Origin of the sequence: Arthrobacter sp. zg.Y820 (genome assembly GCF_030125555.1) — a bacterium.
Classification (GTDB): Bacteria; Actinomycetota; Actinomycetes; order Actinomycetales; family Micrococcaceae; genus Arthrobacter_B.
This window is the reverse complement of record NZ_JASKLX010000005.1, coordinates 1-57,671: the sequence shown is the minus strand read 5'-3', so window position 1 is coordinate 57,671 and position 57,671 is coordinate 1. Positions and strand designations below refer to the sequence as shown.

The 57,671-nt window shown below is 64.3% G+C and carries 47 protein-coding genes, 2 tRNA genes and 1 rRNA gene (1 of these 50 running past the window's edge); 13 read left to right on the top strand and 37 right to left on the bottom strand.

Going from position 1 to position 57,671, the window contains the following annotated elements; all coding sequences use genetic code 11:
* Positions 1 to 140: the final stretch of a serine hydrolase domain-containing protein gene (locus tag QNN99_RS05040; protein WP_229965335.1), read on the top strand. It extends 679 nt beyond the left edge of the window; 140 of the gene's 819 nt are visible here — the last part of the coding sequence; its start codon lies off the left edge, out of view; its stop codon occupies positions 138 to 140.
* A 281-nt stretch (positions 141 to 421) separates the two neighbouring features.
* Here QNN99_RS05040 and mutM read toward each other — a convergent pair whose 3' ends face one another.
* The 4 genes from mutM to QNN99_RS05020 form a co-directional block, all read right to left on the bottom strand.
* Positions 422 to 1,444, bottom strand: coding sequence for a bifunctional DNA-formamidopyrimidine glycosylase/DNA-(apurinic or apyrimidinic site) lyase (mutM, locus tag QNN99_RS05035; RefSeq protein ID WP_229965334.1), 1,023 nt, complete (start codon positions 1,442 to 1,444; stop codon positions 422 to 424).
* 4 nt (positions 1,445 to 1,448) lie between these two features.
* Positions 1,449 to 2,153 carry a ribonuclease III gene (gene rnc / locus QNN99_RS05030; protein ID WP_229965333.1) on the bottom strand — a complete coding sequence of 235 codons (705 nt, stop codon included), beginning with the start codon at positions 2,151 to 2,153 and terminating at the stop codon, positions 1,449 to 1,451.
* Between the two features lie 71 nt (positions 2,154 to 2,224).
* Complete coding sequence (gene rpmF / locus QNN99_RS05025; protein ID WP_055240805.1) at positions 2,225 to 2,428, bottom strand: 50S ribosomal protein L32; 204 nt, start codon at positions 2,426 to 2,428, stop codon at positions 2,225 to 2,227.
* Between the two features lie 2 nt (positions 2,429 to 2,430).
* The gene (locus QNN99_RS05020) at positions 2,431 to 2,997 is read right to left on the bottom strand and encodes a YceD family protein (RefSeq protein ID WP_229965332.1); all 567 of its coding nucleotides are present in this window, start codon (positions 2,995 to 2,997) and stop codon (positions 2,431 to 2,433) included.
* A gap of 216 nt (positions 2,998 to 3,213) precedes the next feature.
* Here QNN99_RS05020 and QNN99_RS05015 point away from each other — a divergent pair, with 216 nt between their 5' ends.
* Positions 3,214 to 3,849 carry a YdcF family protein gene (locus tag QNN99_RS05015; RefSeq protein ID WP_229965331.1) on the top strand — a complete coding sequence of 212 codons (636 nt, stop codon included), beginning with the start codon at positions 3,214 to 3,216 and terminating at the stop codon, positions 3,847 to 3,849.
* An 18-nt stretch (positions 3,850 to 3,867) separates the two neighbouring features.
* On the opposite strand, the gene QNN99_RS05010 is transcribed toward QNN99_RS05015, so the two are convergent.
* Together QNN99_RS05010 and coaD are read right to left on the bottom strand one after the other, a co-directional pair.
* The gene (locus QNN99_RS05010) at positions 3,868 to 5,088 is read right to left on the bottom strand and encodes a polysaccharide pyruvyl transferase family protein (RefSeq protein WP_229965330.1); all 1,221 of its coding nucleotides are present in this window, start codon (positions 5,086 to 5,088) and stop codon (positions 3,868 to 3,870) included.
* Between the two features lie 3 nt (positions 5,089 to 5,091).
* Positions 5,092 to 5,571 carry a pantetheine-phosphate adenylyltransferase gene (gene coaD / locus QNN99_RS05005; RefSeq protein WP_229965329.1) on the bottom strand — a complete coding sequence of 160 codons (480 nt, stop codon included), beginning with the start codon at positions 5,569 to 5,571 and terminating at the stop codon, positions 5,092 to 5,094.
* A 41-nt stretch (positions 5,572 to 5,612) separates the two neighbouring features.
* On the opposite strand from coaD, the gene QNN99_RS05000 reads away from it, so the two are divergent.
* Complete coding sequence (locus tag QNN99_RS05000) at positions 5,613 to 6,857, top strand: aminotransferase class I/II-fold pyridoxal phosphate-dependent enzyme (protein ID WP_229965328.1); 1,245 nt, start codon at positions 5,613 to 5,615, stop codon at positions 6,855 to 6,857.
* Complete coding sequence (locus tag QNN99_RS04995; protein WP_229965327.1) at positions 6,857 to 7,687, top strand: spermidine synthase; 831 nt, start codon at positions 6,857 to 6,859, stop codon at positions 7,685 to 7,687. The genes QNN99_RS05000 and QNN99_RS04995 overlap by 1 nt, the downstream gene beginning before the upstream one ends.
* Before the next feature lie 36 nt (positions 7,688 to 7,723).
* Here the strand turns inward: QNN99_RS04995 and rsmD are convergent, their stop codons facing one another.
* Positions 7,724 to 8,323 carry a 16S rRNA (guanine(966)-N(2))-methyltransferase RsmD gene (gene rsmD, locus QNN99_RS04990; RefSeq protein ID WP_229965326.1) on the bottom strand — a complete coding sequence of 200 codons (600 nt, stop codon included), beginning with the start codon at positions 8,321 to 8,323 and terminating at the stop codon, positions 7,724 to 7,726.
* A gap of 276 nt (positions 8,324 to 8,599) precedes the next feature.
* On the opposite strand from rsmD, the gene QNN99_RS04985 reads away from it, so the two are divergent.
* Positions 8,600 to 9,373, top strand: a complete 774-nt coding sequence (locus QNN99_RS04985) for a CatB-related O-acetyltransferase (protein ID WP_269439151.1) — start codon at positions 8,600 to 8,602, stop codon at positions 9,371 to 9,373.
* A 76-nt stretch (positions 9,374 to 9,449) separates the two neighbouring features.
* Here QNN99_RS04985 and recG read toward each other — a convergent pair whose 3' ends face one another.
* Positions 9,450 to 11,663, bottom strand: coding sequence for an ATP-dependent DNA helicase RecG (recG, locus tag QNN99_RS04980; protein ID WP_229965325.1), 2,214 nt, complete (start codon positions 11,661 to 11,663; stop codon positions 9,450 to 9,452).
* Positions 11,653 to 12,630, bottom strand: coding sequence for a DAK2 domain-containing protein (locus tag QNN99_RS04975; protein WP_229965365.1), 978 nt, complete (start codon positions 12,628 to 12,630; stop codon positions 11,653 to 11,655). Before QNN99_RS04975 ends, recG begins: the two co-directional genes overlap by 11 nt.
* A 605-nt stretch (positions 12,631 to 13,235) precedes the next feature.
* Here QNN99_RS04975 and wecB point away from each other — a divergent pair.
* Positions 13,236 to 14,348, top strand: coding sequence for a non-hydrolyzing UDP-N-acetylglucosamine 2-epimerase (gene wecB, locus QNN99_RS04970; RefSeq protein WP_269439150.1), 1,113 nt, complete (start codon positions 13,236 to 13,238; stop codon positions 14,346 to 14,348).
* Positions 14,349 to 14,402: 54 nt separating this feature from the next.
* On the opposite strand, the gene QNN99_RS04965 is transcribed toward wecB, so the two are convergent.
* Together QNN99_RS04965 and QNN99_RS04960 are read right to left on the bottom strand one after the other, a co-directional pair.
* The gene (locus QNN99_RS04965) at positions 14,403 to 15,917 is read right to left on the bottom strand and encodes a glycosyltransferase (RefSeq protein WP_229965323.1); all 1,515 of its coding nucleotides are present in this window, start codon (positions 15,915 to 15,917) and stop codon (positions 14,403 to 14,405) included.
* 171 nt (positions 15,918 to 16,088) lie between these two features.
* Positions 16,089 to 16,886 (bottom strand): acyltransferase, encoded by a 798-nt coding sequence (locus QNN99_RS04960; protein ID WP_229965322.1) that lies wholly within the window; start codon positions 16,884 to 16,886, stop codon positions 16,089 to 16,091.
* 76 nt (positions 16,887 to 16,962) lie between these two features.
* On the opposite strand from QNN99_RS04960, the gene QNN99_RS04955 reads away from it, so the two are divergent.
* Positions 16,963 to 18,489 carry a glycosyltransferase gene (locus QNN99_RS04955; protein ID WP_229965321.1) on the top strand — a complete coding sequence of 509 codons (1,527 nt, stop codon included), beginning with the start codon at positions 16,963 to 16,965 and terminating at the stop codon, positions 18,487 to 18,489.
* Between the two features lie 370 nt (positions 18,490 to 18,859).
* On the opposite strand, the gene QNN99_RS04950 is transcribed toward QNN99_RS04955, so the two are convergent.
* The 11 genes from QNN99_RS04950 to QNN99_RS04900 form a co-directional block, all read right to left on the bottom strand.
* Positions 18,860 to 22,606 (bottom strand): CDP-glycerol glycerophosphotransferase family protein, encoded by a 3,747-nt coding sequence (locus QNN99_RS04950; RefSeq protein WP_229965320.1) that lies wholly within the window; start codon positions 22,604 to 22,606, stop codon positions 18,860 to 18,862.
* 63 nt (positions 22,607 to 22,669) lie between these two features.
* Complete coding sequence (locus tag QNN99_RS04945) at positions 22,670 to 23,386, bottom strand: phosphocholine cytidylyltransferase family protein (protein ID WP_229965319.1); 717 nt, start codon at positions 23,384 to 23,386, stop codon at positions 22,670 to 22,672.
* A gap of 255 nt (positions 23,387 to 23,641) precedes the next feature.
* Positions 23,642 to 26,629 (bottom strand): CDP-glycerol glycerophosphotransferase family protein, encoded by a 2,988-nt coding sequence (locus tag QNN99_RS04940; protein ID WP_229965318.1) that lies wholly within the window; start codon positions 26,627 to 26,629, stop codon positions 23,642 to 23,644.
* Positions 26,626 to 29,379, bottom strand: coding sequence for a bifunctional glycosyltransferase/CDP-glycerol:glycerophosphate glycerophosphotransferase (locus QNN99_RS04935; RefSeq protein WP_229965317.1), 2,754 nt, complete (start codon positions 29,377 to 29,379; stop codon positions 26,626 to 26,628). The genes QNN99_RS04940 and QNN99_RS04935 overlap by 4 nt, the downstream gene beginning before the upstream one ends.
* Entirely contained in the window at positions 29,372 to 32,497 is a 3,126-nt protein-coding gene (locus QNN99_RS04930; protein ID WP_229965316.1) for a bifunctional glycosyltransferase/CDP-glycerol:glycerophosphate glycerophosphotransferase, read from the bottom strand. Before QNN99_RS04930 ends, QNN99_RS04935 begins: the two co-directional genes overlap by 8 nt.
* A complete protein-coding gene (gene wecC / locus QNN99_RS04925; RefSeq protein WP_229965315.1) occupies positions 32,494 to 33,786 on the bottom strand; it encodes a UDP-N-acetyl-D-mannosamine dehydrogenase in 1,293 nt (430 codons plus the stop codon). Before wecC ends, QNN99_RS04930 begins: the two co-directional genes overlap by 4 nt.
* Positions 33,767 to 35,674, bottom strand: a complete 1,908-nt coding sequence (locus QNN99_RS04920; protein WP_229965314.1) for a glycosyltransferase family protein — start codon at positions 35,672 to 35,674, stop codon at positions 33,767 to 33,769. Before QNN99_RS04920 ends, wecC begins: the two co-directional genes overlap by 20 nt.
* Complete coding sequence (locus tag QNN99_RS04915; RefSeq protein WP_229965313.1) at positions 35,675 to 36,574, bottom strand: ABC transporter ATP-binding protein; 900 nt, start codon at positions 36,572 to 36,574, stop codon at positions 35,675 to 35,677.
* Positions 36,561 to 37,448 carry an ABC transporter permease gene (locus QNN99_RS04910; protein ID WP_229965312.1) on the bottom strand — a complete coding sequence of 296 codons (888 nt, stop codon included), beginning with the start codon at positions 37,446 to 37,448 and terminating at the stop codon, positions 36,561 to 36,563. Before QNN99_RS04910 ends, QNN99_RS04915 begins: the two co-directional genes overlap by 14 nt.
* Entirely contained in the window at positions 37,448 to 39,217 is a 1,770-nt protein-coding gene (locus QNN99_RS04905; protein ID WP_229965311.1) for a glycosyltransferase family 4 protein, read from the bottom strand. Before QNN99_RS04905 ends, QNN99_RS04910 begins: the two co-directional genes overlap by 1 nt.
* Positions 39,214 to 40,416, bottom strand: coding sequence for a glycosyltransferase family 4 protein (locus QNN99_RS04900; RefSeq protein ID WP_229965310.1), 1,203 nt, complete (start codon positions 40,414 to 40,416; stop codon positions 39,214 to 39,216). Before QNN99_RS04900 ends, QNN99_RS04905 begins: the two co-directional genes overlap by 4 nt.
* Positions 40,417 to 40,671: 255 nt before the next feature.
* Between QNN99_RS04900 and QNN99_RS04895 the strand changes: the two genes are divergently transcribed.
* Entirely contained in the window at positions 40,672 to 40,818 is a 147-nt protein-coding gene (locus tag QNN99_RS04895; RefSeq protein ID WP_229965309.1) for a hypothetical protein, read from the top strand.
* A gap of 420 nt (positions 40,819 to 41,238) precedes the next feature.
* Here QNN99_RS04895 and QNN99_RS04890 read toward each other — a convergent pair whose 3' ends face one another.
* Positions 41,239 to 42,243, bottom strand: a complete 1,005-nt coding sequence (locus QNN99_RS04890; RefSeq protein ID WP_229965308.1) for an LCP family protein — start codon at positions 42,241 to 42,243, stop codon at positions 41,239 to 41,241.
* Between the two features lie 96 nt (positions 42,244 to 42,339).
* Between QNN99_RS04890 and QNN99_RS04885 the strand changes: the two genes are divergently transcribed.
* A complete protein-coding gene (locus tag QNN99_RS04885; protein WP_229965307.1) occupies positions 42,340 to 42,816 on the top strand; it encodes a DUF3515 domain-containing protein in 477 nt (158 codons plus the stop codon).
* A 33-nt stretch (positions 42,817 to 42,849) separates the two neighbouring features.
* Here the strand turns inward: QNN99_RS04885 and QNN99_RS04880 are convergent, their stop codons facing one another.
* The 6 genes from QNN99_RS04880 to leuC all read right to left on the bottom strand — a co-directional run bounded on the left by QNN99_RS04880 (position 42,850) and on the right by leuC (position 49,669).
* Positions 42,850 to 44,049: a D-alanine--D-alanine ligase family protein gene (locus QNN99_RS04880; protein WP_284015718.1), complete on the bottom strand. Its 1,200-nt coding sequence runs from the start codon at positions 44,047 to 44,049 to the stop codon at positions 42,850 to 42,852.
* Positions 44,046 to 45,089, bottom strand: a complete 1,044-nt coding sequence (locus QNN99_RS04875; protein WP_229965306.1) for an NAD(P)H-dependent glycerol-3-phosphate dehydrogenase — start codon at positions 45,087 to 45,089, stop codon at positions 44,046 to 44,048. The genes QNN99_RS04880 and QNN99_RS04875 overlap by 4 nt, the downstream gene beginning before the upstream one ends.
* Positions 45,076 to 45,930, bottom strand: coding sequence for a lysophospholipid acyltransferase family protein (locus tag QNN99_RS04870; protein WP_229965305.1), 855 nt, complete (start codon positions 45,928 to 45,930; stop codon positions 45,076 to 45,078). Before QNN99_RS04870 ends, QNN99_RS04875 begins: the two co-directional genes overlap by 14 nt.
* Positions 45,931 to 45,938: 8 nt before the next feature.
* Positions 45,939 to 47,276: a UDP-N-acetylglucosamine 1-carboxyvinyltransferase gene (gene murA, locus QNN99_RS04865; RefSeq protein WP_229965304.1), complete on the bottom strand. Its 1,338-nt coding sequence runs from the start codon at positions 47,274 to 47,276 to the stop codon at positions 45,939 to 45,941.
* A gap of 290 nt (positions 47,277 to 47,566) precedes the next feature.
* Positions 47,567 to 48,166 (bottom strand): 3-isopropylmalate dehydratase small subunit, encoded by a 600-nt coding sequence (gene leuD / locus QNN99_RS04860; RefSeq protein ID WP_229965303.1) that lies wholly within the window; start codon positions 48,164 to 48,166, stop codon positions 47,567 to 47,569.
* A gap of 9 nt (positions 48,167 to 48,175) precedes the next feature.
* Positions 48,176 to 49,669: a 3-isopropylmalate dehydratase large subunit gene (gene leuC, locus QNN99_RS04855; RefSeq protein WP_229965302.1), complete on the bottom strand. Its 1,494-nt coding sequence runs from the start codon at positions 49,667 to 49,669 to the stop codon at positions 48,176 to 48,178.
* A 142-nt stretch (positions 49,670 to 49,811) separates the two neighbouring features.
* Between leuC and QNN99_RS04850 the strand changes: the two genes are divergently transcribed.
* Together QNN99_RS04850 and QNN99_RS04845 are read left to right on the top strand one after the other, a co-directional pair.
* Positions 49,812 to 50,543 (top strand): IclR family transcriptional regulator, encoded by a 732-nt coding sequence (locus QNN99_RS04850; protein ID WP_229965301.1) that lies wholly within the window; start codon positions 49,812 to 49,814, stop codon positions 50,541 to 50,543.
* A 35-nt stretch (positions 50,544 to 50,578) separates the two neighbouring features.
* The gene (locus QNN99_RS04845; protein ID WP_229965300.1) at positions 50,579 to 51,001 is read left to right on the top strand and encodes a potassium channel family protein; all 423 of its coding nucleotides are present in this window, start codon (positions 50,579 to 50,581) and stop codon (positions 50,999 to 51,001) included.
* 3 nt (positions 51,002 to 51,004) lie between these two features.
* Here QNN99_RS04845 and QNN99_RS04840 read toward each other — a convergent pair whose 3' ends face one another.
* Complete coding sequence (locus QNN99_RS04840) at positions 51,005 to 52,021, bottom strand: thiamine-phosphate kinase (protein WP_229965299.1); 1,017 nt, start codon at positions 52,019 to 52,021, stop codon at positions 51,005 to 51,007.
* 94 nt (positions 52,022 to 52,115) lie between these two features.
* Between QNN99_RS04840 and QNN99_RS04835 the strand changes: the two genes are divergently transcribed.
* A complete protein-coding gene (locus tag QNN99_RS04835) occupies positions 52,116 to 52,637 on the top strand; it encodes a DUF1697 domain-containing protein (protein ID WP_229965298.1) in 522 nt (173 codons plus the stop codon).
* Positions 52,638 to 52,681: 44 nt separating this feature from the next.
* Here QNN99_RS04835 and QNN99_RS04830 read toward each other — a convergent pair.
* From QNN99_RS04830 to QNN99_RS04805, 6 genes are all read right to left on the bottom strand, one after another.
* Positions 52,682 to 52,757 (bottom strand) — tRNA-Glu (locus QNN99_RS04830).
* Between the two features lie 123 nt (positions 52,758 to 52,880).
* Positions 52,881 to 52,952, bottom strand: a tRNA-Gln gene (locus QNN99_RS04825).
* Positions 52,953 to 53,072: 120 nt separating this feature from the next.
* Entirely contained in the window at positions 53,073 to 53,813 is a 741-nt protein-coding gene (locus tag QNN99_RS04820; RefSeq protein WP_229965297.1) for an HAD family hydrolase, read from the bottom strand.
* A gap of 4 nt (positions 53,814 to 53,817) precedes the next feature.
* The gene (gene gltX, locus QNN99_RS04815; protein ID WP_229965296.1) at positions 53,818 to 55,332 is read right to left on the bottom strand and encodes a glutamate--tRNA ligase; all 1,515 of its coding nucleotides are present in this window, start codon (positions 55,330 to 55,332) and stop codon (positions 53,818 to 53,820) included.
* 42 nt (positions 55,333 to 55,374) lie between these two features.
* Positions 55,375 to 55,989, bottom strand: coding sequence for a hypothetical protein (locus tag QNN99_RS04810; RefSeq protein WP_229965295.1), 615 nt, complete (start codon positions 55,987 to 55,989; stop codon positions 55,375 to 55,377).
* 2 nt (positions 55,990 to 55,991) lie between these two features.
* Positions 55,992 to 56,765 carry a fumarylacetoacetate hydrolase family protein gene (locus QNN99_RS04805; RefSeq protein ID WP_229965294.1) on the bottom strand — a complete coding sequence of 258 codons (774 nt, stop codon included), beginning with the start codon at positions 56,763 to 56,765 and terminating at the stop codon, positions 55,992 to 55,994.
* A 188-nt stretch (positions 56,766 to 56,953) separates the two neighbouring features.
* On the opposite strand from QNN99_RS04805, the gene QNN99_RS04800 reads away from it, so the two are divergent.
* Complete coding sequence (locus QNN99_RS04800; protein WP_229965293.1) at positions 56,954 to 57,367, top strand: hypothetical protein; 414 nt, start codon at positions 56,954 to 56,956, stop codon at positions 57,365 to 57,367.
* Between the two features lie 225 nt (positions 57,368 to 57,592).
* On the opposite strand, the gene rrf is transcribed toward QNN99_RS04800, so the two are convergent.
* A 5S ribosomal RNA gene (rrf, locus tag QNN99_RS04795) occupies positions 57,593 to 57,671 on the bottom strand; the annotation flags it as partial.

Sequence of the window (57,671 nt, the reverse complement as noted above, 5' to 3'; positions counted from 1 at the left end):
AGTCCGGAACGTTCCTGTGGGTCGATCCCGACGCCGGCGCTGCGGCAGTGGCCCTGACCGACCGCGACTTTGGGCCCTGGGCTGCCGAGGTCTGGCCGCCGTTCACCGACGGCGTGCTCGCGGAGCTCCGCGGCGCGTAACCTATGCCGCCGGAGCTGCACACTCGGTCCCGCCACAACGCCGATAGCGCACGTATGGCGGGTTCCAGGGCGACACCCCGGCCGAAAGTGCACATATGGCGGGATCCAGCCGGAAATAGCCGCCAAAGCTGCACTCTCGGTGCAGCCCATGCCCACCTAAGCCACCGGAGCTGCACACTCGGGCAACCAGCGGCCAGCCGGCGAAGCGCACAGCAACCCCGCGCACCAAACCCCGCACGCCAACACGCACTCGGCGCAAGCAAGAGACCGAGACGAATCCCCTACCAGCGGCCGTTGCGCGGCCGCGGCTGGCACACCGGACAGCTGTACGAGGAGCGGTTCATGAAGGAATCGCGCCGGATCAGGGTGGAGAGCCCGACGGCGGCGCAGCGCGGACACGGTTCGCCCTCCCGGCCGTAGGCATTCAGTGACCGGGAGAAGTATCCCGAGGCGCCGTTGACGTTGACGTACAGGGAGTCGAAGCTGGTGCCGCCGGCGGCCAGGGCGCGGGTCATGACGTCGCGGGCGGACTCAACCAGGCGCAGGGCGTCGGACCGGCGCATGGTTTCTGCCGGGCGGGCGAAATGCAGCTTGGCAGCCCAGAGCGCCTCGTCGGCGTAAATGTTCCCGACGCCGGAGATCAGCCCCTGGTCCAGCAGAGCACGCTTGATGCCGGTGCGGCGTTTGCGCAGCCGGACATAAAACTCGTCGAAGGAGAACGCCGGGTCCAGCGGATCGCGGGCAATGTGCGCGGCTTCCTCCGGGACCAGCGGCAGCCCGGTTTCCGAGAGTCCGCCGGGGGCGCCGTCGGGCGTCGGGCGCAGATCGGTGAGGAAAACGCCGCCGAAAATGCGCTGGTCCACAAACCGCAGCTCCGCGGGCATCGGCGTTCCGTCTGCGGAAACGGCAGGGCTGAGCGTGAGGCGGACCTTGAGGTGTTTCTCGTCGGGCAGGTGCGGATCTTCCATCAGCAGCTGCCCGCTCATGCCCAGGTGGGCCATCAGCGCGAGCCGGGGAACGACGTCGTCGGCTGAGGAGATGGAGCGCGCACCGGCCGCCGGCGAAGCGGAGGAGGAAGCGGACGGAACGGAGGAAGACTCCACCAGCGGCAGCCAGAGGAACTTGCCGCGGCGCGCCACGTCGGTGACCACGGCGCCTTCGAGGTTGCCGCGCAGGTCCTCGGGTCCGGCAGCGTGGCGCCGCACGGAGCGGGGATCGAGGATTTCGACGCCGGTGATGGTCCGGCCGCGGACCCATAAGGCCAGTCCGCGGCGGACCACTTCCACTTCGGGCAGTTCGGGCACGGAGCTAGGCTCCGGCGGCCGCGGAGCTGCCGGTGGGGCGCACCATCTTCCAGGTCGCGGCGGCAGCTTCCTGCTCCGCTTCCTTCTTGGAGTGTCCGGTGCCGGTGCCGTAGGGCTTGTCGCCGATGTGAAGCACGGCAACGAAGCTGCGGGAATGATCGGGGCCGGAGCCGGTGACCTTGTATTCTATGTCGCCGAGCTTTCGGCTGGCCGCGATCTCCTGGATGCTGGTTTTCCAGTCGGTGCCGGCGCCCAGGGCGTCGGCGTTGCGCAGCAGCGGCCCGATCAGTCGCATCACCATGGCCCGGGCGGTTTCAATCCCGTGGCAGAGGTAGACGGCGCCGATCAGGGCTTCGGTGGTGTCCGCGAGGATCGAGGACTTGTCCCGGCCCTTGGTGAGTTTCTCACCCTGGCCGAGCAGAATGTACTGGCCCAGTTCCAGTTCGCGGGCCACGCCGGCCAACGCGCGGGTGCTGACGACGGCGGACCGGCGCTTGGCCAGTTCGCCCTCGGACAGTTCCGGGTTGTCCCGGTACAGCGCATCCGTGACGGAAAAGCCCAGGATGGAGTCACCCAGGAACTCAAGGCGTTCGTTCGTGGGGATGCCGCCCTGCTCGTAAGCGTAGGAGCGGTGCGTTAGGGCAAGACGAAGCGTCCCGGCGTCGATATCGACACCGAGACGCTTCAGAAGCTCTTCAGTATTCTTCACTTTTTGGTTTTGACCCGAAAAGCAGCATTCATTTTCCTGTCCGGCACGCCGTGCAGGAAAGGAACACTGATTTAGACGTCCGCTACCTTGCGGCCCTTGTATTCAAGGAACAGCGCGGTACCAGCTGAGTCGGTCACGACCTTGGCCTGGTGAGGCAGGCTGTAGGTAACGCGGCCGTTTTCAACGGTTTTCACCAGGTTGGGGGCAGTTGCCTTCCACTGGGACCGGCGTGCACGCGTATTCGAGCGGGACATTTTCCGCTTGGGAACAGCCACGACTAACTCTCTTCTCTCTCGTCTGACTCTGTACTTGTTGCCGCAGAATTGTCTGCGACGCTGCCAGCCAGCCCGGAGAGGGCTGCCCAGCGAGGATCCACTGTTTGGTGGTGGTGACCCGGATCCTCCTCAAGGCGCGCTCCGCATTCGGAGCAAAGGCCTTCGCAGTCCTCCCGGCACACCGGCTGGAACGGCAGGGTGGTGACCACTGCGTCCCGCAAAACCGGCTCAAGATCGATGACATCTCGCTCGATCCGGTGTTGCTCTTCTTCCTCTTCTGTTCCGAAAGACTCAGCGTCCTCGTAGTAGAAGAGTTCCTGCACATCGACTTCTTCGTCGTACGCGATGGGCTTCAGGCACCGTCCGCATTCTCCCTGAACAGGAGCGATGACGGTTCCGGATACCAAAATCCCCTCGTGCACGGCTTCGAACCTCAGGTCCAGATCGAGATCTGTTCCTTCCGGCACGCCGATAAGCGCAACACCGAAGTCCTTCGGTGCCGGAACATGTTCCTGCATTGTCCGCATAACACCCGGGCTGCGCCCGAGATCCTTGACGCTGATGGCCAAGGGCGACGAACCCGGATAAATCCGCGACTGAACGCTAATGAGAACTCCTGTAGAACATAGACCGACATATCATCTTAGCCTGATACGGCCGATTCTCTCAAACTGCGCCGCACCTTCCCTCAGATCGAGGCAGGGCACGGGCTGCTCATTCCAGTTTACAGGCCGCAGCGCCGGAGGTTTACCGAACGGCCCCTTCAGCGCGCATAAACTGTCAGGATGCTTCCCTCTCTCCGCGCCCTGCCGCACCGCCTGGTGGTCCGGCTCCAGCGCGGAGTGCCGCGCCGCGTGGACGTGGCCGTCACCGTCTTTTTCTCCGCGCTGCTGATCTGGCTCTTCGCTGCGGTCAACCTCTTTTATTACCCGCAGGTGCACGAGCCGGCGCAGGCCGACGCCGTAGTGGTGCTCGCCGGGGCCGCTGCGGAGCGCCTGCCGGTGGGCCGGGAGCTGGCGGCCGAGGGGTACGCCCCCGAGCTGGTGCTTTCCAGCACCGATACCCGCGGCAACCTGATCACCGATCTGTACTGCGACTACACCGCCGGCGACACCGTCAGCGAGGATCCCGCCAGTGCGGCGGTGACCTGCTTCTTTCCGGAACCGATGACCACCCGCGGCGAGGCGCGCACCATTGCGCGGCTGGCCGCCGACAACGGCTGGGACAACCTGATTGTGGTCACCTCCCGCTATCACCTGCTGCGCTCGGAAACCAACATCAGCCAGTGCACGACGGCGAACCTCACCATGGTGCCCTCCGATCCCGAACTTTCCCCCGGGCAGTGGCTGGGCAGGTTTGCCGAGGAGACCGGCGGGCTCGCCGCCGCGGTGCTGCGGCCCACCTGCGCGAGCAGGATTTAGCGCCGGCTCAGCGGCGACTCAGCGCTGAAGCACCGGCAGCGGAAACGCCTCCAGCAACGCGTCCAGCGCGATCTGCAGCCGCGGAAGCGTTGCGGTGCGGGCCAGCTGCACCGGGTCCAGCGTGCGCGCCTGTGCCGCGGTGATGCTGACGGCCGACACCGCCGCTGCCTCCAGGGTGGTGAAGAAGTCCCGGAACTTGAACGTGTCCCCGGCAATCACGGCATCCTCGATCCGCACCCAGACCCACGGCACCCCGTAGGCCTGGGCCACGATGATTCCGTGCAGCGAGCTGGAAATGCAGGCCCGGGCGCCGGCCACTTCCCGCACCACCTGTTCCAGACCCTGGCGGGCATCCACGACGTGGACCCGGTCCTCCCCCGGCCCGCCGCGGTTGTCGGAATCCCCGAGGAGCCCGCGGTGATCGAGGTGCGGCAGCACCGCCACCTTGCCCTGGGACGGCTGGCCGTCCGGGACCGGCAGGAAGCGCGGCAGCAGCAGAGCAGGGTCGCCGTAGATTTCCGGCACGCTCCAGCCCAGCTGCGAGCGCAGCTCTGCGCCGGTAAGCTCTCCGCGCACCGCGTGGATCCGGATACCGCGCAGTCCCGCCAGGCGCTCCGCAGCGGCCGGGGCCAGCGGCGCCATCAGGCCCGCGCCCCACACCCGGGTGCCGTCCTGCTCCAGCCAGCCGGCGGTCGAGCCGACGGCCACCAGCGGAGGGTCGGCAAGGTTTCGCCTCCAGCCGTTGACCGGGGTCCTCCCGGTCAGCCTGCGCACCAGCCAGGGCCCGACGGCGTCGCCGAAGTTGGCGCGTTCATCCCACCAGAGCAGGTTCACGCAGTTCTCCGGAACCTCCCTGCCGCCGGCGGCGACCGCCGCAGCCGGCGCCAGCAGCCCGGGCAGCCGTCGTCGCACATCCTCGACCGCAGCCCGTTGCTGCTCCGCCGGCGCGCCGGGTGGCAGGCGGTGCAGCAGGTGCCGTTCGGTGCCCGGTCCGGGAGTTGTCTCCCCAGGTGCGCCCGTCGTCGTGTCCAGGCGAATCAGGTCCGCGTGCCCGATCAGGGCGCTGCGCAGCAGGACCGCTTCCGGCGCCGACTCCGGGTCGCATCCGTCCGCGGCATTAGCGGCATCAGCGGCCCGCACCGACACCGCACTTCCGGAGCCGCTGCCGTCCCGCACCAGTTCAACGGCAAAGCGGTAACCGCCCGTCTCGACGATTTCCCCGGATAGGTCCCTCGGCACGGGTTAGGCCCCTTGGGCCTGCTGCAGCCGCCGGTAAGCGGCGCGGGGCACCAGTTCGTTGACGTCGCCGCCGAGCGCCGAAACTTCCTTGATCAGGGTGGAGGACAGGTGCGTGTAGCGGCTTTCGGCCGGCAGGAACACGGTTTCGACGCCGGTGAGGTGACGGTTCATGACGGCCATCGGCAGTTCGTACTGGTAGTCCTGAACCGAGCGCAGGCCCTTCACGATGGCGTCCACGCCGTGCTCGCGGCAGAAATCGGCCAAGAGTCCGTCGCCCATCGGCAGCACTGAGACTCCGCGCAGGGCACCCAGGGTTTCCCGGGCCATGGCCAGGCGTTCCGGGCCGGAAAACTGGTACTTCTTGGCGTAGTTGGTGGACACCGCCACGATCACTTCATCAAAGAGACTGGCCGCACGCGCGATCACCTCTACGTGTCCGTTGTGGATGGGGTCATAGGATCCGGGGCATACAGCGCGTCGCATAGGTCGAATCTACCCGGTCAAAGCGGGTAATACTGGAAGACATGAGCTCTCCCTCCCCCACACCGCTGTTACGTTCCGACTCCGCCGGTGGAACTCCGCCCTGGCAGCGCACCGCCGCGGGCGCCAATCTGCTGGGCACAGACGGAGCACTGGGGGTGACCATCTTCGAGGAAATCACCGTCCTGTCCGGCCGGCACTCCGCCATCAACCTGGGCCAGGGATTCCCCGACGAGGACGGCCCGGCCGAGGTTCTGGAGGCCGCCCGCGCCGCCATTCTCGACGGCAAGAACCAGTACGCGCCGGGACAGGGACTGCCGGTGCTGCGCAACGCCGTCGCCGCCCATCAGGAGCGCTTCTACGGGCTGCATCTGGACCCGGACACCCAGATCATCGTCACCACCGGCGCCACCGAAGCCATTGCGGCCACGCTGCTGGCGCTCACCGGTCCCGGCGACGAGGTGCTGACCTTCGAGCCGTTCTACGACTCCTACGGCGCGGTGATCGGGCTCAGCGGAGCCACCCACACCACCGCCGCGCTGCTGGCCCCGGACTTCCAGCCGGATCTCGCCACGCTGGAGGAGTCCTTTTCCGAGCGCACCCGGGTGGTGCTGGTCAACAACCCGCACAATCCCACCGGCGCCGTGTTCCCGGCCGCAACGCTGCAGCGGATCGTGGAGCTGGCCGCCAAGTACAACGCGGTGATCGTGACCGACGAGGTCTACGAACACCTCACCTTCGGCCCGCGGCACGTTCCCGTGGCCACCCTCCCCGGAGCCGCGGAGCGCACCCTGACGATTTCCTCGGCGGGCAAGACATTCTCCTTCACCGGCTGGAAAATCGGCTGGCTCTCCGGGCCCGCCGAGCTGGTCGCCGCGGTGCGGGCGGTGAAGTCCTTCCTCAGCTACAGCTCCGGCACCCCGTTCCAGGGCGCCATTGCCCTCGGGCTGGGGCTGGAGGATGCGTTCTTCACCGGCATCGCCGCAACCCTGCAGGCCAAGCGCGACGTCCTCAGCGCCGGGCTGCGCGCCGCCGGCCTGACCGTCTTTGAGCCGCAGGGCACCTACTTCGTGAACGCCGACGTCGCACCCCTGGGCATCACCGACGCCACCGCGCTGGCCCGCCGGCTGCCCGAACTGGTGGGGGTGGGCGCCATCCCCGTGGCGATGTTCTGCCACGAGGACGGCGCCCGCCGGACCCGGACCCTGCTCCGCTTTGCCTTCTGCAAGAAAACCGAAGTGCTGCAGGAAGCGGCCGAACGCATTTCCAAGCTGGGACAGGTGCTCTGATGGCCGGGAAGACGACGAGCAACCGATCGAACAACAGCGGCCGCACACCCTCGAGGCTGCTGCGCGGCATCGGCGCCCATGCCACCATCACCGGGGACGGCTTCAGCCCCGGTGCCTGGGTGCTGAGCATCGGAGGGGCCGAGCAGTCGCACGTGAACCTGGCGCATCCGGAGGAGATCTTCTACGAGTATCTGCGCCGGATCGGCAACGTGCTGGACCTGGCCGCGCCCGCGGGGCAGCCGCTGCGGGCCCTGCATCTGGGCGCCGGCGCGCTGACCCTCACCCGGTATCTGCAGGCCACCCGGCCCGGCTCCGAGCAGCACGCCGTGGAACTGGAGCGGGAACTGTTGGACTTTGTCCTGGCGCATCTGCCGCTGCCCGAGGGCACCGTGCTGGAGACGGTCATTGGTGATGCCCGCGAGGCGCTCTCGCGCTATGAACCCGGCTCCTTCGACGCCATTGTGCTCGATGTCTTCGCCGGCGCCGATGCTCCGGAGCACCTGACCACGCCGGAGTTCTACGCCGAGGCCGCGGCCCTGCTCTCCCCCGCCGGAGTGCTGCTGGTGAATGTGGGCGACGACCCCGGGCTGGCGTTCTGCCGGGGGCAGGTCCGCGCCGTGCGGGAAGGGCTGGCCGGAATTCCCGGCGCGGGTTTCGCGGCGCTGGGGCCGAAGTCCATGTTCACCGGCCGCTATCCGGGCAACATTGTGCTCGCCGCGACAGCCTTCCCCTGGCCCGAGGAGTGGACGGCCCAGCTGCTGGCGGCTGGTCCGCATCCGGCGGACGTCCTGACCGGTGAGCGGCTGGATGTCTTCGCTTCGGGCCGCTAGCCGGACTTCGACGCCGCGGGCCGTCGCCAGCGGGCGCTAGGAGCCTGCGGCGGCTTCGTCGTCGTCGGCCTGCGCCGGCTCGGCGAACCAGAGCGTGGTCTCGCCGTACTTGCGTTCGCTGAAGCGTTCCATTCCAGCCGGCCACACCGGCTCCGGTGAACGGGTGGAGCGTTCCAGCACGACGACGGCGCCCTCGGCCAGGTGCCGCGGCAGTGCCCGGAGCACCGCGGCGAGGTCTTCCTCGTCCTGGTCGTAGGGCGGATCCAGGAACACCAGGTCCCAGGTGACGTCGGCGGGGACGCGCAGCAGGTAAGTGTCGGCCTTGGCGCGGTGCACGTTGACGACGCTGCGGCCGGCGGCGTCGTTGATCAGTTTGGCGTTCTGCTTGCAGGTGCCGGCGGCCTTGTCGGCCAGCTCCACCAGGTCCACGGAGACCGCGCCGCGGCTGGCGCTTTCCACGCCGAGGGCGCCGGATCCGGCAAACAGGTCCAGCACGCGGGCGCCGGCCAGGATGTCGTAGGACTCGAGCCGGGAGAACAATGCTTCCTTCACCCGGTCCGTGGTGGGGCGGGTTCCTGTTCCGGGAACGCTGGTCAGGGAGGTTCCGCCGGCGGTTCCGGCAATGATGCGGCTCATGGGTTTTACTTTATCGGGCTTTGGCCGGTCCTCCGGCCTGAAAGTCAGTTGACCAGGGCAGCACGCTCCGGGGCGGCACTCATCAGGTCCAGTTCCTCCTGCCTGCCTGCCACTGCGACTCAGATCATAATCGCTGCTGTCACTTCCAGCGGCTTGCCGCCTTGGCAGAGAATGCAAGGTAATGTGGCAGGCTCCACGATGGAAGAGTCAGCGACAAATCTTAGCAAGAAAAAGGGAGTTTTCGTATAAATTCCTGCCACAGCTAGAATTTGAACCATGCAGATACCCATGCCAAAACTGAGGCCCTTACTCGTTCATAACCGCATATTCTTCTTGGGTCCTGGCGTCAACTCAATAGCAGAAAGCGGTATTAGCTACGCGGATGGCATGCAGGTTCAATTCTCCCCTGATCTTCAAATTGAGCCCTACACAACATACTGGGCAGGCAGTGGACGCAGTCTTGTGTCGATGGGCTCTTTTTCTTACACGCTTTCGACACTGCCGTCTTCCGTAAGCGTAGGAAGATACTCATCCATCGCATTGGGCCTGCGAGTAATGGGTGCCAAGCACCCACTTGAGTGGGCCTCCACTAGCCCGGTCTTCTATAACCGACAGTTGATGATGAGAACATACGAAGGCGATCTGGCGGAGCAGCCCAGATATCAGAAGTTTGAATATCAAGCTGGAAATATAACAATCGGTAACGATGTCTGGATTGGCGAGAATGTCACCCTAGGACACGGTGTTTCAGTAGGGGATGGAGCAGTTATCGCAAGTAATGCCGTAGTGACAAAGGATGTCGCCCCATACACTGTCGTTGGCGGCGTTCCGGCCAAAGTTATACGTTCCCGTTTTGATGACGAAACAGTGCGCCTCTTACTCGAAGCACAATGGTGGAGATACTCACCGAGCAGTCTTAGGGATGTGGATGTCCGCCATCCGCATGAATTCGCTGCCAACGTCATTGAATTGGCCAAGACTGGTGACATCGAGGAATACTCACCGTCGTTCCTAGACGGGAGAGAACTAGAAGAGGCTGCAAGAAGCTGAAGTGCAAGCTTGGCCGTCACTTTTGACGCACAATCCGCAGGGTCACACCCGCAGAGACGCAGAGATACGTGCCGGGTCAGCCGCGCTCCAGGAAGGCTTCCTTCTCCGGATTCAGGTAGTCCTCGATGGCCTCGTTCAGCGCCGGATTCTCCGTCAGGTCCGGATCCTCCTCGACCAGGGCCGTGGCATCGGCGCGGGCCTTTTCGATCAGGGGTTCATCCTGGATGGCCCGCAGCAGCTTCAGCGTGGACTGGCCGCCGGACTGCGAGGCGCCCAGGATGTCCCCCTCGCGGCGCAGCTCCAGGTCCTTGCGGGACAGCTCAAAGCCGTCGGTGGTGGCAGCCACTGCCTCCAGCCGTTCCCGGCTGGGATGTCCGGGTTCCAGCCGGGTGACCAGCAGGCAGGTGCCCGGCAGCCCGCCGCGGCCGACGCGGCCGCGCAGCTGGTGCAGCTGGGAGATCCCGAACCGGTCGGCGTCCATAATCACCATCATTGACGCGTTGTGCACGTCCACGCCCACTTCGATGACGGTGGTGGAGATCAGGAGGTCGATGTCGCCGCGGTTGAAGGCGGCCATGGTTTCGGTTTTCTCCGCCGGTTCCAGCCGCCCGTGCAGGATGCCGATCCGCACGCCGGCGAGCGCCGGCACCTCGGAGAGCTGCTGGAACATTTCGGCGACGGAGGAGAGGCTCAGCTTGTCGGCCTTGCTGCCGGGAGCGGTCTCGTCGTAGAAAAGATCGGAGCCCGGCTCCCCCTCCTTGTCGCCGATCTTGGGGCAGACCACATACACCTGCCGTCCGGCGTCAATCTCCTCGCGGGCACGTTCCCAGATGCGGCGGGCCCAGGCCGGGTTTTCCGCCAGCGGCGCCATGAAGGTGGAGATCGGCGCCCGGCCGGCCGGCAGTTCGGAGAGGGTGGAGACGTTGAGGTCACCGAACACGGTCATGGCCACGGTGCGCGGAATGGGAGTGGCGGTCATGACCAGCAGGTGCGGAGTGCTGCGCCCCTTGGTGCGCAGGATGTCGCGCTGTTCGACGCCGAAACGGTGCTGCTCGTCGACGACGACAAGGCCCAGATCGGCGAACTGCACGTGTTCGGAGAGCAGGGCGTGTGTGCCCACCACGATGCCGGCGGCACCGCTGGCGGCATCCAGCAGGGCGGCACGGCGCTGCGCGGTGTTCATGGAGCCGGTCAGCAGCGTGACCTGGGTGGCGTCCTCGTCGCTGCCCAGCCGTCCGCCCTGGCCCAGCGGACCCAGGGTCCTCGTGATGGACTCGTAGTGCTGGGCGGCGAGGACCTCGGTGGGGGCCAGCAGCGCCGCCTGTCCCCCGGCGTCGATCACCTGGAGCATGGCGCGCAGCGCGACCAGGGTTTTGCCGGAGCCCACCTCGCCCTGCAGCAGCCGGTTCATGGGGTGCGGGCGGGCGAGGTCCGCTGCCAGCTCCCGGCCGACCTCGGCCTGGCCGTTGGTGAGCGTGAACGGCAGGGCGGCATCAAAGCGGTCCAGCAGACCCCCGGTCCGCGGCGGACGGGCGGTGGCGTCCTCCTGCGCGGCGATGCTCCGCCGCCGCGCCAGGGCGGTTTGCAGCACCAGGGCCTCCTGGTAGCGGAACCGGTGCCGGGCCTTGTACGCCTCACCGACTTCCGCCGGCCGGTGGATTTTCTCGTAGGCCTCAACCAGGCCCAGCAGGTGCTCGCGCTGCCGGATGGACTCCGGGATGGGGTCGTGCAGCTCTTCGGTCTGCAGGGTGAGCAGCAGGGCGTCGACTGCCTTTTTGATGTCCCAGCTGTTGAGCTTGGTGGCGGCCGGATAGAGAGGGATGGGCCGCTTGGCCTCTTCCTCGTCGTCGGCTTCCTCGTTGAGCACCACATAGTTGGGGTTGGTCAGCGTCAGCTGCTTTTTGTAGACGCCCACCTTGCCGGAGAACATGGCGCGGGTGCCGACCGTGAGATCCTTCTGCGCGGTCCAGCCGTTGAAGAAGGTCAGGTGCAGCAGGCCGAGGGCACCGCTGGCGTCATCGGTGACAGTCACCTCCAGGAGCGTGCCCTTGCGGGTCTGCATGCGCCGGGCGTTGGCGCTCTGCACCCGGGCGATCAGCGTGACGTCCTCGTCGAAGGGGATTTCCGCGATCGGGGTCAGCTCCCCGCGCTCCATGTAGCGGCGCGGAAAGTGGTGGAGCAGGTCGCCGACGGTCGTCAGGCCCAGATGCTTCTCCAGCTTGGTGGCGGAGGGCTTGCCGATGCGCCGCTCGAGCGGGAAGTCCAGTTCCGGGGGAACGTTAGACCTCATGGGCCTCGTGGATTCCGCTGCCCTCGGGAATTTCATTGGTTTCGTGGCCATCGGCGGAAAGCTCGGTGATGGTCAGGTTCATGGGCTCGCCCACGGTACGGAGCAGATCGATGGCGATTCCGGCGTCGGGCGTGTGGACGTGCACGCGCCAGCGGTAGCCCTCCCCCACGGCGTTCACGGCGCTCATGATCACCGAGTCCCCCAGCTCATCCAGCTGCAGACGCAGGGTCGCGGCGTCCAGCGGGCTGAGGTTGATGGTGCACATCACTTCCACGCCCTCCATCCGCGGCATGTCGCCGTGAATGTGCGGAGCCTGCACGTCGTACCCGTGCAGGCCGTCAAGCAGTTCCTCCTGCAGTTCCTCGCCCAGCGCGGCAGCGCGCAGGGCGTCCAGGACAAGCAGGAACCCGACGCCGCCGGCGTCGACTACTTTGGCCTGGGTCAGGGCGTCCAGCTGCAGTTCGGTGTGCACGACGGCGGCCAGGGCGGCATTCGTGACCGCGCGCAGGGTGGCGGCCAGCCCGGCGTTGCTGTCGTCGCCGGTCTGGGCGGCTTCGGTGTCCCGGGCAGCGTTGGCGGCCTCCTCCAGCACCGAGAGCATGGTGCCGGGAACGGGATCGCTGAGCACGGACCAGGACCGCAGCTGCGCGCGGTGCAGTGCGGAGGCCAGCAGCGGCGCCGAGAGGCGGGTGGTGCCCTGCAGGGGCTCGGCCATGGCGGTCAGGAAGACGGAGAGCAGAGTGCCGGAATTGCCCTTGGCGTCCTCCATGGCGGCCCGGCCGGCAATACCCAGCAGTTCGCCGATGTCAGTGGTCTCGGCGTCGGCGATGGCGCGCGAGGCGGAGCGGAGGGTGAGGTAGAGATTGGTGCCGGTGTCGCCGTCGGCCACCGGAAAGATATTGATCGCATTAAGCCGGTCACTGTGGTTACCCAGAGACACTTCGGCTTTGCTCAACCATCGCTTCAGCGCCTGTGCGTTCGCGGTGATTTTGGTCTGCAAAGTGAACCCGTTTCCGTGCTGTCGCTGATATTCCGGCCCCCGGACACATTCAGTCCCCCGAGTGCTCCGGGCCGGTTTGGACAGTAGGAAGCCTACCGCAGCCGCCTTGGCGGTGCCGATAACGATTTGCACAAATGTGGGAAAGTTGAAGGATGGCCAAGAGACGGTACCCCGACATTGCAGCGGCACGGCACATGGGCACCGTTCGCATGACGGACGAAGCACGTTCCCCGGAAACGTCCCCGGTGACATCCCCTGGTACTCCCGCTGTGACCTCCCCCGTGAGCCCCGAGCCCAGCACCCCTTCGGCTGCTCCCGCAGCGGCCCCCCGGCCTGTCAGGTCCACGCGTTACCGGAGGCAGCGGGCCGCGGCGATAGCCGTAATGGCGCTCGTCGTCGTTGCCGTTCCCACCCTCGCCGTCCTGCTCTTCTTATTCGGATAACGGCCCCGGAGACCGCATAACTTATTCGGCCCGAATCTGGCTCGAAAACTGCTAGAAACAGCTAATCCGCTACGCTAAGGGATTACACTTCACTGTTTGCCTGTTGGGGGTTGTATTTTGCCGGTAGTCATGCCCATATACGGGACACGTCCCGAGGCCATCAAAATGGCGCCCATTGTGGCCGCGCTTCGGAAATCTGAAGTGCTCGACTGCTTCGTCACTGTCACCGGCCAGCACCGCTCCATGCTGGACCAGGTCAACAACCTCTTTGGCATTGAACCGGACTACGACCTCAACATCTTTGAGCCCGGCCAGACCCTCAACGGCATCCTCGCCCGGACCATCGACGGCCTGGACAAGCTCTTCAACGTAAACCGGCCCGACGCCGTCATCGTCCAGGGCGACACCACCACCTCCACCGCAGCAGCCATGGCCGCCTTTTATCACGGGATCCCGGTGGTCCACGTCGAAGCCGGCCTGCGCAGCGGCAATCCCTTCTCGCCCTTCCCGGAGGAAGGCAACCGCAAAATCACCTCGCAGATCGCGTCACTGCATTTGGCCCCCACCGAAGGCAGCCGGCAGAATCTGCTGGCGGAAAACATCAATCCGGCGAACATCGTGGTCACCGGCAACACGGTCATTGACGCGCTGCTCGCGACGGTGGAAAAGAATGTTCCGTTTGTGGATCCGGAGTTGGAAAACCTCGCGTCGTCCGGCCGGAAGGTCCTGCTGGTCACGACCCACCGCAGGGAGAACCAGGGCGAAGGCATGCAGGGAATCGGCCGCGCGCTGGGCCGCATTGCCCGCGCCGAACCGAACCTGACCATCGTGCTGCCGATCCATGCCAATCCGGTGGTCCGTGAAGCGGTCCTGCCCCACCTGGACGGTCTGGACAACGTGCTGGTCACCGAACCGCTGGAGTACGGCGAGTTCACCCGGCTGCTTTCCCTGGCGCACATCATCCTGACCGATTCCGGCGGAGTTCAGGAAGAAGCCCCCAGCCTGGGCGTGCCCGTCCTTGTCCTTCGGGAGAACACAGAGCGCCCGGAAGCCGTGGAGGCCGGCGTGGTGAAGCTTATCGGCACTGATGAGGACCGCATTGTTTCCGAAGTGGACCGCCTGCTGCACGACCGGGTGTACTTCAACTCCATGGCCGAGGCAATGAATCCCTATGGGGATGGGACCGCTGCTGCGCGGAGCATGGTTGCCCTCGAGAACCTACTGGACAAAAAAGTCCACTGACAGTGGGATATGTGCAAATCGCTCATACTGTGATAAGAAAAATCCCTAACAAGACTAACTTCGAGAATGGGCTGCTGACATTAGCTCGTTCCAGCTTTCTATGAGTTGATCTTCAGATAAACGATCCGAAATTTCCCGCGCGGCGGCAGACATTCGCTGACGTCTTTGTGGATCTTGCAAAAGGCTAATAAGCGACTCTGCCAACCCTGATATATCACCCGCCTCTACAAGAAGGCCGTCACGTTCGTGCGTGATCAGATCATTCGGGCCATATCTGAAGTTCCATGAAACCGGTACACAGCCGGCAGTCATGCTCTCGGCAAGAGACAGACAGAAACCTTCATAGGATGAGGCGACAACGGAGATAGCAGCGCGACTGAACTCGCTAAAGGCATCCGCCGTGAAACCGCGAAAATGGATCGAGTCCGAAAGCCCCAAGGATTTGGCCAAATCACGAAGCCGACTCTCTTCCGGTCCCCTCCCGAAAAGACTCAGCGTTGCTTGGGGATGACACTTCACAACATGCGCAAAGGCTTTAAACACATGGGCATGCCCCTTAATCGCGTCGAAACGTCCAACCATGACAATCCGGTTTGGGTCTCGTTCAAGCTGACGATCGATCGCGATTCTCGGCATATGGTGTGGAATGACGTGAAGAATATCGGAGCACCCAAACTCATCCACTATATCTTTCCGTTGCTCCTCCGTCAGCAACACGAGCGCCTTATACTCCTTAAGGTGCTTGAAAAAGTCCCTTTGCTCCGGTCGAAGCGGAGCTGAAACGCCGTAAGGCGCAGTGTGGTGGTTGTTGTGAAACGTATAGATAACCGCTGCAGCGTTGCGCTTTTCCAACTCCTGAAGAGACGCCCGGTGGAATCCATACTCCGAAATCACTGTCGGTCCCACGACACCCTTGAAAACAATCTCATGAAACCAGTAGTCTATTAGCGAAGAAAGCGCTGAAAAGTTTCTAATGCCCTTCGACGTATGCATCGCGATATTCGTGATAGCGCCAGTTTCTGGAGACTTACTTTCTTGCAAATAGATGTTTCCAGAATGGTCAAGGTACTCGATAAGGTGTGGCTTATTCTCAGGAGTCATTCTCTCGACCTTGCAGGCCCTCCCACCGGAGTCATACCAGGTACGCTTTGTTCGCTTACCACTGCGGAGGGTGTCTATTCCCGCAACCTTATCGTCCCGCATCCAAACGAAGTGCTTGTAGTCCCCATCCTGAGAGCCACGCCAAATATCCGACCGCTTTGGATCCTGGACATAACTCCATCCGTTCTGAGCCCTACCCAAAGGACTGGAATAGGGATGCTCTTCTCTCGCACCTTCGATCCCAGCGAGATCGTAATGCATGCTTCGCAGCTTTATCCTGCCGTCAGCTAAGGCGCCCTCTTCCTCCAACGTTTGGACACTGTCTTCAAAATTAGGGGAATGTTCACTGACCAAAATCTCGAAGCTATGCCCAGAATTTGCCAAAGCACGTGCTCGCCGAAGAACGCTCGTGGCCAGCCCGGTTGGACGTGCCGGGACTCCACCAAACATGACATTGTAGATATGCATACTGATCCTCTGCCGACTTTATTTGCGGATACCCTCACGCTACACGAACCAAACCGACCCAGAACCCAGCGCAGATTACTATTTGCCCCGTTCTCGGCGAAGCAGACTGTTCGAAAGAGTTGCAGCATGCCTCGCTGACTCAGGCCACACCCCACTGAACAACAATTAATGCTAACTGATTTTTTGGTAACCAAACCTCGATAACAATTTGCCAAAAAGACTTTTGCTAGATGAAGTCAAGGGCGTGGGAAGCTGGGTGCTTTGTTCATAAAAGCTCTCGGTTTCTTCGGTATAATTCCAAAATGCGGACTTTTTAACTGTGCTTGAGTCCGGTTTGTAAAACGGCTTAACCAGGGAGAGATGAGGACGTTCCCACGCAATGTCCCGGCGTACAACGCGTGCTGGAGCACCAACGGCTATGCAGTTATTTGGAACTTTGCCTTTAACAACGGAGCCAAGCCCGATAACGGATCCGTCCCGGATATCCGCACCACCGAGAATGGAGGAATTATTACCTACCCATACGTGCGAACCAATCGCAATATCTTCCGTGACGTTAATACGCTCCCCACTCGACACATCAAAGATCGGATGGGCGTCGTCGGCACGCACTTGTATTCCGCTAGCGAACATGACGTCGTCGCCTATGACTACTGACGAACCCTCTACAGATGAAATGTATACATTTCCGGTCATGGATACATTATTTCCAACAGTGATCGCTGCACCCTGGCCCACGCGAGAATGTATCTTTATTACCCCTCCACCTTTACTGCTTCCAATCGCAAAGTGACCGTTGTCGCAATCAAACTGAACATGAAGCAGTACTATTCTGGCGCTTGCTGACACAATTAGCTTGTTGTTCGAACCCCTGAAAACTATATTGATATTCTCGTCGACTACGCCGGTATAAGTAATCTCGTTGCCGCGGTCGTCTTTGTAAATTGCAAGTCGCATAACTGATTCCACCAGCACAGAATACCGGCCACACGACCGCAAGAGAAGCACATGTGCTTTCGTTACGGCGACATGAGAAACTACTTGTATGACTCAGCAAGTATTTATAGCAATGTTCGGCCCGCTGCCGGACCGCCCCACCGGCCTGGCTATGTCCGTTCTGCGACGTGCCCAAGCCTTTGCGGCTGAAGGTACGAAGACCACGATTCTCGTGGACCAGTTTGTCCCCGATATCGACCGGCATATAGCCGGGCTCCAAGATGCTGGGCAGTTGGCAGAAGGTATGATTGACGTTCGGTCGATGCACCTAGATTTTGCTGGCCGCAAACCCATGCCTTCCAGCACGGAATATGTTGCGCCAACCCATATCGGAGAATCTGGCTGGGTATACACACCAGATACGAAGCGCTGGGAAGTTTCCAGAGGGCGATACGAGGGCGACTACCGAGAATTTGTTTGGATGCGGACGTCGAAAACCGTGAGCTTCATCGACTACCTCACCGACAATGGTAAACAACGTCTACGCCGCACATGGTTTGACGAGGCCGGTCAAGCGTGCAAAGTCGAGCTAATGAACCACACCACTAACAGGCCCGAGGTCATAGATTACTGTCGCCCCGACGGATCTGTCTATCTGTCAGAGCCCCAAGAGACATCGCAGCGACACCTTACACTTCATGACGGGAGAGTGGTTCACTTCTCGTCCTACGATGAAATGTATGAGTATTGGCTGCGTAATTTTGTAATGCTCGATATCGGTAAGCCGACGATAATTTCCGAGTATGGGCGCCGGCGAAACGCGCTAGCTGCCGTTACCTCCGCCTTGGATGGAGTGCTGATTTTTACCTTCCACTCTTCACACTATGGCTCTCCGTATACTTATGGCAGTCCGACTCGGCCGGATCAGAGACATTTCTTAAGCTCGATCGAAGATCTTCCTGCATTGGTAGTGTTAACGGAGGAACAACGTCTCGATCTGCTTAAAGAGCACGGGCTGATCAACAATCTGCATGTAATACCCCACCATGTCCCCAAAGTTGAACGTTCTGTTGTGCGGGATCCAAACAAAATTGTCATGGTCGGCCGGTTCGATAAGAACAAGGGACACATAGACGCACTAAATGCGTTTTCGCGAATCCGGGAAAAGTGCCCATCCGCTTACTTCGAGATCTACGGACGCGGCCCCGATGAGCAACAGATCGTAGACTCTATCGAGCACCTTGGCCTACGGGACTCCGTCCGTATCATGGGATTTACTGATGATTCGGCCAAAATTTTTGCTGGTGCTGCTGTGTCCTTTGTGACTTCGAACCACGAAGGATTCTGTCTTTCGCTGATCGAGAGTATGGCACAAGGCTGCGTACCTATCAGTTATGGCTTCAAATATGGCCCTGCAGATATCATGCAGAACGGGAAAGATGGATTTATTGTAGCGCCAGGGAATATATCGGAACTAGCCGATTCAGCGATTCTACTACTCAGTGATCACGGATTGCGAAATAATATGAGCACCACCGCACGGCAAGTAACAGAGCGATTCACCGAGCAACGTCTCATCGATGATTGGAGAAGCTTGTTCAACATCATGGGCTCCGGTGTATTAGCGCTGGGCTAAACGCTTGAAGCACTCAACATCGGATGTTTGCCCCGCGGGTGAGGACAATATTATCTCCGTGCAGCACTAAAGAAGAAGGCTCTTAGGCTGAGACTGTTTATATCCTAAGAGCCTTCTCCGCTTACGGAAGCCAGGGATTCTAGCGCAAGACGCGGCTTCAAGGAGGGTATCTGGAACTACAAGACCCTATTTTGGGGTGGCACTCGAATGCGAGGGTCTGGCCCCGCTTGTCAGCACCAACACCAATGCCGGGCCACTAGCAACCACAGCGACCCTTTGACGGCATAACTCTGCCGTATACGGTCCCGATCATAAGGGGATGCCGCTTACCGAGCATGACACCCAGCCTCGAAGACGAACTCGGGCCCGGTTAGAGAGCAACCGCGGCGAACTTATCCAAAGCTTCTTTTTGGTACAACTCATAGTCAAGTTTTCGGTGAGGAATCTGGCCAGTGAAAAACTTCCGGAATCCATCGGCAAGACCTTCCTCACTGTTTTCCACGAGAAGGCCATAACCGTCTTCCAATACGCTCCTGGGACCGACCACGTCCGTGGAGATCACTGGACGGTCGAGAATTAGTGCCTCTAGGACTACGAGGCCTTGGCCTTCATAGTCAGACGAGAACACAAAGCAATCGGCGCTCTTGAGGATTGCGAAGGGATTCAGGCGCCGGCCCGCAAGCAGGACGCGTCCATCAAGTCCCAGCCTCGTAATGAGTTCCTGAAGTGAGCCAAGTAGCGGACCGTCACCCAAGATGACCAGCTTCGCTTGTGGCTGCTCAGCTGCCAAAGCGGAGAAAGCTGCTATAAGTTTCGCATGCCCCTTTTCGGGGGAAAGGCGCCCAAGGGTCACAAATAACGTGTCACCATTATTTAGCCACTCCGCAATATCTGCATCCAGGGGATCCTCTGCCAGCCGGAGCGTCTCCTGCGGATTTACGAGGTTATTACAGAAGGTGAAAGAATTAGGGTTCAGCTCAAACCGCTCCGCCAACTGACTCACGTTCTCTTCAGCAACACTCTCCGTTACGGAGATAAGGGAATCAAAACGTTTGTACAGCCGGAAATTTCCTTCCAGGTAAGGGAACCGATTCTGCCACTCTTTGTTCATGTCATTATGCAAATAGACGGATTTTTTCGCATCTTTGAGCGGAGCGTTGCCCAACAAAGCTGTCCAGAACCGAGCATAACCTTCGAAGCAGATAACAGAATCAAACGCAGATGCTCCAAACATGCGCCGAAATTCGCGCGCGAATGCACGGTCGATTATGGCCCACATTTCTTCAGAATCAACGGAGTACTGGCTGTTGAACTTGTCGACGACCCACCGTTCCTCTGGGGTGAGAACATGGCTTCCGACACGCGCGAGCACCCGAACGTGGTCTGGATTCTGGTCAAACTTTTCCAGCCGGGCAGGTTCTGAGGCCAGCGCTTCCGGATCCACGACGACGTAAACATTGTTCTCCCCGCTGTCGATGTGGGACACAAGGTTCAGGTAGGACGTGGTGATGCCATTGGGCAAAAAGGACCCCTGGAACAGCAAGATGTTCCGCTTCTCGTCCATTCCGTTGTGGACTTCGCAGGCAGCGTCACCGAAAAAGAAGAACTCAACAACCCGCGCTGCCGCGTGACCGTCATCGTGTGGGCAGAATTCCCTCTGGGCTGCTGCGTACTCCTGCCGGTGGTGGGCAGGAGTACCTGAGGGAACCAGGCTGTTTAGTTGTTCGACAACAGTATCTATGTCGTGGCAGACGCTCCCCGGCATAGACTCCAGATCGAAGTAGAGGCCTCGTTCCTCCTTATAACGGTCCAAATCGTAGGCGTAATAGATGATTGGCCGGCCGGTAGGGATGAAATCGAAGAAGATACTGGAGTAATCGGTAATTAGCACATCAACGATAGCAAGGAGGTCGTTCGTGTCGATTGCGGCAGGGACGGCATGCCTGTCTAACAGTTTCCCCTTTGCCTGGGAACTGGTCATTGCATGGCCACGGTAGAGCAAATGCCATTCCTCTGATCCCCCCATTGCCTCGACGTCAGCAATCAGTCTCTCGTTATCAAGACTTCTGTCCCCCAGGGTTCCGCGCCAGGTCGGTGCATATAGAACGACTTTCTTCCCAGCGGGTATTCCAAGTTTCTCCCGCAGGGCAGTCCTTTGAGCGTCTGAAGGCGTTAGTGTCGCGTCTACTCTGGGATAACCGGTAAGTGCAAGCTTCCCGCTGAAAATTCCAGCTACGTCGTATTTCTCAATCAGACAGTCCGCCGTAAACTGGTTGGGAGCTATAAGATGCGTTGCGTGAAGGAAATTCCTGGCAGCGTTTTTGTGCTCCAAAACGCCGCCCTTGATATCGCGGCCAAGTGTTTTGAGCGGGGTTCCGTGCCAAGTATTGAGGTATTGCTGCTCATCACGACGGATGAAGTAAGGAGGATAGGTGTTGTCATTTATCAGGTATCTTGCCGTTGCGAGGTATCGCAGATAAAGATCGCTGTCCCTCACCACAAAAACGAAATCAGCACGTCGGCGGAACTCCGCGGGGATGTTCTTCGGGTCGTTGACTACCCAGACGTGCGTAAAACCTGTAAAACGCTGGTCGGTAATGATGGATTTGCATAGCTGCAGCGGGCTACCCGCTATTGCAGATCCGTGGCCGCTTTCATATAAGACCGTGGAGCCCTGGATGGTCAGGGTTTCCATGTACTCCGTGTACACCATCGTCTGTTTTAAGTGCCGTTTTTTCATGTACTGAGTCGTGTCAACGGCATGAGGTCGCTTGAACTGCCGGATCTCCATGAACGCGGCAGAAGCCTCCCGGTATTTCCCTTCCAGCATCAAGGACCGGCCCAGTCTGAAGAACCGCTCAGGCTCATACGCCGTTGTGCGCTTGACCGCTTCGCCGTATGCGGTCGCAGCAATGGCAAAATAACCCAGCTGCTCTGCACGCACCCCGAGCTTGTAACAAAGGTCCGCCGACTGAGAAAGGAGCCCCACCTGCAAGTCGGCTTCCAAAACGTCTTCGAGGTAAGGGTTGCCGCTGGTAGAGGGCGTGGGCGAGACTCTGTCTTCCCGTGAGAGGTAGAAGGCCAGGCAGGCTTCCTCGTACCGGCCTTGAAGCTGCAATACGTATCCCAGCCGATATTTCCAGTAAAGACTGGCACTGGCGGAGCTCTCCAGTATCCGGGAGTAGGCGCGCTCGGCGTTCTTGAGATCTCCCAGACGCTCGTATGAAAGGCCAAGTCGCCAGGACATTCGTTCTTGGAAAGGGTCGAGCTCGAGTCCCTCCTGGAATACACGTGCTGCCGTGTCCCAGTCGTATATTTTCTGGAGGGCTAAGCCGAGGCGGTAGCGGATCTCCACGGATTCAGGGTTGGAGATCAAAGTTTTTGCGTAGCTGTCAGCCGCCAACTTCCACTGACCACGGGCCTGGAAATAAGCACCGATGCCAACTGTCGCAGCGCCGAGCTCTGTGTCTTTAGCGACGGCGAGCACATACGCTTCGTCAGCCTTGTCAGGACGTCCCGCTAGATGCCATGCCCAGCCCGCCTTGAAGGGGAGGACCCCGCTCTTCGGGCTAAGAGCGGAAGCCTTGGCGTAAGTGACTGCTGCCGATTCAAACTTTCCCATTTTAAAGTAGGCGTCAGCGAGCCTTTCCAGCCAGCGACAGTCTCCCGAGTGAGTTGCTAGCCCATCCTCCAGAGTGCTCATCATCTGCCAGGTTGCCGCCTTGTTCTTGACCACTACGTCAAGACGTAATTGTGCAATGGCTGCCTCGCATGCCTCCACTCGCCGCACCCACGCTGTTTGCTCCGGGCTCAGATCAAGCGCTTTTCGGTAGTAGTGCAAAGCATCGCCGAAGGACTTTTGACGCTCCAGTACGAAGCCAAGACGATAATTCCATGCTGCGTTGTTCGGTTGAAGCTCTACCGCCCGCCTGAGAACTGGCAGCGCCTCATTCAGACGATCTAGGCGAAAATAACCATGCCCAAGTCGAAAGACTACTTTGGCATTCGACTCTTCGCCCCTGCGCATAAGACGTTCGTACACAGCTACTGCTGCGGCCCACTCGTCCTTGCTTTCGAGCTTCCGAGCATGCGCGTAAGCCGCCTGCCATCCCAGCATTATTCCCCTATCGAAAATTACGAACCGAATGACTTAGGGCATAGCCAGTTATGCCCTACTGGATTACTTTGAAGGAGGTGCAGCGACCAGTATTTGCTCATTGGCACGCACCAAATCCTCCGCGAAATCCACTTCCACAGCGTAATAAGCACTGATGTCAACAGGTGCGTAACGCGACCCGTTGAGGGAGATAGCTGCCTCTATGCCACCCTCGAAGTACTCCTGGTCATCGACTTCAGTTAGACGTGCGATAAGAACGTCCTTATCGGCAGACGACACGTAGTTAATCCCAATTGCTTCCCCCAGGGCATTCTGGGTTTTCTTAGACAGGTTGTTTATGAATCCGTCTTCGCCAACAGTATATTTAACTTCCTCATCGGACACGGAGGAAGTATCCACAGCGATGAAGGACTTATCCGCTTTGATCGAGTCACGGAGGTATTCCAGCATCTCGGGGTCAAAAACAACATCGCCGTTCATCCACAGCACGCCGCCGTCGTGAGAGTTTTTCAACGCTTTCAGCAAACTCTTCGAAGTATTTGTCTGATCAAAAGCTTCATTGTAAACAAACGAAGCATCCGGCATATGCTCCATGATTTGCTCGAGCTTATAGCCGACCACAATAGTCAACCGCAACTCTTCCCCGAAGGCGGCCTTGAGGTTATCCACTTGCTGAGTCATGATGGTTCGTCCATCATCCAGGGGTGTGAGTGGCTTTGGGTGCGGTCGCGCCAACCTAGTACCCATGCCTGCTGCGAGAATCACGGTCTGTAAAGTCATTTTGTTCCTGTCGTCCAGGTAGTAAGGAGCGGGAACAAGCTGGAAGATGGGCATTAGATGCCATCTTGGTGCGCCAAGGCCAAATCATCAACATCGATATACCATGCTTACCCCCCAGCCAGCGTATCAACCATGATCGTTATAGAGAAATTCACGTTTTGTACATCTAGGGCTAATTTATTAGCGTACTGCGTGCTTCGTTTCAGTGCGGGTCAAGAATGCCTGATTGCCTGTCCTTCCAGGAGGAACCGCTTGCTACCAGGTTGGTTGCCCGCTCCAGACGGCTTCGACCACGCGAATTGCGGCAGCACCGTCGTCCAGAGGTGCGTACCGGCGTACGAAATCCCTGTAGCGGCTGGCATAGGGTTCCGCGTTCGCTTCCTCCGCCAGAACTGCCGCCACCAACTCGTCCGTACACGCTGCCATGGGGCCCGGAGCCTGCGCCTCAAAATCAAAATAGAAGCCGCGTTCGGAATCGCGGTAGCGGGCCAGGTCCGGGGTCAGGAAGTACATCGGTTTTGCGGTTACACCGAAATCGAACATGGCCGACGAATAGTCGGTCACTAGGAGGTCAGCCGCCAGATAGAGATCGTTGACCTCGGGATGAGTGGTCACGTCGATGTAGCGGTTCTGCCCGGTGGTCTTCCTCCGGCCTGCGATCTTATGGTGTCCGCGGTAGAGCAGCACGTATCCCGGGCCCAGCTGCTCTGCGGCCGCGTCGAAGTCGAGGTAAGGATCCGCTGCGGACCCGTTGTCACGCCAGGTTGGCATGTAGAGAAGAACCTTGCAGTCCTCGGCAATGCCCAGCAGCCTGCGGCTTTCCTCCCGGCGTCCGGCTGCTGTGTCCGCTGCCAGGGCGTCATTGCGGGGATATCCAAAAATAGCCGGCTCCCCCCGGTACCCGAAGGCTGACTCCAAGGTATCCGCGGCGAATCCGCTCTGCGAGAGCAGCATGTCCCAGGCAGCCGCTTCACGTTTGATGAGCGCTCGGTAGGAAGCGGTCGCGCCGGTCACCGGAGTGTCAGAGCCGATGCGCTTGAGCGGAGTTCCGTGCCACGTCTGGATGTAGAACTGCCCCGGGCGCTTCCGGAAATAGTGCGGAAAGTTGTTGTTGTTCACCAGGTAACCGGCGGTGGCGAGCAGCCGGAACCACTCCGGACTTTCCCGCAGCACCGGCGCGCAGTTCGCCGGAACCGGAACTGAGAAGTCCGCGACGGTCCAGTAGCGCTGCAGGCCGGGTATCCGGTCGCCGAGAACGTCGCTGATCGCCCGGCCGCTGTCCGAACAGGATTTGCCGTCGAAGGTCTCAAAGAGCACGCTCCCGAAGTCCACGGACTCCTCCCTGGTCCGGGAATACTCGGAAATCAGCAGGTGGCGGTTGCGCGCGGTCCGTTCTGCTGCCGCCCGGGGTGCGGACACCCGCAGGACCAGATCCTGTTCGTTCCCCTCCCCCGCCAGTTCCACGCTCATTAGTTCGTGCGGCATCTGAGCGGGCAGTTCCCCGAGCAGCTGTCCGAGGGCGGGCACCCGGGCCGTCTGAAAACCTCCGCTTTCCCCGGTCAAAACGCGAAGCACCCGGTAGTGCCCCGACTCCAGCGCAGACTCGCCGTGCCCCCATTTGTCCTGAATCAGGGGGAACTCGATGCGGAAAAGGCCCGTCTCATCCAGCCAGCGGGTGGAGGTCGGGCGGACTTCGTTGCGCGCAGTCGTCAGCAAGAATTCCGGAAGCACCGGATCCGGGCATCCAGGGATGCGGGCCAGATGTCCTTCCAGGCTTAGCGTGGTGCCGTCGCGGTGCATCTCGGCCCGGCTCAACGTCACACGCTCCGGGCGCAGCGACAACTGCAGGTACCCGTAGCCGGTGCATTCGGCGCGCAGCGCGGCAGCCGGTTCTGACACCGCGACAAGATCGGCTCCCGCCCCGGCCCAACCCACCGGCTCCGTCCTGCCGTTGGGCAGAAATGCCTTGATGGTCCAGCGTTTCTCCGCAGCACCTGTCACAGTGCTGCAGACGGACGCCAGATCCACGGCAAACAAGGCCCCGGCGGCATCAGTGGGGCGGAACTCCACCTGCGGCTCGCCCGGGACGTCCAGGAAGAGCGCAGCCGGCACCGCCCCTCCCGACCCCTCGAAGCCGACCGTCACCATGCTTCCCGCTACCTCGACGGAGGCTGCCACGCACGAGTAGCGGACGGCCTTAAGCCGCAGGCCTTCGGTGCCGTCCATCAGCCCGATGATGCGCCTGCGCTCACCGAAGAGCGGCCCGACCGGTAACCGCCGCGGAAGCGTATCCGAGTCCCGGACCCGGATCACATCGGATACGGAGATATCCCCGGATTGAAGGGTCACCTGCACCGCCCATTCAGTGGCCCCGCCGGAAGCGGGTTGCAGACCAGGCAAGGCACGCGGATCAACCGTTGCGGTGAACGCCGCCCCGGCGTAGGACCGCCAACGGTCCGCCGCAGCGATATCGATGCGGGGGTCCTGGCCCCTGCGGACGGCGAGCGCTGCTGCGGCATCTGAACCGGAGTGCCGCAGCCCTACCTCCAGGACGCAGTCCGCGGGATCCATCCCGGAGAGATAGGCCCAGCCTTCAATTTTGAGGAGGCCGTCATCGGTCCAGACGAAGCGTGTCACCCGCGCGGACAGCGGCCAATCAACCGCGGACAAACTGTGCACTCCAGGGTTAACTGGTTCGCTTAGCCGCGCCAGATACGGCGGCACGGCAACTCGGCGGCCAGCTGACCGCGGTGCTCCTTCGGTGGGATAGCTTCGCCCGTTGTCCTGCAGATCCGCGAGCACCAGGAGAACGTCGCTGCGCCGACCTTCCGCAATCAGCGAAAGCAGGACCCGCTGATGGACGCCGAGTGTCCGAAGAATCTCCTGCCCGGTGGCGCCTTGCAGCACTCCTGAAACAAACTTCTGCAGATCATCAAACTGGTCCTGGCCGCTGTGCTGGACGTATTCCACCTGGGATCCCAGGTCTGCGAGACGCTGCCCGTACCACTGCCGGGCATCAGCTTCCGAAGCTTCAGCCTGCACGGCGGCAGCGGCAGCCGCCACCCCCTCCAGCCAGCGGCGCAGCACCGCGGGATCCGGATCCGGAAGCGGCACGGGCTCCACTTCGGGCGCCACCCACACTGCCGGTGCAGGCTTCCCGGGTGTCGCTGACTTCCGGGGCACCGGCCCCGTCAACTGCTGCAGTCCCTTGACGCCCCGCTTGAGCCATCCTGCGCTCTTCACTTGGTGTGACCAGTTTCGTCCGGCAGCGCTTCGAGGGAATACTGCTGGTTCCACGGGCGCCCCAGATTCTCCACGGCCACAGTAATCCGCTCACAGGACCGCGAATCCCAGAACGGGAACGTCCCCCGCACCCGCTCCTCGTACAGCTGCTCACGGACCGAGCCACCGGCCACAATCCTTTTCAGTTCCTGCAACGCGCCGTCCCCATCCGGCGTCACGGGGCCGAAACCGTGCAGCTCGTAGTCGAAGTATCCCTTGCGGTACACATGCTTGCCTCGGAAGATCTCGTCGCCGTCAAACTGCATGTAAATGACGTTGCTGCCAGAGTAGGCGGCGTCGAAGGCGATGGAGGAATGATCGGTGATCATCGTGTGAGCCTTGGTCAGTTCTTCCTGCACACTGACATCGCGGTACCTGGCGGGCTGCACATATTCCGGCAGATCCAGGTACGGCACCACGAACTCAAACTCCGGGTGGGGCATGAAGACCACGCTCAGCCCGGAGTTGACGCTCAGCTCCTTCAGCTCCGCTGAGCGCAGCAACGCCATCCAGTTAGCGCCGAAGTCGGTCGCTTCGAAAGCCACCGCCGCCTCTGCGGGCGTTTCACAGACTTCGATGACCTTTTTCACGTATTGACGCCAGGTCGGTGCGATCAGGATATTGCGGCGTTCTTCCACCGGAGCGGCGAGCGCGGCAGCGCGCAGGGCATCGTAGCGGGGCAGCCCGACGAGCTTGGCCTCGTGGCCCGAAAGCCGGTACACGCTGTTGTCTCCGGCGATGGATTCGTGTTCACCCTGGGTGGTAGTGACCATCACCGCGATGTTCTTGCCGTTGATCCAGCGGGACATGTCGTCCTTGATGACACCGTGCTGGAGGTAGACAAACTTGGCCTCACCGTCGCCGAATCGTTCGCGGCTCACCGGGAACTCGACGTTCCAGTTGGCATGCGACGACAGCTTGTAGGCAGCGTTCAGGACCAGGAGCACCGACTCGTCCGAGCCGTAGGGAACCAGACGGAACCCTTCCGCCTGCAGCCGGTGCCAGTCCGGGCAGTCCTCCTCGATCACAAAAAAGGCGTTGATGCCCGGCCGGTGCTTCATGAGGTACCGGTAAAGGTGCTCGGCGTTGTCATCGGCACGGTCGATCCGGTCCATGAGCAGCCAGGCGTCTTGGTACCGTGCGCGGACCTGCTCCGTGTGCGCCTGCCGGATCAGGGCCCGGTCTGCCGCTGCACGCTGTTTCGCTTTGGCGGCCGTGAGCTGCCGGAGGAGGATCCGCTGGGCTGCCGCGGCTGCCGTGCGGGAGCGCGAGCTCCCGGTCAACACCCGCCGAACGGTGAAGCTCGCCCGGGCCCGGGCCAGCTGACGGGTAGCACTGCCGGCCGCTGACGTAGAGGCGCTGCGATGTGTTGCCTGTCCTGATGCCAGCTGCAGGTAGGAAGCGGGCAGGGGCTTGCGGCCGGCCTGCAGCGGAACTCCGCGGTCGGTCGTAATGGTCGCTGCCACGCCATTGATCAGGATCCGGGTTTCCTCACCGGACGGGAGTACAAGAATCCGTTCACGGATCAAAACCCGGCCCAGCACCCGGTGCTCCATCACCTTCGCTGACACCGGAGCCTGAGGGGCACCGTGCACCACGAACTCTTCCTGCGGCAGACCATCCTGGTAAAGGTAGTGGTACGTGGTGACCTGCTGCGTCGGATCGGTGGTCCCTTCCACGACCATCGGGTCAGCATCGCGGAGGCCCTTGTAGTGAGAGCGAAGAATGTTGTGGAAGAGCCAGCCCTGGCTGACCACGCTGAAGGTGTCGATGACATCCTGGTCGATCAGCGCGATGATGTGCTCCAGCAGGCGGTGCATGGTGGCCTGCTGCTCCGGTGTGGCGGAGCCGGTGTCGCTGTGCATCCGCTTGTCGTCGATGTAGAACCAAACCAGATCGTAGAGCACCATGTATTGGGCCCAGTGCGGAACCCGGCCGGCGCTTTCGCGCACCGCCTGCAGCATTCCCAGCCAGCCGTGTTCGGGCAGGTCGCTGTAGGCTCGGGGATCGCTCCACGCCCCCTGCACCAGCGACGTGCCACCCTGGCGCTGCCGACGGTAATAGTAGCTGGCCGATGCCACCAGCCCGACAACCGGACGGCCCACCACTGCCAGATAGCGGCCGATGAGGTTCGCGTCCTCGAACTTGGGGCGGATCCGTTCGTCGAAGCGCAGATGATGGGCTTCCAGGACTTCCCTGCGGAGGAAGGTTGTGGGCCCGTGCATGTGGATGTATTCCGGGTTCAGGTCAAGGTCCACCAGCAGGTCACCGCTTCGGAACTTCCGGTTCAGCAGGTGGCCCTGCGATGTCTGCAGCGATGAGTCATTGAACTGGACGAGCCGCCCCGTGAGCATCTGCGCCGACTGCTTCGTGTCGCGGGCTAAAAAGTCTGCAATCCGCTCGAAATAGTGCGGGTGGAAAGCGTCGTCGGGGTCGCAGAACGTTACCCAAGAGTTTCGGACCAGATCCAGCGCGGCGTTGCGGGCGGAGCCGGGGCCGCCGTTGGTTTTGCGGACCAGCCGGACGTTGGGTCGCCGTTCTGCCCATTGCGCAACCAGCCGTGCCGACTCGTCAGTGGACCCGTCATCGATGACAACGATGTCCAGGTCGTTCACCGGATAGCTTTGGATCTCGAGGGACTTCAGGAACGTCGGCACGTAGTCAGCCACGTTGTACAGCGCCACTACGAGGGAAAATTGGCCCTTAGCCACGGTGGTCTCCAGTTGCGTTTAGTTGAGGAGCGGCGGTCAGCAGTGCAGCGGCCGCTGCCCCCGACGAAGTGCCCAGATCGGCGGAGGCAAAACGGTGCGCAAAGTCGGCAACCCCGGGGTCGGGTCCGGTCAACCGGCGACTCAGCGCGTCAGTAAGCTCAGCGGTGTTCGAGGCCCTCGGCGCACCGGGCAGGACCTCGGCCAGGTCCAGATACAGCCCCCGCGACCGTTTGTACTCATCCATGTCGGGCGCTAGCAGAAGGATTGGCTGCTTCAGCACCGCGTAGTCGAACATCGCCGAAGAATAGTCAGTCACCAGGGCATCCGAAGCCAGATACAGGTCGTTGACCTCCGGATAGTCCGTCACGTCGATGGCGGCGGGATGGTCCTCGACTCGCCGCTGGCCGGCGACATTGTGATGGCCGCGGATTAGGAAGGTCCAGCCCGGCCCCAGCAGCCGGGCAGCTTCGGCAACGTCCAGGAACCCGACCCAGTCCGAGCGGCCGGCGTCATCCCGCACCGCGTCGCGCCAGGTGGGCGCGTACAGCAGCACCTTCCGGTCCGCCGGAATGCCGAGCAGGCCGCGGACCCGGTTGCGGGTGCCGGGCCGGTGCAGGGCATCGTTGCGCGGATACCCGGCGGTGAGCACCTCTCCGGTGTAGCCCAGGGCGGCCGGCAGCGTGGCGGCGGCGAAGTCATTCTGCGCCAGGAGCAGGTCCCACCATTGCGCCTCCCGTGCCATTAGGTCCCGGTAGGACAGGGACAGTGCCCGCTGCGGTATGTCCAGGCCGATCTTCTTCAGCGGCGTTCCGTGCCAGGTCTGCAGGTAGAACTGGCCCGGTGCTTTCCGGAAGTACCAGGGGAAATTGTTGTTGTTGACCAGCCGCCGGGTGGACGCGAGTTTCTCGTACCAGAGCGCAGACCCCTGCAGCAGCGGCACCGCATAGTCCGGCACGGCCACGGAGAGGTCCGCCACCGACCAGTACAGCGGTTCGTCGAAACCGGTGGCGGCAAGGTAGTCGGAGATGGCCCGGGGACTGTCGGTGCAGCTCTTCCCGCCGAAACTCTCAAAGAAGATGCCGGGGGTGAGCGCCGGAGGCGCTGCATCGGCGCCGAACACCTCGCGTCGCAGCCGGTACTGGTGGAAGGTGCCGGTCTCGGTGTCGGCCAGCGGGGCCGCGATGCTGACGGCCATGGCACCGGCGGCCGTCCGCAGTGCACGCACGCGCGCCGAGGGCAGCAGGGTGCCGGTGAAGTGCCGAGCCGTACCTTCGGCCACGGAAACGGCCGGGTCCTGCGGCCCGGCCTCTCCGCCGCCGGCGCGCCAGCGCAGGGTGTAGGAGCCCGACGGCGGCGCCGGCAGTTCCCTCCCCCACCGCGGGGCGGCCAGCGGGAACCGCAGCCGGAGCCCGCCGTCGGGCAGCGGGGTGATGTCGCTGGCAGGGATGCGGAAGCGTGCGGTGACCAGGGCGTAGCCCGCTGTCGCCGGGGCAGCAGCCAGTTCCAGCTCCAGGACATCGGCATCCGGCACGGCCGCGAACGCCGTGACGGCCGGTCCGCCGGACGAGGAGCGGGGTGCCGGGCCGCCGCGGGCAGGTTCGGGTGCGGGCAGGGGAACCGTGCGTTCCACGCGGTGGCCGTCCACCTCCGCGCGCAGGATTAGCTTGGGCGGCAGCGGCGTTTCGAGGCGGAGGCTGAACCCGGAGTGGGCGTAGCTGCAGTTCCGGTCACCGGAGATGATGTCGAGTTCCGGATCGGTCCGGCGCTGAAGGTCCAGCGGCTGGAATCCGGACGGCCCGGGAACGCCGGCGGTGAAGCTCACCGCGGTGCGGCGCAGGTCGACGTTGCGCAGGTAGGCGTATCCGTGAACGGCGGCGCCACCGTCGTTCACCGCGACCGGCGGATTCAGCGCGGCCACCAAGTCCAGGTCCTCCGGGGAAACTTCCAGGAGCGCGCGGTCCACGGGGCCGCCGAGGACGCGGAGCAGGGGCGGTTCGGCGAAGATGCGGCCGCCGTCGAAGATGAGCGGGCTGGCCGTGCCGTTGTTGATCCGGTCCACCACGGCACGCCGGATGTCCTCCCGCCGGCCGTCGGCGGTCAGCTGCAGCAGGACGCGCGCCTGCGGGTCAATGGATCCAAGGTGCTGCTGTCCGGCGGCGTAGAGATTCCGGACCCCGTCGCGAAGCAGCTGCCAGAAGTCTTCGGCGGCGTCCGGCACCTGCTCGATGTAGGGGATCAGATCCGATCCCAGCAGCCGCCGGTACCAGTGCTCCCGGACCGCCGGCGGCGCTTCGGTTTCAAAGAGTGCCGTGACATCGCGGGCCACGGACAGCCGGTCCTGCAGGTCCTCGAGCAGGTATTTCGCCTGGGTGATCGAGGAGCCGTCTTCGCGGATCCGCCACCAATAGACCACTGCCGGCAGCACGTCGAAGGCTCCGGCCCGCAGGTAGGCCCGGGCGGTGGTTTCCTGGTCCTCGTAGCGGATGCCCTCCGGCATGGCGCCCACGTGCCGGTCCCAGAACTGCCGGCGGAAGACCTTGTTCCACAGGAACACGTCGTCGATGACGGTCCGATGATCGGATACGGTGATCCGGGTGCGCGGCTTCGCATGGATGCGCTCCGCCTGGCGGACCGGAGTCTTTTTGCTCCCCCGGATCCTGCCGTACGAGCCCACACAGAAGTCGGATCCGGTCTCGGCCAGCGACGCCATCATCAGCGCGTAGGCGTTGCCGGGTACGACGTCGTCGGCGTCGGCGAAGGTGAGGAACTCGCCGCGGGCTGCGGCGATGCCGGTATTCCGTGCCAGCCCGTTGCCGCCGTGCGGCAGCTTGATGAGGCGGATCCGCGAATCGTACCGGGCGTATTTGGCGGCCATCGCCACTGACCCATCGGTGGAGCCGTCGTCAACAATAAGGATGTCCAGATTCGTGTAGCTCTGGTTCACCAGACTGGTGAGGCAGCGCTCCAGGTACGGCGCCACGTTGTACATGGGCACCACGACGCTCAGCAGTCCGCCGCCGGGCTGGCGGGTGCGGCCCACTGTGCGGCGGATTCGTGCCTTCAGCGCCGGATGCAGGTCCGCTCCGGCGCTGGCAATCCGTTTGGCAATCCTGTTCATGCCGAGGCGCGCCAGAATCCCCTCGTGTCGATGACTGCCTTCCCGGCCAGCTGCTCGGGGCGGATTTCCCGGAAGGAGTCGTGGTCCACGAGGAGGACGACGGCGTCGGCGGCAGCTACGGCGTCGTCGGTCACCACCGAGGTGACATTGGGCAGCGGGTCGAGTTCCTTCGGCAGCGTGGATCCGAGGAACGAGCGTCCCACCAGAATCCGGGCATTCGGGTTTGCGACGGCCAGCCGGCGGACAATTTCCACCGCGGGAGATTCCCGGGTGTCGTCAATGTTCGCCTTGAAGGCCAGTCCGAGGGTCGCGATGACCGGCGACTCGATGCCTGCCACGGCGGCCTCCACCTCGGCGATCACGTGGCCGGGCTTGGCGTCGTTGACCTCCCGGGCCGTGCGGATCAGGCGGGAATTCTCCGGGTCGGCGGACACAATGAACCACGGGTCGACGGCGATGCAGTGGCCGCCCACGCCGGGGCCGGGCTGCAGGATGTTCACGCGCGGATGGTGGTTGGCCAGCTCGATCAGGTTCCACACGTCGATGCCGAGGTTGTCGCTGATGACCGACAGCTCATTGGCGAACGCAATGTTCACGTCGCGGTACGCGTTCTCCACCAGTTTCGCCATCTCGGCGGTGGCTGCGTCGGTGAGGTGGATGCTGCCCTGGCAGAAGCTGCTGTACAGGCCCGCTGCGGCAGTTGCCGCCTGCGGCGTCAGTCCGCCGATGATGCGGTCGTTGGTGACCAGTTCGATCATGATCCGGCCGGGCAAGACCCGCTCCGGGCAGTGGGCGAACAGGACGGCGTCGCTGCCGCCGTTGGCGTTCGCAGCCAGGTCAGGGCGCAGCTCCAGAATGACGTCGGCCATCCGCCGCGTGGTGCCGGGGGGTGAGGTGGACTCCAGGATGACCAGGTTGCCGGGACGGATCCGGGCGGCAATGCTCCGGGCCGCCTGCTCGACGTACATCAGGTCTGCTGTCTTGTCGTCCCTGAAGGGCGTCGGCACCGCAACAATGTAGGCGTCGGCTTCCGGCATGGCGGTCTGCGCCCTCAGGTAGCCCTGGCTCACGGCGCCGGCCACGTGGACCCCCAGATCGGGTTCGACGAAGGGCACCCGGCCCTCGTTGACCGCTTCGACCGTGTAGTTATTGACGTCAACACCCACCACCTTCAGGCCCTTGCCGGCCAGGATGGCGGCGGTGGGCAGGCCGATGTAGCCGAGTCCGACGACCGCGACGGTGGCGATGTCCGTTGCTGCTTCGCCGGCGCTATAGGTCTGTGTGTTCACGTGGTCCCCCATAAAATCTCAGGTCGCCGGACGCCACCAGGGTGGCGTCGTCGATCTGCCAAGTATGCCCGGTTGCTTCCCGGACCTGAAAATAGTTGAAGCGGTCTGTGGAGTAGATGCGCTTGCCCGCCGCGGCGGCCTGGCGCAGGAAGCCGGTGTCCTCGCCCAGTCCCAGTGCGGGGAAGGGCAGCTCCAGGACCAGGCTCCGGCGGGCAACAATGGTGGGCCCCATGACGAAGTCCGTGTACCGGTGCTCCCGGTGGCCGAAGCGCAGCACCGTCGCGTTGGAGCTGCGCAGGTGCATGTAGTGCGCCTGCTTGCCCACAATGTCGGCTCCCGAATACGCGAGGGCGTGGAGCTGGTCGCTGAGGTAGTGGGGACCGTAGTGGTCGTCGTCGTCCATTTTGGCCACTACGTCTCCGGTCGCGGCGGCGGCGCACCGGTTCAGGCACTCCCCCAGGGACACGTCGCGGCCGGCGGCCAGCAGCTGCACCTTGGCCAGTCCGTGCGCGGCCTGGAGCCGCTCCAGCTGACCCGGTTCCAGGTCGAAACCGTGGGTGAGGAGCACCAGCTCGACGTCGACGCCCTCCTGGCGGGCGAGCGTGCGGAACACGCTCTCCAGCTGGTGCGGGCGGATGGTCGGCACCAGGGCCGAGACGGTGGGCCGCTGCAGCGGCCGGGTGCGGGCCGGAAGCGCGGCCGCGAGGACCGTTTCGGCCCGGTGCGCGTAGGTGTGCTGCTCCCAGATGCGGCGCTGGGCCCGGTGGACGGTGCGGTCGTTGTACTCCGGGTTGCTCGCCAGGCCGCGGCTCAGCGCCGCCGCTTCCTCCCGGGTGCGTGCCACCGGAACTTCCGTCGGAGCGAAGAACTGTGCCACGGCGTCGCTGGGCGTGCTGACCACGGGAGTGCCGGCGGCACTGATTTCAAAGATCCGCCGGGCGCACATGCTCGGGGAGTCCACCACCGAATTGACGTTCAGGAACACTTTGTACGCTTTGTACGCGGAGAGCATCTGCGGATAGCTCAGCGAGCCGACCACGCGGGAGTCCAGCGGTGCGGGGAACTGGTAGTTCGAGTCGCCGCCCAGCTTCCGGGAGAAGATTTCCAACCCGGTGGGGAGTTTCGCCGAGGCGTCCATGGCTCCGCCCAGCAGCAGGTCCATCTGCTCCCGGCGCTCCGGATACTTGTGCGCAAAGTACATGCCGGCAAAGGCAATGTCCCGGGAATGGCGGCCGTGCCGCGGCCGAACGGGATTGTGGATGGCGGGCTGCGCCGCGAAGGGAAGGACCGCGACGTTCTCGTGGCCCAGGTCCTGCCGGTAGAACGGCACGCGGCGCACGTCGGAAGTGAAGACGTGGTCGAAGAGCGCCGCCGCGGGCAGGAAGTCCTCGTAATGGGGCGGGTCTTCCTTGTTCCAAAAGACCGTGGGAATGCCCTGTTCGCGGCACCACTGCAGCAGCTGCACCAGTTCGGGGGCCGGACCTGCGGGGCCGGCGAGCTTTCCGCGCCAAAGCCGGTTGTTGCCGGCCCACGCGGATTCAATGAAGACGAGCTCCGCCCCCGAGTCCGTCAGTTGCCGCTGCCAGGCGGCGGGGTCCAGGGCGACGGTGTTCCACTCATAGGCAAAGGCCATGGCGGAGAACTCGTCCAAAATCACGCCGACCGTGAGGTCGCTCCGGCGGGGGGACGGCGGCGGCAGCGTTGCCGCGGGAATGGACAGCCGCCGGTTGGCTCCCCGGCCGATCCATCCCGCCTCGACGCCGCGGGCATTGGCGGGATCAGCGAATCCGCGTTCGGCGCGGCTGCGGATCTTCCAGTCCCGGACCTGGGCGGGGCCGCCGGCCCGGAGGTGCCAGAGGCCGGTGCGGAGGTCGTTGAGCACGCGCATTTACTGTGCCTTCGAGCTGCGGCGCCCGCTGGACCGTTCCATGACCCGGGTCACGGTGAGGGCTTCCATGGCGGTGGCCCGCATCTTTGCTGCCGTGATGTTGTTGCCCTTGGAGAGCTCCCGGGTGAAGTCCTTGTAGGCCTTGACGACGGCCTTGGGCTCGCCGTCCATGAGCAGGTCCCCCTTGTCCATCCAGACCACGCGGGTGCACATCTCCAGGATGGTGTCCAGGCTGTGGCTCACGAGGAACACGCAGCCTGCCTTTTCCCGCAGTTCATCCATGCGTTTCTTGCTGCGGTCAGCGAACTGGGCGTCACCGGTGTTGAGCGCCTCGTCAATCAGCAGGATTTCCGGATCGATGCTGGCTGCGATGGCGAACCGGAGCCGGGAGGCCATTCCCGAGGAGTAGGAGCGCATCGGCAGGTGGATGGCCTTTTCCAAACCGGAGAGCTCAACAATTTCATCGAACTTTTCGGCGATCTGGGCGCGGGTCAGGCCCATCGCCAGGCAGCCCAGCACCACGTTGTGGTCGCCGGAGAGTTCGGGAACCAGTGCGGCGTTGACGCCCAGCATGACCGGAGTGCTCACGGCATAAACGGCGCCCCTGGTGGGCTTGACCTGTCCGCTGATGAGCTTCATGAGCGTGCTCTTGCCGGAGCCGTTGCGGCCCACGATGCCGATCGACTCGCCCCGGACCGCCACCAGCGACATGGGGTTCAGCGCGTTCACGGTCACCAGGTTGGGTTTGGCGAGCACCCGGCGCAGGAGCCTCCCGGATCCGCTGGTTCCGTCGTCGGCAGCCGGTGCCTCGCTCGACGGGACACGGTAGCGCATGCTCACTTCATCGATGACGATGCAGGGATCCTCCTGGAGGTATTCCACATCCTTAACCGCGTCCATAGGTTTCCTCCGCCCGCCAGAAGTAGACGGCGCCGACGGCCAGCGCGCCGAGGGACCAGCAGCCGAGGATGGCCCAGGACTGCCAGTCCGGCACCGTGTTGTAGAGCAGGACGTCGCGGACAATGTCCAGCACGTTGAACAGAGGATTCAGCTTGACGATCTCCAGCAGGACCGGCTGATCGATGAATTTTTCGTAGGAATAGAACACGGCGGAGGCGTACATCCAGGCCCGCAGCGCGAAGCTCAGCAGATGGACGACGTCGTTGACCTTGGAAATGACGCGGGCCAGGATCAGGCCCACACCCAGGTTGAAGATGCTCTGCAGCAGCAGGGCCGGAATGATCAGCAGCCCCAGCCAGGAGATTTCCTCGGTGGGCGGGATCACCAGGACAATCAGCACCATCACGATGAACACCGGGATGTTGGCCAGCAGTTCGCGCAGGTTCACCGCTATGGGCAGCGTTGCCCTCGGAAAGCTGAAGGCCTGGATCACGGCCCGGTTCTGTTGGATGGAGCGGCCGCCGTTGGTGATGGCGCGGGAGCTGTACTGGAACAGGAAGATCCCGATGACCAGGTAGCCGATGAAATTCTCAATGCCGCCGCCGGTGCCGAGCAGCAGCCCGAAGATCAGGAAGTAGGTCAGTCCGTTCAGCACCGGGTTGAGGATCAGCCACATGCTGCCCAGCCGGTCCCTGCGGTTTCCGCTCTGCACCCGGGCCTTGGCGTCGTAAAACACGAACTCGCGGTAGTTCCACACCGAGATGGCGTAGTCCACGAAGCCGGGGCGGGCACCCACGCGCTGCAGTCCCCGGACATCCACGGACACGGGTTTCACCTGGACGTCGGCCCGGGCGGCCGTTTTCGCCGGGGCCATCAGGCGGCGACCGTCAGCGAGGCGTACTTTTCCAGGCAGAGCGCCGCATTGGCCTGCCAGGTCCGGGTGGCCAGTACGTGCGCGCGCCCGTTGGCGCCCAGCCGGGCCCGCAGGTCCGGGTCTGCCAGCAGCCGGTCCAGTGAGTCCGCGAGGGCCTCCGGATTTTCCGCCGGCACCAGGGTGCCGTTGACGCCGTCATTCACCAATTCCCGAAGCGCCGGCAGGCTGCTGGCCACCACGGGGGTGCAGCAGGCCATGGCCTCGACGGGTTTCAGCGGGGTAACCGCTCGTGTCACGTTCAGATCCTTCCGGGGCACCACGAACAGATCGAGTGCCTGATGATACAAATGTGCGCTCTCGCGGGATACCCGGCCCGGGAACAAGACCCTGCCGTTTATGCCCAGCTCGGCCGCGAGGGCCTTCAGTCCGGGTGCGGACGAGCCGTCGCCGGCGATGAGGCAGGTCAGCTGCGGATGCTGCGGCGCGAGCAGCGCAAAGGCCCGCAGCAGGTCATCCAAGCCTTCATAGTCAACCAGACTGCTCACGGTTCCGATAATCTGCCCGTCCCCGGGCAGTCCCAGTTTCAGCCGCGCGTCGCGCGGTGACAGGGGTTCGTTGAGGTAGTACTCCCCCACCGCGTTGGGCAGCAGGACAAGCTTGGCCGGGTCCACCCCGGAAGCCGCGATTTCCTCGGCCATGACCGTGCCCAGGGTCGGCACCAGCGACGCGCGGTTCATGACGCGGGCTTCGGAGGCCCTGAAGTCGAGGTAGCGCTGGCTGCCGCGGGCGTCGTCGGACCGGGTGGAAGCCCAGGTGTCGGCCAGCTGTCCGCGGACCTCATAGACCCAGGGAATTCGGAGTGCTTCAGCCACCGCGGCCGTGACCAGCCCGTTGGTGAAGTGGGTGGTGGTGTGCAGCACGGCGGGCCGCACGGTGAGGGCCAGGGCCAGCATGTCCTCGGCTTGGCGCTGCAGCCGGCGGTCCAGGCCGAACGGCATGCGGGCCGGAAGCAGCCGGTGGTATTCCACGCCGTCGATGACGTCGGTGTTCGCTGCCGCCAGCTTTCCCACCTGCACCGGGTAGCCCAGCCGGGTCACCGCATGTACGTTCCAGCCGAGATCCCGCTGGGCCTTCAGGATGGAGTGCGTGCGCTGCGCGTAACCGCTCTGGGTGTGCGGCAGCGAATTTGTCAGGACGTGGAGCACGGTGCGGGGTTCGGCCCGGTATCCGGGCACCGGTGCCAGCTGGGGTTGCCAGCCGGCGAAGACCCGCGCTTCGGCGGCGAGCCTGCGCTGCTGCGCGCGTTCCCGGGACGAGCCGCCGTCCAGGACGCGGATGGCACCGTCCATGTCGCCGTTGTACCAGTTCAGCCGGGCGGCCGTTCCCCGGCGCCCGCCGGTTGCGGGCGGAATCCCTGCCAGCAGCTCGGCGCCCAGCTCCGGCAGGCCGGCGGCCGTTGCCAGGTCCGCCATCCGCAGCCGGCTGCCGGTCGAGCCGTTGCCCGAGGCGCAGGTGCGCAGGTTGGCTGCCAGCCGGTCCTTGTCGCCGCGGAGCAGCGCTTCGAGCGAAGCCACGGTCCCGTGGCCGGGGAGCAGTGCGGCGGCGTCCAGCAGCGGCCGGAGCAGGCGGGGCGGCAGGCGGCGGGAGATTTGCAGGGCCAGCACCACCGGATCGTCCCCGAAGTGCTCGACGGCGGTTCCGCCGGCAAGGCGAAGGTTCCGCAGGAGCGTACCGGGGTGCTTCCGAGTGTGGTTCAGCGGGTGCTTCACGGGGTGGTGACCCCGTCCACCAGTGTCGTCAGCAGTTTGGCGTAGGCCTTGGCCAGGGCGTCCACATTGGCATTGTCATGCACCCAGTCCCGTCCCGCGGTTCCGGTCAGGAGCTTTGTCCGGTCTGCCGCCAGTTGCCGCCACAGCTCGGCGACCTTCTCGGGATGCGCCGACACGACGTCGCCGGCACCTGCTTCTTCAATAATCTTGCGGGCTTCACCGAGCACAATCCCGGTGACGTGCCGGCCCACGGCGAGGACTTCATAGGTTTTGGATGGAATGGTGGTTTCAAAGGATTTCCAGTCATCCCGCAGCGACACCACGCAGGTGTCCGCCTGCCGGTAGTGCTCCATCACCTCGGCGCCCACCGCCGGATCGTGGAAAACCACCGGCGCCTCCAGTTCCTTCGCGAGGGCCATGAGGTCCCGGCGCTGGACGCCGTGTCCCACCATGTGCAGCCGGACGCAGTCTTTGGCCAGTGCGGCGGCGCGGATCACGACGTCCAGGCGCTGGCTCTCGCCGTGGTTGCCCAGGTAGAGCACGTTGAGGAACTCCGAGTGTTCCGGCGGCGGCTGGAGCAGCTCCCGGATTGACACGTCAACTCCGTTGCTGACGGTCGCCACGTTGCCCAGGCCCCGGTCCCTCAGCGTCTGCGCAAAGCCGTAGGTGACGGTGACGACCAGGTCCGCGCGGTCCTGGATGGCGATGATAATGCGCTCGGCAATGCCCTTGGCGCTGCCGGGAACCAGGCGGGCATCCCGGGCGATGTCCGGCCAGGCATCCCGCATGTCCACGACCAGGGGCCGCCGCAGCAGGCGGGCTGCCGCGTATCCGGCGCCGAGAATGGGGAGGCTGGGGACGGTGACAATCACTGCGTCCGGCTTCGGGCCCAGAAGCGCTGCCGGGATGCTGCAGGCTGCCGATACCAGATGATCGGCGAGGCGTCCCAGCCGGGTGGTGCGGTGCCACAGGTAGGGCACCCGCCGAATGTGTTCTCCGTAAACGCCGGTATCGCGGCGGAAGGCCCGGCCGGCGTCGGACTTTGGCAAGGTGCGCCGTCCGTGCGGCGCGTGGGCTACGGGAGCGACGACGTCGACGTTCCAGCCCTGCTGCCGCAAGGAGCGGATGATCTGCGTCCACCGCCGCTGCGGCGGGCTGTGCTCAGGCGAGTAGGAGTGGATGAGCAACAGGACTCGCAAGAACTTCCCCCCGGCATGGCGCGGCAAGCCGCACATCTTATTAGGACCGAGCCAGTCTACCGCTCGGTTCCGTTATCTGTTCAAAGCGGTCTTGTCGAAGTTCCGCGCAATTTGACGTAGTAGAGGGCGCCCGCCGCTATGAGGCCCACTATGACCAGGAGGCGAACCGGCCATCCGGTGCCGGAGGACTCGCCCGAATCGCTGCTGGGCGCTGCCGCAAGCGCGCTTGGCGAGGGCGTTGCTGACGCCGTCTGAGTGGCGGTCGGAGAGGGCGACGGCGTGGCCGAGGGCGTGGCTGTTGGCGTGGCCGAGGGCTCCGGGGTGGGTGACGCCGAGGGGCTGTCGGACTCCTCGTCCTCCGTTATCAGGGTTACCAGTCCCGTGGCCGGGTCCCAGCGGTAATCCGTGTAGAGCATGCTGCCGCGATCGATGAGAAAGCCGCTGCCGCCCTCGATCAGCCAGCCGGTGCCCGGATGAACCAGATAGCCGGTGCTGCCGTCAACGACGAACCCGGTGGCGGGATCAATGACGGGAGCAGGCGCGGGTGCCGGGGTAGGTGCCGGTTCCGGTTCCGGGGCCGGGGCTGGGGCTGGGGCCGGGGCCGGCGCTGGCGCTGGTGCCGGCTCCGGGGCGGGAGGTGCGGGTGCCGGCGGTGCGGGCACTGGAGCCGGCTCCGCGGGTGGCGGGTCTGACGGGGCGGGGCTCTCGGTGCCGGGCGGCGGGGTCTCCACCGCAAGAGCCGGCCCGGCCGCCACCGATGAGAGAAGTACGGCAACCGCTGCTGCGGTTCCCGCCCGGCGCCGCCAAAGCCCTAAATCCACGTTATATTCCCCCATTATTCGCGGCCAGATACTCAGCCATGGCATCGTTGTCCATCGCCTCCGCGATAGCCGCGATGGCCGTTTCATCCTTGACCACAATAGACTGTCCGTCACTTGAGGTTCCCGCCCCCAGTGTCGGCAGCGTAAACATTGACAGATTGCCGCCGCGCACATTGCGCAGGGAGAACGCCAGCCGGCCGGCAGCGACGGCGTCCAGTTCCTCATCCACGCTGAGATACGGGGAAATTTCCGAGACGGCAGCGCTGACCTTCCCCGGGTTCAGCAGCGTCTCCTTGGAGAACACCGAGGAGATCAGCCCGCTGATGAACAGCTGCTGGTTCCGCACCCGCTGGTAGTCGCCCTCGGCGAAGGATTGCCGCTCACGGACGAAGTTCAGGGCGGAGTCGCCGTCCAGCGAAATGACCCCGGCCGGAAAATGGTCGTCGTCGATGCTGGAGGAAAACGCCGTCGGGTTGTTGACCTCCACGCCGCCGAGCGCATCCGTCAGCCCGCTGAAGCCTTCAAAGTCGACAATCGCCACGTGGTCGATCGGGGCGTCAACCATGGCCTGCACTGCGCTGACCGTCAGCGGCACGCCGCCCAGGGCCATTGCCGAGTTGATCTTGCCCTCGCCGTAGCCGGGAATCTCGGTCCAGGTGTCGCGCATGATCGACATCACGTAGGCGGTGCTTCGGTCCCCCGGCAGATGCACCAGCATCATGGTGTCGGAGCGGGACGCTTCGGATCCGGGATCCTGCTCGTCGGTGCCGATCAGCAGGATGTTCTGCGAGTTCCCGGCCCCGGGATCCTTCGCCGGGCTGTCCGCCGGCAGCGCGTTCTCGATGGTCGTGGTGCCGTTGTCGAAGCTGCGGGCCAGGGACCACAGGTAGCCGCCGGCCACCAGCGCCGCCACGAGGATCAGCACCAGGACGGTGATCAAGAGGTTGCGGATGGGATGCCGCCGGCGCCTGGCCGGCTGCTCATATTCGTCCATGTACTGCGTCAAGATACTCCCCTGTTCTCCCCCGGGTAAAAGCCTAGCGCTCCCCGGTGTCGTCCTTCGATTCAAATCCGGCCGCCGCGGACCGATAACCTTGAAGGCATGTTGCTATCCCGCGCTGCCCTGCCGGCAGCGGTCCTTACCCTCGCAGCGGCACTGACCGCCTGCACTCCCGTGGCCGACGTCGAACCGGCTCCGGACGCCGCCAACCCGGCCTGCGCCGAAATCATGGTGGCCCTGCCGTCCGAGCTGGCCGATCAGCAGCAGCGCGAAACCGACAGCCAGTCCTCCGCCGCCTGGGGAGATCCGTCAAAGATCATCCTGCGCTGCGGCGTGCCGGTTCCCGGACCGACCACCGAGCAGTGCGCCACGGTCAACAGCATCGACTGGATCCTGCAGGAGGACGAGACCACGTGGACGGCGACGACGTACGGCCGGGAGCCGGCCGTGGAAGTGATCTTCAACCCCGAGGAAGTCTCGTCGTCGACGCTGCTGGTGCAGCTGGAGAACGCCGTGTCCCGGATCGAGCCGACCCGGGCCTGCGTGAGCAGCAATGACTTGGTGCTCCCCGCGCAGTAGCGCCGGGCAGGCCTCGCGCGGCGGAAGTGCCGCTTAGCGCAGTCCGGTCTTCCGCTCCAGCGCCAGCGCGATCAGTTCATCGATCAGTTCCGTGTACTGCAGGCCCGACTTGGCCCACATCTGCGGATACATGCTCACCGGAGTGAAACCGGGCATGGTGTTGATCTCGTTGATGATCAGGTTCCCGTCCGGGGTGTAGAAGAAGTCCACCCGGGACAGGCCCTCGGCGCCGACGGCCTCGAAGGCGACGGCAGCCAGCGAGCGGACCCGCTCGGCGGTTCCGGCCGGCAGATCGGCGGGGCAGCTCAGCTCGGCTGCCGCTCCGTCCACGTACTTGGCGTCGAAGTCGTACCAGTCGTGGTCGCCGTTCTGCACTGCGATTTCGCCGGGGTGGCTGGTGCGGGGATCCTCGGTGCCGCGGCCCTGCAGGACGGCCACTTCGATTTCCCGTCCGGTGATGCCGGCTTCCACCACTACCTTCGGATCATGCAGGCGGGCGGCTTCAATGGCGGCGGCCAGCCCGGCCGGTTCCGTCACCCGGGTGATGCCCATGGAGGAGCCTGCCCGCGCCGGTTTGACGAACAGCGGGAACTGCAGCTTCGAAGCACGCTCCAGGCACGCCGCGGAATCCCTTTCCCACTGCCGGTCGGTGATGACCTCGTACGGGCCCACCTGCAGGCCCGCTGCCTCAAACACCACCTTCATGTAGTGCTTGTCCATGCCGACGGCGGAGGCAAGAACGCCAGCGCCCACGTAACGGATGTCAGCCATCTCCAGCATTCCCTGCAGGGTGCCGTCCTCGCCGAACGGGCCGTGCAGGACGGGGAAGACGACGTCGATCCGGCCGAGGCTGCGCGGCAGCGCTCCCTCGGCATGCGCCACCAGGTCCGACCCGGCGCCTTCGGCGGACAGGACGATGCTTTCAGTGCCGGGGGTGACCTCCGGCAGGGACTCGGAGCGCAGCGACCAGGCGGCCGGATCGGCCGAGACCAGGGTCCACTGCCCGTTCCGCGCGATCCCCACCGGCACGACGTCGTACTTGCTGCGGTCAATGGCTTCCAGCACGCCCGCGGCGGTCACGCAGCTCACTGCGTGTTCGCTGGACCGGCCGCCGAACAGCACGGCCACGCGGGGCCGGGTCCGGCCCGCGTCGGTGCCGCCGGGTTCGCCGGCGGTTGCAGCGGCGCCGCCGCTGGCGGTAACCGTGTCGGGGCTCAGTGGGTCGTTTGTCACGGGGTGTGCACACCTTCGGATTTCAGTTCGCGGGAGAGTAGGCGCGGTCCCAGCTCGTCGACGGAGATGACGCCCTGCAGGACGGCGACGACGTTTTCGACAATGGGCATGTAGACACCGAGCTGGGTGGCGCGGTCCAGCACGGCCTGTGCGGACTTGATGCCCTCGGCGGTCTGCTTCATGGACGCGTTGACTTCCTCCAGTGTCAGCCCCTGGGCCAGCAGCCGGCCGGCCGTGTGGTTCCGGGACAGCGGCGAGGAGCAGGTGGCAATGAGGTCGCCCATCCCGGCCAGGCCGGACATGGTTTCGGCGCTGCCGCCGAGCGCCAGGGCCAGGCGCGTGGTTTCCGCCAGCCCGCGGGTCATGACCGAGGCCTTGGTGTTGTCCCCCATGCCCTTGCCTTCGCAGATGCCCACGGCCAGGGCGATCACGTTCTTCACGATGCCGCCGATTTCAGTGCCCACCACGTCGGTGTTGGTGTAGGGACGGAAGTAGGGCGCGGTGCAGGCCCGGGCAATCCAGGCTGCGGTGTCCAGATCGGAGCAGGCCACCACCGACGCCGTCGGCTGCCGGTGAGCAATTTCCATGGCCAGGTTGGGCCCGGAGATGACAGCCACCCGGTCTTCGGGCCAGTGCAGTTCCTCCTCGATGACCTGGCTCATCCGCGAGTCGGTGCCCACTTCCAGCCCCTTCATCAGGGAGACGACGACGGCGCCTTCCGGGATCAGGTCCCGGACGCTGCGCAGCTGCGCCCGCAGGGTCTGCGCCGGAACCGCCAGCACCACGAGTTCGGCTCCCGCCAGCACCTCCGCGGGATCGGCGGACGCCGTCAGGTTGCCCGGCAGCACGGTGTCCAACAGGTACTGGCTGTTGCGGTGGAGGTCGTTGATCTCCGCAGCCACTTCGGGGCGCCGGGCCCAGAGCCGGACGTCGGTCTGCCGGCCGGCACCGGCGTCGGCCACAATCTTCGCGAAGACGGTTCCCCAGCTGCCTGCGCCCAGGACGGCCACTACCTTCGGATGCGTGTTACGCCAGCTCATTGTTCTCAGTCCCGTTCTGTTTGTCGCCGTCGTGTTTGGGCTCTCGGCGCTGCCCGGAGTCATTGTCCTGCTTAATCTTCCGGATCGGGTCAAAGCCCCGGGGCTGCTCAAAGTCCCGGCCGGTTGCCCGTTGTCCGTTTACCGCCGGATCCCAGCGGACGACCGGCGGCTTTTCATCCCGCAGCTCGGCGACGAGATCGGTCAGGCTGTCCATGATGCGTTCGGTGGCGGTGTCCAGCACTGACTTTGTCATCGGCTGGTCCCGCAAGTCGGAAAGATCAACGGGGGTGCCGACCCGCAGCCGCACTGTCTTGCGGGGAAACAGGTTCAGGCGCTTGCTGTAGCGCGGAAGAAGCGCCTCGGCTCCCCAGTGGGCCACCGGAACCACCGGGGCGCCGGTCTGCAGGGCGAGCCGGGCGGCGCCGGTCCGTCCCCGCATCGGCCAGAGATCAGGGTCCCGGGTGAGCGTGCCCTCCGGATAGACAATCAGCGCCCCGCCGGCCTCGATGACGACGCGTGCGGCCTGCAGCGACGCCGAGGCACCGGAGGTGACACGCTCCACCGGGACCTGATTGGTGGCGCGCAGGGCCGACCCGAAGACCGGCACCTTAAAGAGGGATGCCTTCGCCAGGTAGCGGGGCATGATCTTCTGGTTGTAGAAGAAATGCCCCACCACCACTGGGTCGATCTCCGTCACGTGGTTGGGGCAGGCAATGAACCCGGTGTCCCGGGGGAGGTTTTCCAGTCCCTCCCACTGCTTGCGCACCAGGAGGTTCATTACCGGCCGCATGGTGTTCGCCAGCAGGGCGAACGCCACCCGCGACTTGACCGACTCAGGCATGGCGGCGGCTACCTCGTTCCGGCGGAAACGGTCGAAACGTCGAAATCGGCGCCGAGTCCCTCGAGCTTTTCAAGGAAGTGCTCGTAGCCGCGGTTGATCAGTTCGATGCCCGTCACGCGGGAGGTTCCGTCAGCGGCCAGTGCCGCAATCAGGTGGCTGAAGCCGCCGCGCAGGTCCGGAATGTCGACGTCGGCGCCCTTGAGCTGCACCGGACCGGAGATGACCGCCGAGTGCAGGAAGTTGCGCTGGCCGAACCGGCAGGGAACGCTGCCGAGGCATTCGCGGTGGACCTGGATGTTGGCGCCCATGCGGATCAGTGCGTCAGTGAACCCGAACCGGTTTTCGTAGACCGTTTCGTGGACAATGGACACGCCCTGGGCCTGGGTCAGCGCAACAACCAGCGGCTGCTGCCAGTCGGTCATGAAGCCGGGGTGGACATCGGTTTCCAGCACCAGCGGATTCAGTGCCCCGCCGGGATGGTAGAAGCGGATGCCGCCGTCGTCGACGTCGAAGGCGCCGCCGACCTTGCGGTAGGTATTGAGGAACGCGGTGAGATCCTGCTGCGACGCGCCTTCAACGTAAATGTCACCCTTGGTGACCAGCGCAGCCGACGCCCAGGACGCGGCTTCGTTACGGTCAGGCAGGGCACGGTGGTTGTACCCGCTCAGCTCGGTCACGCCTTCAATGCGGATGACCCGGTCCGTCTGGACCGTAATGATGGCGCCCATTTTTTGCAGCACGGCAATGAGGTCCAGGATTTCCGGTTCCACCGCGGCACCGCGCAGTTCGGTGATTCCGACGGCCTTGACGGCGGTCAGCAGCACCTGCTCGGTGGCGCCCACGCTCGGGTAGGGCAGTTCCACCTTCGCGCCGGTCAGGCCCTTGGGCGCGGAGATGGAAATGCCGCCGGGGCGCTTTTCCACCACGGCACCGAAGTTGCGGAGCATCTGCAGGTGGAAGTCGATCGGCCGGTCGCCGATTTTGCAGCCGCCGAGGTCCGGAATGAAGGCCTCGCCGAGGCTGTGCATCAGCGGTCCGCACAGGAGGATCGGAATCCGGGAATCGCCCGCGTGGGCGTCGATGTCCTTTGACGCCGCCGTCTTGGCGTTCTGGGGATCCATGGTCAGGTCCCCGGTCACCGGATCCTTGGTGACTTCAACACCGTGGAGCTGCAACAGCGAGGTGACTACCTCAACGTCCTTGATTTCCGGAACGTTGCGAAGCAGTGACGGGCTGTTGCCCAGCAGTGCCGCGACCATGGCTTTGGGAACGAGGTTCTTCGCTCCGCGGACGGGGACTTTTCCTGTCAGAGGAACTCCACCACGGATGGTTAGAACGCTACCCATGAACACCTAATTTCTTTTTTCTATAATGCCCCAACAGCAAAGAGAGACTGCACTCAAGCATAGGAGCAAGCGTCCACATACTGAAATATCAGCTCCTCCGGAAGAACCTTCCCGAGCGACCTGCGCGCAGGGCACCGTGCCGGTCCGGAGCCTCTCCGGGACCCGCACGGCACAACGGACCTGCCCCTGGAAAAACTGATAGGCCCCCGGTCGGGGGCCTATCAATAATACGAAGTGCCGCAGCAGGACACGAAACCGGGCGCGGTGCAAAACCGGCGCCGAAAGGGCTTTTAGGTGCGCGCCGGAAGGGTTGTCGGTTTGAAGGAAGGACGGTGCGCCTCAAACTGTGTGATATCCGTCTCGTGCCGCAGTGTGAGCGAAATGTCATCGAGCCCCTCGAGCAGGCGCCACCGGGTGTATTCGTCAATGGAGAAGGGGGCCGTCACCGCTCCGCAGACCACGGTGCGTGCTTCCAGGTCCACGCTCACCTCGGTCCCCGGAGAGTTCTCCAGCACCTTCCAAATGAGTTCAATGTCATCCTGCGCCACCTGCGCCGCGACAAGCCCCTGCTTGCCGGAATTGCCCCGGAAGATGTCGGCGAAGCGGGAGGACAGGACCGCCCGGAACCCGTAGTCCTTCAAGGCCCAGACGGCATGCTCGCGGGAGGAGCCCGTGCCGAAGTCGGGGCCGGCCACCAGCACTGATCCGGACGAGTAGGGCTCCCGGTTCAGGATGAAGTTCTCGTCCTTGCGCCAGCCGGCGAAGAGGGCATCCTCGAATCCGGTCCGGGTGATCCGCTTGAGGTAGACCGCGGGGATGATCTGGTCGGTGTCGACGTCGCTCTGGCGCAGCGGGACGCCGATGCCGGTGTGGGTGGTGATCTTTTCCATGGCTGGCTCCTAGACGGCTGGCTGGACGGATGCGGCGGCGGGCTCGGTCCGGGCCGCTGCGGACAGCGGCTCAGCACCGGACAGCGGCTCGAGGTCCGACGGCGAACTCAGGGTGCCGCGGACGGCGGTGGCCGCCGCAATCACCGGTGAGACCAGATGGGTGCGTCCGCCCTTCCCCTGCCGGCCCTCGAAGTTGCGGTTGGAGGTGGACGCGCAGCGCTCCCCCGGCGCCAGCTGGTCGGGGTTCATGCCCAGGCACATGGAGCAGCCGGCAAAGCGCCACTCGGCGCCGAAGTCCTTGAACACCTGGTCCAGGCCCTCGGCTTCGGCTTCCAGCCGGACCCGGGCGGAACCGGGAACCACCATCATCCGGATGTCGGGGTCCTTCTGCCGGCCGCGGATGATGTCGGCGGCGATGCGCAGGTCCTCGATCCGGCTGTTGGTGCAGGAGCCCAGGAAGACGGTGTCCACGCGGATGTCCTTCATGGGCGTGCCGGGAGCCAGGTCCATGTAGGTCAGCGCGCGTTCGGCAGCGGCCCGTGCGTTCTCGTCGCCGAACGCTTCGGGGTACGGCACGGACTCGGAGAGCGAGACGCCCTGCCCGGGATTGGTGCCCCAGGTGACGAAGGGCTCCAGCTCATCGGCGTCCAGGAATACCTCGGCGTCGAACACGGCCTCGTCGTCGCTCGCCAGCGACCGCCAGTGCTCGACGGCGGCATCCCAGTCCGCGCCCTGCGGCGCGTGCGGCTTGTCCTTGAGGTAGGCGAAGGTAACGTCGTCCGGGGCCACCATGCCGGCGCGGGCGCCGGCCTCGATGGACATGTTGCAGATGGTCATCCGGGCTTCCATGGACAGGGAGCGGATGGCGGACCCGCGGTACTCGAGCACGTAGCCCTGCCCGCCGCCGGTGCCGATCTTGGCAATGACGGCCAAGATGATGTCCTTGGACGTCACGCCGGGGCGCAGCGTCCCCTCCACGGTGATGGCCATGGTCCGAAAGGGCTTCAGGGACAGCGTCTGGGTGGCCATGACGTGCTCCACCTCGGAGGTGCCGATGCCCATGGCCAGGGCGCCGAACGCACCGTGGGTGGAGGTGTGGGAGTCGCCGCAGACCACTGTCTGGCCGGGCTGGGTCAGGCCCAGCTGCGGGCCCACCACGTGCACGATGCCCTGCTCGGCGTCGCCGAGTGAATGCAGCCGGACGCCGAATTCAGCGCAGTTGGCGCGCAGGGTTTCGATCTGGGTCCGGCTGATCGGGTCCGCGATGGGCTTGTCGATTTCCAGCGTGGGGGTGTTGTGGTCCTCGGTGGCGATGGTGAGGTCAGGGCGCCGCAGCTTCCGGCCCGCCAGGCGCAGCCCTTCGAAGGCCTGCGGGGACGTCACTTCGTGGACCAGATGCAGGTCGATGTACAGGAGATCGGGGGCTCCGTCTTCGCCCTTGACGACGACGTGCTCGTCCCACACCTTCTCCGCAAGCGTCCTGCCTGCTGCGTGCTCACCCATACCCGATGCTCCTTGTGAAGTGTCTTCCGCGAGCCGAAAAGAGCGGCCGCGCAAAGTCGATGCTTTAAGACAACCAGCTCCGCCCGCGGAGACGCCAGTTTTTCGACTTGCATCTCAAATATTGAGACGGCAGTATCAACACATGGACATAACTGGAAACCCGGCCAGCGGCGTCGGCGTCATCGACAAGGCCGCACTGGTGCTGGACGCGCTGGAGGCAGGCCCCACCACGCTGGCGCAGCTGGTCGCCGCCACCGGGCTCGCCCGCCCCACCGTGCACCGCCTCGCCGTCGCGCTGGCGCACCACCGCCTGGTGGGCCGGGACATCCAGGGCCGGTTTGTCCTGGGCGGCCGGCTGGTCGAGCTGGCCTCGGCCGCTGGCGAAGACCGGCTGATTGCGGCGGCGGGCCCGGTGCTGCTGGCGCTGCGCGACGCCACCGGTGAGAGCTCGCAGGTGTTCCGCCGGCAGGGCGAATGGCGGGTCTGCGTCGCCTCAGCCGAGCGTCCCATCGGGCTGCGGGACACCATCCCCGTTGGCACGCAGCTGTCCATGAAGGCCGGCTCGGCCGCCCAGTGCCTGCTGGCCTGGGAGGACCACGACCGCCTGTTCGAGGGCCTGCACAATGCCCGCTTCACGCCCACGGTCCTGGCCGGCGTGCGGCGCCGCGGCTGGGCCCAGAGCCTGGGCGAACGGGAGCCGGGCGTGGCTTCGGTCTCGGCTCCGGTGCGCGGACCGTCCGGCCGGGTGATTGCCGCCGTCTCGATTTCCGGGCCGATCGAGCGCCTGACCCGCCAGCCCGGCCGCATTCACGCCGAAGTGGTGACCCGCGCCGCCGCTCAGCTCACCGAAGCCCTGCGGAAGACCGCGGAGTAGGCCTATTCTGGGACCCACCAAGTCGAAGGGTCACCATGAAACGGCTGCGCCTCCTGTGGAACATCGTCCGCACCACCGGAGCGGAGCGGGTCTTCACCGGGTTCCTCGTGGTGCTGGGCGTGGCCGCGCTGCTGCTGCCGCGCTTTGAACCCGAAGTCGAGGACTTCGGGGACGCCCTCTGGTTCCTGTTTGTTTCCTTCACCACCATTGGCTACGGGGACATTGTTCCGGTCACCATGGCGGGCCGGCTGATCACCGTCTTTGTGGCCCTCTACGGCATCCTCGTGGTGGCGCTGGCCACCGGTGTCATTGTCGGTTACTACAGTGAAATCCTCCGCACCCGCGCCAACACCAGCCTCGATGAACTGATCGGCGAGCTGGAGAACCTGCCGGACCTTTCCCGCGAGGAGCTCCTGACCCTCGCGCAGCGGATCCGGAACCGGCATATCCTGCGGTAGCTTTCAGCCGGCGAAGTGGTCCCAGCCGGCAACGCGGGGCGCCTCTCCCCCGACGGTGACGCCGGCGCCGTCGTGCACCGTGCCCAGCCGTTCGAACCCTTCCGGGAGTGCGGTTCCGGCGGGGAAGGCGGCCAGCAGGCCGTGGTCCTCGCCACCGCCGAGCACCCAGTCCAGGGCATCCGCGCCCAGCCGCGACGCCGCAGCCTGCAGCGGCTCCGCATGGCGGGCGAGGGCTGCGGGATCAAGTTCGACGGCGACACCGGAGGCGGCCGCAATACGTCCGGCGTCCCGGACCAGCCCGTCCGAGATGTCCAGCATGGCGGTGGCTCCTGCTGCTGCGGCCTCCGGACCCCGGGCAAGGGGCGGACGCGGCCGGCACTGGGCAGCGGCAAGCTCCAGTAGGACCTGGTTTTCCGTGCTGGGATCGGAGTGCAGGGAGGCATAATCCTCGGAGCTTTCCAGTACTGCCAGCCCTCCCGCCGCCCTGCCCAGGACACCGGCGACAGCAATGACGTTCCCCGGCCGGGCACCCGAGCGCAGCACCGGCGACCGGCCCTGCAGGGAGCCGGTGACAGCCGCAGTGACCACGATCTCGCGGCCCCGGCCCAGGTCACCGCCGACCACCGAGCACCCGGAGGCGCCAAGGACGTGGATGGCCGCAGCCAGGCCGTCGGCCAGGTCCTCCACCCAGGCAACCTCGGTGCTGCCCGGCAGGGTGAGGCTGACAACCAGGGAGGTGGCCACGGCGCCCATGGCATTGATGTCGGAGAGGTTCTGCGCCGCGCATTTCCAGCCGACGTCGAACCCGCTGGTGCGGTAGCCGGACGGCCAGGACAGCCGAAAGTCGGCGTCCTGCACCAGGGTGTCGATCGAGATCACGGTCCGCCCGTCCGGAGCTGCCACGATGGCGGCGTCGTCGCCGGGTCCCAGCAGCGCTTTGGGCGCTCCCAGCCGCGGAAAGATCCGGGCGAGCAGGGCTTTTTCGTTCAGGTCCGCCACTGTCGGCGCGTGCGTGGGCACTGGAGCTTTCCTTTGGGTCAACAAAGAGGAACACAGTGTCCCTGCTGAAATCGATTATGGCAGGGAGCGCGCTTTCCGGCGTATTCTCCGGTGCATGACTGATTATGCGGTGTTGCTGCGCGGCGTGAATGTTGGCGGGGTGACGGTCCGCTCGGCGGATTTGCGCTCGACTCTGGCGGCTCTTCCGGTGTCCGGGGTCAAGACCTTTCTCGCCAGCGGCAACGTAACTCTCTCTTCCGAGGCCGCAGCCGATGAGCTCAAATCGATGGTGGAGGCGGCACTGCGGGCGGACTTCGGCTACGACGCCTGGGTGGTGGTCCTGACCAAGGAGCGGCTGGCCGAGCTGGCCGCCGCCGTTCCCTATCCGGCCGACGATGCACAGATGCACGCCTACGTGACGTTCGGGTCCGACGCCGGGCTGCTCACGGAGCTGTTCGAGGCCGGAGCCGCGCTGGGTGCCGAACAGGTGCGGCTGGGACCGGAAGCGGTCGCGTGGCCGTGCCCCAAGGGCCAGACCTTGGAAGGTCCTCTGTCCCGTTTGGGTTCGAGCGCCCGCTACAAGGCAAGCACCACCACGAGAAACCTGAGGACGCTGCAGAGGATGATCCGCGATTGAACACAAAAAAGCCAGCCCCGGACATTGTCCGGAGCTGGCTGAAATGGTGACCCCAGCGGGATTCGAACCCGCGTTACCGCCGTGAGAGGGCAGCGTACTAGGCCGCTATACGATGGGGCCAGTACAAGCATTCTGCCCGTGAAGGCGTCTTGCTTCCTTTTGCTCAATTGGAATTAAGCTCAATAAGCTTTTCACACTTATTGCTGATCTTCAAATTGATAATTTCTTATCAATTGAGAACCGCTGGGATACCAGGACTCGAACCTAGAATGTCGGTACCAGAAACCGATGTGTTGCCAATTACACCATATCCCACTGTGCTTTTTCGGTTGTTTTGGAGAAGTTTTTCCCCGCTCCAACCCCTCAGCACGAGATATAACTATACACCGGTTCCGGAGGAAGTACAAAACCGCCGCCGGCCCTCCCGTGGTGCTGTCAGCCGGTGGCCAGTCGCACCACCTCGCGCAGCGACCGCACCACGGCGATCTGCTCCGTGGGGTGTGGATCCGATCCGCTCCGCACCGGCGAGGGATACTCCGGGCGGTCCAGCCAGACACCCCGGAGGCCGGCGGCGCAGGCTCCTTCGGCGTCGACGCGCAGGTTGTCCCCGACGTACAGGGTCTGCGCCGCGTCGCTGCCGAGCCGGCGGACGCCTTCGTGGAAGATGGCGGGCTCCGGCTTGGCCGCACCCACCGTGTCGATGCCCACGAGGACCGTGATCCGCTGCAGGCCGGCGGCATCCAGCTTGGCGCGCTGGTAGTCATGAACGTTGTTGCTGACGGCGCCGTACGGAATGCCTCTGGCATCCAGCTCATCCAGCAGCGGCACGACGTCGTCGAACGCGCGAAAGTGCAGCGGCAGGGTCGCTTCGTAGGTTGTGTTCCAGTGCTCTGCCGCGTCGTCGTCGAGCAGCGGCTGCCCGGTGCTCCTGCGGGCGTGCTGCAGCCGTCGGACGCGCTGATCGGCGAAGGACAGCTCACCGGCCAGGTACCTGTCGTAGTACCCTTCCGGATCCGCGGTGAAGAGGGCCTTGAAGGCGGTCCACTCCTCCGCGGTGAAATGTGCGAGGTCGTGGCGGCCGAGGGACTGCAGCGTGGTCCCCATGGCTGCCTGCAGGTCCACGAGGGTCTCATCGATGTCGAAGAGCACCCCGCGGACCTGCCTGCGTTGTTTCATGCAGTTAGCCGGCGTTGCGGAAGGCGCGGATGCGGGCCAGCGAGGAGTCCTTGCCCAGGATCACCATGGACTCGAACAGCGGCGGTGAGATGCGGCGTCCGGAGACGGCGGTGCGGACCGGGCCGAAGGCCAGGCGCGGCTTGATGCCCATCTCGTCGACCAGCGCCGTGCGCAGCGCCGCCTGAATGTTCTCGGCGGTCCAGTCGGACACCGGCTCCAGCGCGGCCAGCGCGGCGTCCAGCACCTCGGTGAGGTTGGCCGGCAGGCCCTTCCGCGCGTCGTCGGCCACGTCAATGGCGTCGTCGGCCTTGAAGAGGAAGCCCAGCATGTCCGGCGCCTCGCCCAGCAGGGTGATGCGTTCCTGGACCAGCGGAGCGGCCTCGGTGAGGATCTCCTCCTCCCGGGCGGTGAGGGTCTCCCCCACCAGGCCGGCGGTCTGCAGGTACGGGACCAGGCGGTTGCGGAAGTCTTCGGCAGCCAGCATCCGCACGTGGGTGCCGTTGATGGCCTCGGCCTTCTTCAGGTCAAAGCGGGCCGGATTGGCCAGCACGTTGTGGATGTCGAAGTTTTCCACCAGCTGGTCGACGGTGAAGATGTCCTCGTCGGCGGACAGCGACCAGCCCAGGAGCGAGAGGTAGTTGAGCAGGCCCTCGGGAATGAAGCCGCGTTCGCGGTGCAGGAAGAGGCTGGACTCCGGATCACGCTTGGAGAGCTTCTTGTTGCCGCCGCCCATGACGTAGGGCAGGTGGCCGAAGAGCGGCATGTACTGGGCCACTCCGACGTCGATCAGCGCCCGGTAGAGCGCGATCTGGCGGGGTGTGGAGGAGAGCAGGTCCTCGCCGCGCAGCACGTGCGTGATGCCCATCAGGGCATCGTCGACCGGATTGACGAGCGTGTAGAGCGGTGCCCCGTTGGCGCGGACCACCACGAAGTCCGGAACGGTGCCGGCCTTGAACGTGATTTCGCCGCGGACCAGGTCGTTGAAGGTAATGTCTTCGTCGGGCATCCGGACGCGCAGCACCGGTGAGCGCCCCTCGGCCTTGAAGGCCTCGATCTGCTCGGGCGTCAGGGTGCGGTCATAGTTGTCGTAGCCGAGCTTGATGTCGCGGCCGGCCGCGCGGTGCCGGGCCTCGATCTCCTCAGGAGTGGAGTAGGACTCGTACAGGTGGCCGGCGTCCTTGAGCTTGGCGATGACGTCCTGGTAGATGTCGCCGCGCTGGGACTGGCGGTACGGCTCATGCGGCCCGCCCACGTTGACGCCTTCGTCCCAGGTGATGCCCAGCCAGTCCAGGGCATCCAGCAGCTGCAGGAAGCTCTCTTCGCTGTCGCGGGCGGTGTCGGTGTCCTCGATGCGGAACACCATGGTGCCGCCGGTGTGCTTGGCATAGGCCCAGTTGAACAGGGCGGTCCGGATCAGGCCCACGTGCGGGGTACCTGTGGGGGAAGGACAGAAACGCACGCGCACGGGGGTGCTGTCATCGACGGTGGGCAGTTCGGCAAGTGAAGGCAGGTTAGTCATGATGCTTTCCAGTTTAGACTCTCGATCCGCCCGGCCCGACGTTTACCGGCTGTACTGCAGCAGCCAGAGGAAGATGCCGCCGGCAACCACGCCGGCGGCAGCGGCCCCCGCCGTCTCACGTGCCGGGCGGTCCCTCCCGCTCAGCAGCGCGGCGACGAACATTGCGGCTGCGGCGATCGCGGCTGCCGTCCCCGCGGCGCCCGGCAGCAGCAGGAACAGAAGCGTCGGAAGAACGACGGCGGCCGCGGCGCAGGTGACCGCTGCCCAGTCCAGCCGCACCACCTTGGTTAGCGCGGCGGTGAGGGCATAGGCGGTGATCATCGCGAAGATTACGGCGGCCAGAGCCCGCGGTCCGTCGGTCCACCGGATAACCCGCAGCACCATGAAGCACGCCCCGGCGGCTCCGAGGATGATGGGTGGCGCGCCCAGCCGGTCCAGGCCGCGGCGCAGGTCCCCGCGCCGGTCCAGGACAGTGACCAGGGCCCAGGGAAACAGGCTCACCAGGACAGCGGCGCCGGCGCCCCACAGCAGGGCATTTCCGCCGCCGTCGTTAAGGAACGGCGCCGCAAACAGGGCGGCTGCCCACACCACTCCGGGCAGCAAAAAGCGCCGGACCGGGGCACGGTTGCGCCTCGGTCCGGCGCCGGAAGAACTCATGCCTAGCTGCGGGCGGTGTTCACGAGGCGGCCGATGCCCTCGATCTCGACGTCGTAACGCTCGCCGTCGGAGATGAGCCCGACGCCGGCGGGCGTGCCGGTGAGGATGACGTCACCGGGCAGCAGGGTGAAGGCCTGGGACACATAGGACACCAGTTCCTTCACACTCCAGATCATCGCGCTGGTGTTGCCGTCCTGGACGAGCTGGCCGTTGAGGTAGCCGCGGACCGCGAGGTCATCGGTGTCCAGCTCGGTCTCGATCCAGGGGCCGAGCGGGCAGGAGGTGTCAAAGCCCTTGGCCCGGGCCCACTGGTCGTCGGTGCGCTGGGCGTCGCGGGCAGTGAGGTCATTGGCGCAGGTGTAGCCGAAGATGACTTCGTCCACCCGGTCCAGCGGGACGTCCTTGCAGATGCGGCCAATGACGACGGCGAGCTCGGCCTCGTAGGACACCTCGTCCGAGAAGGACGGCAGCACAACGGGATCGTTCGGGCCGATCACCGAGGTGTTGGGCTTGAGGAACATCAGCGGCGCCGGCGGCACTTCGTTGCCCATCTCGCTGGCATGGTCAGCGTAGTTGCGGCCGATGCCGACCACCTTGCTGCGCGGAATGATCGGCGCCAGAAGACGGACGTCCTCGAGCTTGTGGCGCTCCCCCGTCAGCTGGACGCCGGAGAAAAATGGATCGCCCTTGATGACGGCTATTTCCTCATGGCCCTCGTCCCCGTCGACGACGCCGAACGCTGGGTCACTGTCTTGTACAAATCGAGCAATACGCATGCCCTCAAGCCTAGTAGACGAAACCTCCGGTCCGGTGCAGCGTCCCCCCTTTCCTCCCCCGAGATGGGCTGAAGGTGCACGTCTGAGCGCTGAGACATGCACCTGCTGCCATCTCGACCGCCGGGGTGCGATACTGCAACCGACGACAGCGTCACCGTTGAACCAGCCGGCGGAAAGGACTGTCAGCCATGGGAGCCTCCGTTACTGCGAAAAATTCCAAGGCGTCCCCCTGGATTCCGGCATTCGCCGGTCTGAGCTGGGTTGGCATCTTCGTCCACAATGTCGCCGATCTCCCCGGCCAGACAGTCCTGAGCCCGGAATCTTCCGTTCCCCTGCTTTTGGCCGCAGCGCTCGTTGGTCTCTGGTTCACGCGGCGGCGGGTCGGTGCGGTGTGGGGGCTGCTGGCATTAGGCCTGCTGCATTTGGCTGGTGCCATAGTCAGCGTGCTGCCGCTGGCGATCCTGCCTTTCGATCCTGATCAGACGCTGAAGCACTATGCCTTCCACCTGCTCTACGGCCTGACCCAGCTCCCCTTGGTGATCACGACGGCCGCCTGGCTGCGCAGGCACCGCCGCGGGAATTCGCCGGCCACGCCGGGCTAGGAAGGCTGCGAACGTGCTCAATCTCTCGCGAGTTGGCTGTAAGTGCTGTTCCCGGGTCCGGGACGTGCAGTTTCTGCCATCTCGGCGCAAAACGAGCCAGGGCCCGGGGGGGTGCCGGCGGGCCTGGAACACACAGGTTAAACAAGTAGGTGTTAAACAAGTAAGGCCCCGCCAATGGCGGGGCCTTACTCTCTGAACAACCGGTGTCTTTCAACCGTAAATATTGTCCGGCGGTGACCTACTCTCCCACATCCTCCCGGATGCAGTACCATCGGCGCTGTGGGTCTTAGCTTCCGGGTTCGGA

Coding starts and splice junctions, on each gene's coding strand:
- QNN99_RS04955 (WP_229965321.1), top strand. CDS start 16,963: ATGACTCAGCAAGTATTTATAGCAATGTTCGGCCCGCTGCCGGACCGC.
- QNN99_RS04985 (WP_269439151.1), top strand. CDS start 8,600: ATGCAGATACCCATGCCAAAACTGAGGCCCTTACTCGTTCATAACCGC.
- leuC (WP_229965302.1), bottom strand. CDS start 49,669: ATGGGTGAGCACGCAGCAGGCAGGACGCTTGCGGAGAAGGTGTGGGAC.
- QNN99_RS04930 (WP_229965316.1), bottom strand. CDS start 32,497: ATGAACAGGATTGCCAAACGGATTGCCAGCGCCGGAGCGGACCTGCAT.
- gltX (WP_229965296.1), bottom strand. CDS start 55,332: ATGACTAACCTGCCTTCACTTGCCGAACTGCCCACCGTCGATGACAGC.
- QNN99_RS04885 (WP_229965307.1), top strand. CDS start 42,340: ATGTTGCTATCCCGCGCTGCCCTGCCGGCAGCGGTCCTTACCCTCGCA.
- wecB (WP_269439150.1), top strand. CDS start 13,236: ATGCCCATATACGGGACACGTCCCGAGGCCATCAAAATGGCGCCCATT.
- QNN99_RS04920 (WP_229965314.1), bottom strand. CDS start 35,674: ATGCGCGTGCTCAACGACCTCCGCACCGGCCTCTGGCACCTCCGGGCC.
- QNN99_RS04800 (WP_229965293.1), top strand. CDS start 56,954: ATGGGAGCCTCCGTTACTGCGAAAAATTCCAAGGCGTCCCCCTGGATT.
- QNN99_RS05015 (WP_229965331.1), top strand. CDS start 3,214: ATGCTTCCCTCTCTCCGCGCCCTGCCGCACCGCCTGGTGGTCCGGCTC.
- QNN99_RS04945 (WP_229965319.1), bottom strand. CDS start 23,386: ATGACTTTACAGACCGTGATTCTCGCAGCAGGCATGGGTACTAGGTTG.
- QNN99_RS04820 (WP_229965297.1), bottom strand. CDS start 53,813: ATGAAACAACGCAGGCAGGTCCGCGGGGTGCTCTTCGACATCGATGAG.
- QNN99_RS04845 (WP_229965300.1), top strand. CDS start 50,579: ATGAAACGGCTGCGCCTCCTGTGGAACATCGTCCGCACCACCGGAGCG.
- QNN99_RS04835 (WP_229965298.1), top strand. CDS start 52,116: ATGACTGATTATGCGGTGTTGCTGCGCGGCGTGAATGTTGGCGGGGTG.
- QNN99_RS04950 (WP_229965320.1), bottom strand. CDS start 22,606: ATGCTGGGATGGCAGGCGGCTTACGCGCATGCTCGGAAGCTCGAAAGC.
- rsmD (WP_229965326.1), bottom strand. CDS start 8,323: ATGAGCCGCATCATTGCCGGAACCGCCGGCGGAACCTCCCTGACCAGC.
- coaD (WP_229965329.1), bottom strand. CDS start 5,571: ATGCGACGCGCTGTATGCCCCGGATCCTATGACCCCATCCACAACGGA.
- QNN99_RS04805 (WP_229965294.1), bottom strand. CDS start 56,765: ATGCGTATTGCTCGATTTGTACAAGACAGTGACCCAGCGTTCGGCGTC.
- QNN99_RS04870 (WP_229965305.1), bottom strand. CDS start 45,930: ATGCCTGAGTCGGTCAAGTCGCGGGTGGCGTTCGCCCTGCTGGCGAAC.
- QNN99_RS04995 (WP_229965327.1), top strand. CDS start 6,857: ATGGCCGGGAAGACGACGAGCAACCGATCGAACAACAGCGGCCGCACA.
- recG (WP_229965325.1), bottom strand. CDS start 11,663: ATGAGGTCTAACGTTCCCCCGGAACTGGACTTCCCGCTCGAGCGGCGC.
- QNN99_RS04915 (WP_229965313.1), bottom strand. CDS start 36,574: ATGGACGCGGTTAAGGATGTGGAATACCTCCAGGAGGATCCCTGCATC.
- QNN99_RS04810 (WP_229965295.1), bottom strand. CDS start 55,989: ATGAGTTCTTCCGGCGCCGGACCGAGGCGCAACCGTGCCCCGGTCCGG.
- QNN99_RS05000 (WP_229965328.1), top strand. CDS start 5,613: ATGAGCTCTCCCTCCCCCACACCGCTGTTACGTTCCGACTCCGCCGGT.
- leuD (WP_229965303.1), bottom strand. CDS start 48,166: ATGGAAAAGATCACCACCCACACCGGCATCGGCGTCCCGCTGCGCCAG.
- QNN99_RS04875 (WP_229965306.1), bottom strand. CDS start 45,089: ATGAGCTGGCGTAACACGCATCCGAAGGTAGTGGCCGTCCTGGGCGCA.
- QNN99_RS04910 (WP_229965312.1), bottom strand. CDS start 37,448: ATGGCCCCGGCGAAAACGGCCGCCCGGGCCGACGTCCAGGTGAAACCC.
- murA (WP_229965304.1), bottom strand. CDS start 47,276: ATGGGTAGCGTTCTAACCATCCGTGGTGGAGTTCCTCTGACAGGAAAA.
- QNN99_RS04850 (WP_229965301.1), top strand. CDS start 49,812: ATGGACATAACTGGAAACCCGGCCAGCGGCGTCGGCGTCATCGACAAG.
- QNN99_RS04965 (WP_229965323.1), bottom strand. CDS start 15,917: ATGCATATCTACAATGTCATGTTTGGTGGAGTCCCGGCACGTCCAACC.